Consider the following 50,425-nt stretch of genomic DNA (forward strand, 5'->3'; position numbering starts at 1 on the left):
TCCTTAACCCAACTTTAGAACAGCTTAAAGAATCTGATCTTGACCTTGTGGTTGCAGGTACTGAAGCTGCTGTATTGATGGTTGAATCTGAAGCGAAAGAGCTTTCTGAAGACCAAATGTTAGGCGCTGTACTTTTCGGTCATGACGAAATGCAAATTGCAATTCAAGCGATTAAAGAATTTGCTGCTGCTGCGGGTGCGGTTGAATCAACTTGGGTTGCGCCAGTTAAAAATGAAGAGCTTCTTGGCAAATTGAAAGATGCATTTGAAGCGAAAATCTCTGAAGCGTATACCATTGCTGTTAAGCAAGACCGTTACGCAGCATTAGATGCACTTCACGTAGAAGCTGTTACTCAGTTCGTTCCTGAAAATGATGAAACTGGCATTGCTGCTGAAGTTGACGAATTATTCGAAGACCTTAAATACCGTACGGTACGTGACAACATTTTGTCTGGTAAACCACGTATTGATGGTCGTGACACCAAAACAGTGCGTGCCATTGATGTTCAAGTGGGTGTATTAGACCGTGCACACGGTTCTGCATTATTCACACGTGGTGAAACACAGGCGTTGGTAACAACAACTTTGGGTAATACCCGTGATGCGTTGATGGTTGATACCCTAGCTGGTACTAAAACTGACAACTTCATGTTGCACTACAACTTCCCTGCATACTCTGTAGGTGAAACAGGTCGTGAATCTGGTCCTAAGCGTCGTGAAATTGGTCACGGTCGTTTGGCGCGTCGTGGTGTTCAAGCTGTTCTTCCTGCGGCTGATCGCTTCCCGTACGTGATTCGTATCGTATCGGATATTACTGAATCAAACGGTTCATCTTCAATGGCTTCTGTATGTGGTGCTTCATTATCACTTATGGATGCAGGTGTTCCATTGAAAGCGCCAGTTGCAGGTATTGCAATGGGTCTAGTGAAAGAAGGCGAGCGTTTCGCAGTTCTTTCTGACATTTTAGGTGACGAAGATCACTTAGGTGACATGGACTTTAAAGTAGCTGGTTCTGCGAACGGTATTACCGCGCTTCAAATGGATATCAAAATTGAAGGTATCACTGAAGAGATCATGGAAGCGGCATTGAACCAAGCATATGCGGGTCGTATGCATATCTTGAACGAAATGAACCAAGTGATTTCACGCGCTCGTCCTGAAATTTCAATGCATGCCCCGACATTCCAAGTGATCAACATCAACCCAGACAAGATCCGTGACGTGATTGGTAAAGGTGGCGCGACCATCCGTGCTATTACTGAAGAAACCAAAGCTGCAATTGATATTGAAGACAACGGTACCGTTCGTGTATTTGGTGAAACCAAAGCTGCTGCTGCTGCTGCAGTTGCAAAAATCCAAGCACTGACTGCTGAAATTGAACCAGGTACGATTTACGTCGGTAAAGTCATTCGTATCGTTGAATTCGGTGCGTTTGTAAACATCCTTCCAGGTACTGATGGCTTACTTCACATTTCACAAATCTCGAACGAGCGTATTGCAAACGTGGCAGACGTGTTGAAAGAAGGTCAAGAAATTAAGGTACAAGTTGCGGATGTAGACAACCGTGGTCGTATCAAATTGACGATGAAAGACATCGAACAAGTTTAATCTCTTGTCAATTCACATGGTGTTTGCCATGTGAATTGAGTTGTCTTAGAAAAGCCTTGAGCTTGGCCAATGTAAACTTTGGCTTGCTCAGGGCTTTTTTTATGGCATCATGCTGGCTAAGACAGACAATAATAAATGAGATATGCAAAGCTATTATTTCTATCAACATCCCACAGCACAGCATACCTATGTGCAGAAACAGCCAATTGCAGAGCAGGAAGCCGAGTTTATTTGGGTGGAGTGTAGCCGTGACGATGTGGTTAATCGGGCAGAACATTGGCAGCAGGACATTTATGCGGCAACGGGACTGTGGATGAATGAATATCATCTGCGCGATATTCTCAATTTAGACCACCCTTGTGCCTTTGATACTTTGGAAGATTACGACTTACTGATCTTTCGTAAGCTGATCACACCTGATGATCAAATCAAGCTTGATACGCAAGCGGCTGAAAAACATGAACGGGTTTTTGGTCTGGCGACGACCCCGATTAGTTTTATGCTCACGCCGCAAGTCTTGATTACGGTTAGAGAGCAGGGCAATAAAGAAGTTGAAAGCTATATTCAGCGTATGGAAACGGTACTGAGCCGTCCGATTGAGGAGCATAATAAGCCAAGAAAATTACCCGCAACGCCTTTAGATTTGACCTTGAGACTGCTCAATAATATGGTAGATGGTCATCTTGATTTACGTGTGCCGCTGACACGTCGAGTAGAGTTTTGGCAGCAAGAGCTTTTACAAGGGCATCGTCGTTTTACCAAGTGGCATCAACTGTTGCAAGAGAATATGGCTTTCCAACAAGTGGAAAATTTGTGCGAAGAACAAATTGAGACTTTGCAGGAATTACGCGATGAAATTGTCGATAACTATTCGCACTTGAAAGGGAAAAAGCGTAGCGAAAAACAAGACATCATGCTAGTACGTGTCGATGATTTAACCAGTCATATTGAACGTATTCAAAAGCATACCATTCGCTTGAGAAATGCAGTCCAAGCAGCCATTGATCTACATTTTTCAGCCATTGCCAATCAAACCAATGAAAACATGCGGATTTTAGCCATTATTACCGCGATTTTTGCGCCGCTAACCTTGTTGACAGGGGTGTATGGTATGAACTTCGAGTTTATTCCGGGGCTGAAGTCCCCAACAGGATTTTGGATCATGTTGGGTATCATGTTAATGACGACATTGATTCTGCTGTATTATTTTTATCGACGTCATTTGGTCGGGCGTGGCGAAAAAAGTGTTATTGATATGTTGGCACAGCAGCATGCGGATCAACATATGAATTTATTTTGGTTCATCGATTATGAGCCGATCAAGCAAACGGTGAAGGGCACCATCAAAGATTTAGAGAAAATCACCAAATTAAAATAATTCGGTGATTTTCCGCATAGACCATTAAAGCCAATGGGCTTTAAGGTATTTCTTTATATGCTGACGCTATCCTTGTTCAATTTATTATTCGGATATATGGGCGTCGCAGGGAGATTTAATTTAAGAGGTTTTTAACTGGGCTCCTTTTAAAATCCGGTAAAGCTGATCTTTAATGAACAACTTTTTGCGTTTGAGGGGCTCAATCTCTCCACGATGAATCCTGACAGGGTCTTGTTCGAGTAAACAAATTTCCTGATCGAGAGCTTCATGGTCGTCAAACATTTTAGAAAAATGCGGATTGTCTTCTCTAAGCTGTTGAATCATGTCTCGGTATTCAGGAAACATGAGCTTAGTCTTTTTATTACAAACTTTGAGTTTCATGGTTGCCGTCTAATCCTCTTATTCAAAAATAAAAAAAGAAAGAAAGGCATGCGCCCATCTTTCTTTATAGAACTAGTGTTGAGTCGTTTGAACTGGGTCAGTGAGATGTAAATGTTTTACTTCACGACGAAGTTTTTGAACTTCCTCAATCAAATCCAGCATCATTGCGACTGCAGTAAAGCTGGCATCAAAGTCACGTTGTAAGCGATAGGCTCGCCGTGCACGTGAGACATCATCACCAAAAAATTGGTGAATGCGGTTATCGGGTCGGTTAGGCAGAATGTCATATTCCAACAGCTGTAAAACCCATTCAGGACTTTGTCCGCAGGCTTCAGCAAAATGCTTTAAATCAAAGCTATGTTGTTCATCAACAATTTCAGCGTGTCGACATCCGTCTAAAATAATTTCACGATATTGAATAGTCGTCATAACTTTCTCCTTAAGACTGACGCGGCTTAAAGTGAGGGAAGGCTTCAGCAAAGGCTTGGTAGGCTTGCTGTTCTTGCTCACTCTGCGCAGGAGGTTGAACAATGTTTAAAATTAAATATAAATGTCCTGCCTTTTTGGCTGGAATCCCCTGATCTTTTAAACGGAGTTGCTGCCCCGTTTTGGCATTTTTCGGAATTTGAATTTGTAATGTCCGACCATTAGGGAGCGCGGCGGTGATGCTTTGCCCCAAAGCGGCTTCCCAAGGACTGATATTCAGTTGGTGATAGACATCAACTCCTTCAACGCGTGTGGTCTCCGTATCTTTGTAATAAATTTCGATATACAGGTCGCCATTTTCACCACCCTGAATACCTGACTGTCCTTGACCACTTAAGCGAATTTGTTGCCCTTCTTTCATGCCTTTGGGAATTTTAACTTCCAGCGTTTTGCGCTGAATTTCCGCTTCACCATAGGCATTTAAAGTAGGAATTTGTAAGGTAATAGTTTGGGTGGTACCGTGGAATCCAACCTCAAGATCGACCTCTAAACGCGCATGTTGGTCTTCGCCTTTATGGCGTGTGCTATTTTGGCGTTGATATTGATAGTTTGATCCTCCAAAACCTGAACCAAAACGGCCAAATAAGTCTTCAAATCCTGAAAAATCATGTGCCTGTTGCCCACCTTGGGCATTCCGAAATGCATCTTCAAAACCGCCAAAGCCTGCATTGGGGTTGAATTGCTGTGAGCCTTGCGGATGATCGAGTTCAAAGTCATATTCTGCTTTTTTCGTTTCATCACTTAAGGTGTCATAGGCGACATTCAATTCTTGCATACGTGCTTCAGCATCAGGCTCCTTACTGACATCGGGATGATACTTACGTGCCAATTTTCGATAGGCTTTTTTAATTTGTTCGGCGGTCGCATCTCGCGTTAAACCGAGTATTTCATAATGGTTCTTCGGCATAAATAAGATTAAATAAATTGATTAAGTTTCAATCATTATTCAGCCTTTCAGCAGATTTCAACAGTAAAGATATGTTCCTTATTGTTTCAAAACATGACAAGAAAAAAGCCCCGATGAAAGGGGCTTTGATGGATGAGGGATACTTAGTATTTGACCCATGTGATGTTGCGCCCACCGCCATTTTCGGTCGACGTTCCTCGAATTCGTAAGTGCTTACCATTGTTGCTGAGTCGTGCATATGCGTCATAACGTAGCCCTGTGAAAGGGTCGAGGAACTGTTCATGGCTATAGGTCGAATCTTTGGCATTGTCTAACTGCAAATGGCTGAGCGTTGTCATGCCGACGATGGGTTGATTTTTATTGACCCCATCACACTTGCTACAGTTTTCTATTTTTACCGCACCTGGAATTTCACGCGTACTTACGATGACTGCTTTATAGCTATTGTTTTTGTCTTTTTCAATCATGACGTCACTGAGAGAGTATCCTGTTTTATCATCGATAGTTTTCCATTTTCCGACCAAAGGATCAGTTGCTGCAAAACTGGAGAAGGCACATAAACTGCTGAGTACGAAAAGACTGCAAGAAAATTTCATGATGATAAAACCCCAATGGAAGAGAAAAATAAAGACATATAAAAATTATGGGTTTATTTATAACGAAATTTAAGCGGTGTGACCAGTGAAATATCTATGAATAAAAGTGATGAATCATTTGAATTATCTTATTTTTATGAGAACAAAGGCATAAAAAAAGAGCAATTTAGTTGCTCTTTTTTTATTGCACATGACGCGCTTAGCTTAAGTGTTCACCAAATAAACCCAAGGCTTCTTCTGCACTAAAGCTATATTGCGTGTTACAGAACTGGCAGTCCATGGTAATCGGGTTTTGATGTTCTAGCGTTTCACGAACGGCTTCAGCGCCAATTTGTTCAAGCGCTTGAGCACAACGTTCTTTCGAACAGGTACAGCCAAATTTCAGTACTTCAACTTCAGGTAAGCGTACTTCTTCTTCGTTGTATAAACGGTAAAGAATTTCACTGGATTCTAAATCGGTTAACTCTTCGATTTTGAGCGTTTCAGTCAACATGGTCAGACGTGGCCATAAGTCTTGATCAACACGTTCTTGTTCCTCTTCACTGTTACGTGGTAACAGCTGAATAAGTAAACCGCCAGCACGCTGGGCTGAACTGGCCAAAACGATACGTGTTGGAATTTGGGCAGACAGGTCATAGTACTGCATTAAACAACCCGCAAGATTTGGCTTGTCTAAAGCCACAATCCCTTGATAACGCTCACCAAATTCTGGCTCAATATTAATAAATAGTACAGGGCTAATGAGGGTGCTCAATACCGTACTGCTGCTGTCGGCAGCATTAAAGCGAGGATCTGCTTCATAATCCGCCAAGGCACGTACTTCACCAAGGTGATTACATTCAGCCATGGCCCATTTGAAACTACCTGAAGCCTGAATTTGTAAACTAATACGGCCTTTAATTTTTAAAGTACTGGCAAGTAATGCCGTGGCACTAAGCATTTCACCTAACAGCACTTGGACTGCAGGTGCATAATCACGCTGCGCCAAGATGGTTTGTAGGGTTTCTTCTAGATGAACCACTTCACCACGAACAGGACTATCTTCAATATAAAAGCGTTGACGCAAATCAGACATAAATTTCTCCAATATCCTGTCTTAATGGTGACGATATTGTAAAACACAAGTCATTTTACTTCATCCCGTGTGACATCTATTCGGTCATGTTGTAACTCACGTTGTAGGTCAACACCCACAGGGCTTTGACGGAGCTGCGTATCACTTTCAAATAAGTGTTCTAATTCGGCTAGAGCATTACGATGTGTTTCATAGACCTTCTGTTCATCGTTATAAATACTTTGCTGCTGTGCGAGTAGTTTTTCATCATAATCGCGAAATAACTCAATGCTCTTATAGGCATCTTGTTCTGCAATGCCTAAATTACGTAGGGCAAAATAGGCCATTCCTAAAGACGATAAATAGGTTTCACGCCAAATATGCTCTACCCCCAAGTCACGTAACAAATGCACATGATGTCGGTCACGGGCACGGACCAGCAAGTTTAAATCTGGATAATTGAGTCGAATATGCCGTGCCACATTCATGGAGTCTTCAATATCATCAATGGCTAATACAAACACTTTGGCATGTTCGATACCGGCTGCACGCAGGATATCGGGTTGAGTGGCATCACCATAGTAGAGTTTGCCACCATAGTTGCGAACGAAATCGACCTTGTCGATATTGCTGTCAATCGCCGTGAAGGTTTGGTGCTGTAAGTGAACCAGTCGTGCCACAATTTGGCCGACACGGCCAAAGCCAGCAATGATCATCGGGTTATGCTGTTCAGGAATCTCATCATAGACAGGTGTGGTTTCTTTCTCGAATAGAGGCACCACCCACGAACTCATTAGCCAGTACAGAATAGGCGTTAGAATCATCGACAACGTCACGATCAAATTGATCGGCTCTAAAATGGCTTGCGTAATCACGTGTTCACTCATGGCAACATTGAGCACCACAAAAGCAAATTCACCGCCTTGTGCCAAACAGGTTGCCAGCATCAAACTATTGCGCCATGAAAACTCGAAGTAGCGAGCGATGGCTGTTAAGGCCAGCAGTTTGACCAACATCAGCAATAACGCACCGCCAACAATCAGACTTGGGCTTTCCCACAGCAGCGAAACTTGCGTGCTCATCCCGACGGTCATGAAAAATAGACCGAGAAGTAGACCTTTAAATGGTGCAATACTGGCTTCCAGTTCATGACGGAATTCAGAGTCAGCAAGTAACACTCCAGTTAAAAATGCGCCCAAGGTGGTACTGATACCTAAGACATCCATCAGCGCGACTACGCCTAAGACAATAAACAAACCGACTGCGGTAATCAGTTCATGTGCGCCACTTTTGGCCACAAAGCGGAAAAAAGGGCGCATGAGATAGCGGCTAAATAAAAACAAGCCTGTAAAGGTAGCAACAATCGCTGCAAAGTAGGCCACACCATGATGGGTTGAGTTTGTCCCTGCAAGGAGTGGAATGACTGCAATCAGCGGAATCGCGGCAATATCTTGAAAGAGTAAAATGGAAAAGGACTGCTGACCAAAAGTGGTATTGAGCTGCTGTTTTTCACTGAGCAGCTGCAACACAAACGCAGTAGAGGAGAGGGCAAGGGCAAAACCAATCACGACACTGGCTGCAATCTGTTGTTGCAGGGCAAAAAAGACGATGCACGCCAGTAGCACGCCGCAGAGTGTTACTTGTAAACTGCCCATCACAAAAATGGATTTACGCATTTCCCATAAACGTTGTGGGCGAAGTTCGAGTCCAATAATGAACATCAAGAAAATCACGCCATATTCAGCGAGTTTATGAATGTCTTCAGGGTCATGGACGACATTGAATACACTGGGACCGAGTAAGATGCCCGTGAATAAATAGCCGAGTACCGTGGCAATCCCCAGCCGTTTAGCCAACGGAACGATCATCAGTGCCGCAGCCAAAAAGAGGGTGATTTTAAGCAGTAGAGACATTGCCCTGTCCTAAATTTTTTTCTTTATGTTGGAAGTTTAAGGGAGAACGCGACTCAGGTCTAAGCCTTATTTACGTCAAGTCTTAACTTAACTCTTGTGGATCAATATCAAGGCTCAATTTCATACCATGCGGTTTGTTGTGCCAGACATTTTGCCACCACTGACGAATGTAAAAATGCATCCGCGCTCGATCTTTGGACAGTAGTACCATATGCGCTTGATAGCGGCCTGCTTTACGTTCCATCGGCGCAGGAATGGGCCCCCAAATATCAATACTGTTTTCTGAGGCTTGGCGCAGTACTTGTGCATGCTCTTGTAAAAAGCTTTGGTTCAGTTCTTGGTCTTTGGATTCACAGCGCAATAAAGCCGCATAGCGATAAGGTGGCATCCATGCAGCTTTACGCTCTTTCAACGTTTGCTTGGCAAAGCTGCGATAGCCCGATTCCAGCAGGGTATTCAGCAAAGGATGGTCTGGACGTAGAGTTTGTAAATAGACTTCGCCTTTTTTCTCACCGCGCCCAGCACGTCCAGCGACTTGGATGATGAGCTGTGCGGTACGTTCTGTGGCGCGAAAGTCAACACTGAGTAAGCCCGAGTCGATGTCTAAAATCGCCACCAAAGTCACATAAGGAAAGTGATGTCCTTTGGCCAGCATTTGGGTGCCGAGCAAAATGATGGGTTCACTTTTTTGGATTTTGTTATAGATTCTTTGCCAGCTGCCGACCCGACTGGTCGAGTCACGATCCACCCGAATTACGTCAAAGTTGGGGAACAGTGCTTGTAGGTTTTCTTCAACTTTTGCGGTGCCTAAACCAATTGGTTTCAGTTCGCTATGCTGACATTGCGGGCAGTGTTCAGGCATGCGGTGGATGGTGCCGCAGTGGTGACAGTGCAAATGCTGGTAGGGCTGTCGATGCACGGTAAAATTGGCATCGCAGTGGGGGCACTTGGCCTGCCAGCCACAACTTTCACAAATCAACACAGGCGCATAGCCGCGACGGTTTAAAAAAATCAGCACCTGTTCTTTTTTGTCTAAGCGCTTTTGTACTTCATGAATCAGCTGTTGGCTGATGCCATTTTGTTTCTGTGCCACTTTCAGATCGATCACATGCATTTTCGGCATCACGGCCACACCTGCACGTTGGTCCAACTCCAAACGGGTCATTTTACCTTGTTCAACCAATGCATAACTGTCGATACTTGGCGTTGCAGAACCGAGGATAATCGGACAGTTTTCTAAGTGTGCACGGTATAAAGCCACATCACGAGCATGGTAGCGAAAGCCCTCTTGTTGCTTGAAAGATAGATCATGCTCTTCATCTAAGACAATCAAACCCAAATGCGGAAGGGGCGTATAGATGGCAGAACGTGTGCCAATCACAATTGAGGCTTTGCCCGTTTGCGCACTTTGCCAGGCTTGAAGGCGCTTAGAATCATTTAAACCTGAATGTAGTAGCGCAATATGACAGTGAAAACGTGACTGAAAACGGCTCACTGTTTGTGGGGTGAGACCAATTTCAGGCACTAATACCAAGACCTGTTTGCCTTGTTTTAAAATCTCTTGCATGACTTGTAAATAGACTTCAGTTTTCCCACTACCGGTTAAACCATCCAGTAAGAAAGCATGGTAGCTATGACGAGCTTTGAGAATGTTTTGAATGGCACGCTTTTGTTCATCATTGGGCGTGAGGGGCATTTGCGCCAGTGTCATAACTTGCGGTTTAAAGTCTTGAGCTTCAAGTATGCACTGGGTGATTTGCTTTTTTTCTAAGGCTTTTAAGGTCGCCGTTTCAATGCCAGCCAAATTTAGAATGTTTTCAGACGTTCCTGTGGGATGCAGCTTTAAAATTTTATAGGCATCTTGTTGTTTTTCAGAACGCTTCAATTTGTCTTCGGCATGATCATCAATCAGCTTCCACATCCGCGCCAGTAAATTATAGGGTTTACCTTGGCGTAAAAAGCTGGGTAAAGCAGCATGCATCACTTCCCCAATCGGAAATTGGTAATATTGCGCTGACCATGTCAATAAACTTAAAACTTTAGCATCTAGAATAGCGTTGTCATCGAGCAACTCAGTTATGGCTTTAAGTTTAAAACCTAAATCGAGTGGTTTCTCATCAGTGAGTTTCTCAACAATGACACCGACCACATTTTGGCGACCAAATGAGACAGCCACACGTGCACCCACTTCAGCTTGGTGGTATTGTTCAGCCGTTAAACTATAGTCAAAACAGTCATATAGGTAAACGGGAACAGCCACACGAATACGGTAGCTTGGTGTTGTGGAAAGTGTATTTTCTGGCATAAAAAGCTCAAAATGTCCTGATGAAATTGTCGTTGTGCGATGAATGAGTTGTGTTAGAGTGATGACATAATTTATAACTTAGAATATGAATGATTTTGGTGCCGACATGCAACAGCGCCAAATGACTAAATGGACAATTAGAAAGCGTAAACATGCCAGCATATCAATTTACCGCACTCGATGCCGCAGGAAAGCAGCAAAAAGGCGTGCTCGAAGGGGATTCAGCGCGTCAAATTCGGCAACAACTTCGTGATAAAGCACTGATTCCAGTCTCAGTTGATCCTGTTGAAAAAAAAGATAAGCACAGCAGTAAAACATGGTTTCAAAAACAAATTACCGCCTATGATTTGGCTTTATTGACACGTCAACTTTCTGTACTTGTGGCGGCGGCCATTCCGTTGGAAGAAGCCATTCGTGCGGTTGGAAAGCAGTCAGAAAAAGCACATGTACAAAATTTATTGATGTCAGTGCGTTCTAAAGTACTGGAAGGTCATTCATTGGCGCAGGGTTTACAGCAATCTGGACGTTTTCCAGAGTTGTACATTGCTACGATTGCCGCTGGTGAGCGTTCAGGACATTTGGACTTAATTTTAGATCAGCTGGCAGACTACACCGAAAATCGCTTTGCAATGCAAAAGAAAATCCAAGGCGCGATGATTTATCCGATTATTTTAATGCTGATGTCTTTTGCCATCGTGATGGGACTTATGACCTATGTGGTGCCCGACATTGTCAAAACCTTTGACCAAAGCAAAGATGCCTTGCCATGGATTACTGTTGCCTTGATGAAAGCCAGTGATTTTATTCGAGTGGCATGGCCATTTTTATTGGTGGGCAGTGTACTGGGCATCGGCTTATTACTGCGATTTTTAAGAACTACAGCAGGGCATTATGCCTTTGATCGTTTAACGCTCAAACTGCCATTATTCGGTAAACTTTCACGTGGTATAAATGCCGCACGCTTTGCCAGTACCTTATCGATTTTGACCCAGTCAGGTGTGCCCTTGGTGGATGCGTTAAAAATTGGCGCGGCGGTGAGTAATAACTGGGTGATTCGCGATGCGGTCAATCATGCCGCAGAAAAAGTGACTGAAGGTGGAAACCTTGCGACCCAGCTGGAGCGCAGTGGTTATTTCCCACCGATGATGGTACAAATGATTAAAAGTGGTGAAACGTCGGGTGAATTGGATCGGATGTTGGAGCGCGCATCGACCATGCAAGACCGAGAGGTGACAACGCTCATATCGACCTTGCTGGCTTTACTTGAGCCACTGATGTTGGTTCTGATGGCAAGCATTGTCTTGGTGATTGTCATCGCTGTAATGCTGCCGATCGTCAACATGAACAACATGATTTAATTTTAAAAATATAAGATAGAAGAGAAAATTCACATGCAATCAAAAATCTATAGACGCCAAGCTTCAGGCTTTACCTTAATTGAAGTCATGGTGGTGATTGTTATTTTAGGTGTGTTGGCAGCCTTAATTGTACCCAATGTGATGGGACGCGGTGAAAAAGCCAAAGTGGATACCACTGTCATTACCCTTAAAGGGGTTGCTGCGGCATTGGATCAATATAAATTGGACAATGATAAATACCCTTCGATGCAAGAGGGTGGACTAGACGCTTTGGTGAATAAGCCTGAATCTGCAAAAAATTGGTTGCCCGGCGGTTATGTGAAAGGTGGATATCCGAAAGACAGTTGGGACAATGACATTCAATATGTTGCACCTGGGACCGATGGACGACCATTTGATTTATATTCTTTTGGTGCAGATGGACAGCAAGGTGGTGAAGAAACCGATGCTGATATTCAGTATCAACCTTAATTGAGAATTATTATATATTGGGTTTAATTGAATATATCATTACAGTACATAGGTTATGTCAATGTGGACTGTAATGATAATACATCTTAATTTAAAATTAATATTTAAGATTATGATTTTAAATTATTAAATATAATAAGCATCAGCTGAGATTTATAATAAGAATTATTCCCATATTTGTTGATTACAAATAATGTAAATTATGGATAAAAATAGGCTTTTTATTTATTTAAATCCTTGCATAATGTTCTCGATGGCAACTGATTTGCCTGAGGAGAATAGAATGAAAGCATTAACCTTGTTGGATGAAATGAGCCAATTCCATTGGTCGATGCTCAAATCTGTTCTTTTGATTTTGAGTATGCTTCCTGTTGCTCAAGGTGTTTTAAGTGTCTGGCAGTCGACTGAAGGCAGCAGCCAAATTATGGTGGGTTTCTTTGCAATCAGTCTGTTCAGCACATGGGCGGTTTTGAGCTTTTGGTCTGCGTTAAAAGCAACCGTACTCACACTCGATCAAGTACAGATTACAGCATTAGAACAAAAAGTGGTCATGTTCTACCGTTATACCCCGATGCTCTTTTTAGCTGGTATGGTGTCCTATATGGTCAGTCAAATTTAATACTGACATTCATAGTTGTGATAAAAAAACCGAGCACATACGCTCGGTTTTTTATTGCGTCATGAAGAATGGCGGAAAGATAGGATCGCTTGTCTGTTTCGTTGTATATAATCCTAGTGTTCGCTCCCTATACTGTAGAAAATATAAATATAGAGTGAAGTATGGAACAGATTGATTGGGCAGATTTTTTAAAAGTCGAGCTTCGAGTCGGGCGTATTATTCAGGCCGAAGTCTTTGAGCAAGCACGTAAGCCCGCTTATATTTTACATGTCGACTTTGGCCATGAAATTGGCATTAAGAAATCGAGTGCGCAGATTACTGAGCGTTATCAACCTGAACTGTTATTGGGTAAGCTGGTGGTGGCGGTGGTTAACTTTCCAAACAAACAAATTGGTCCCGTCCAGTCTGAGTGCTTAGTGACTGGCTTTCATGATTCAGACGGCGTGGTGCTGTGTGTGCCTGATACAGATGTTCCAGTAGGCACCAAGCTACTCTAGCTGAAAAAGAAAAACCCAAGCTCAGCTTGGGTTTTTCTTTGGAAAAGTCTGATTTAACAATAGCAACTATCGACGAGACTTAAACGATACATCGACTTTACGTGGACGATAGATCCAGCCCAAGATCAGTAAAAAGACTGAAAAACCTAAAATTGGCCAGTCACTTAAACGGGTATACAGCGTTTGACCTTGCATAGCAGGCAGTTCGCCACGAAGCACGGTTGCCACATCTTGTGGGGCACGTTTTACGATATGCCCTTGATGGTCAATAAACGCCGTCACGCCTGTATTAGTGGCACGGATAAACCAGCGTCCATTTTCTTTGGCACGCATTTGAACCATCTGTAAATGCTGTAAAGGGCCTGCGGTTCCTGTAAACCATGCATCGTTGGAAACTGTCACCAAGAAATCACTTTGGCTGGCATTACGACGCGTCAAGTTCGGATAAGCCACTTCATAGCAAATGGCTGCGCCTAAATGCTGCTGATGAATAGAAAGCGGTTGTTGCTGTTGTTCACCACGCGAAAAACCACTCATCGACGGATCATTCTGCATGGCTGGCAAGACCCATTTCAGTAAACCAGATAGTGGAATATATTCACCAAAAGGCACTAAACGTTGCTTTTTATAGAGTCCTTCGGCTTCAGCACCATTGGCCATAATACTGTTGTAGTACAGTGGTCGACCTGCCGCTTCAGAGCCTGAAATATCCCAGTATGGAATACCGGTGACCCACGCCGTGTTGGTTTTCTTGGCCTGTGCCGTCATTGCAACTAAAAAGGGTTCGATATCACTCTGGAACATCGGAATAGAGGATTCAGGCCAAACAATGAGGTCTCGTCCCCATTCTGTTTTGGTTAAATCCGCATAGATTCCAAGTGTTTTCAGTTGATACTCAGTGAGCCATTTTAAGTCTTGTGGGATATTGCCCTGAATTAAAGAAACCGATAATGGTGGTGTATTTTTTGCGGAGACGAATTCAATTTTTGATGCGCCCCATGCGCCAAGCACCAATAAAACAGAGGGGATGACCCAAAAAACGCGGCGGTTTAAAACTTCGACCAGTGCGCAGGCCAACACCAAGACTACAAACGATACCCCGAAGATACCAAATAATGGTGCATACCCATCCAGTAAGCGTTCGGTAAAGGCATAGCCTGCAAACAGCCATGGGAAGCCTGTGAAAACCCAAGTTTTCGCCCATTCAAAAAGCACCCAAAGCGGGGCGAAGGTTAGGGGTGTTTCAGGGAAAAAGCGGCGGTAAATAAAGCTTTGGACAGCCGTGAATAAGCCCATGACCAAGGCCATAATGCCGATCATGCCCACACTTAAGGTACTATTGGTATCGCCATAGACATGGATGGAAGTGTAGAGCCAAAAAGCCCCCACGAACCAGAGGCCAAAACCATAGGCCCAACCAATACCAAAGGCCTGTTTTGCACTGCGCCTGCGTAAAGTGGTATAGAGCAGTGCAGGTGATAAGATTGCCAACCACCAATAATGATAAGGGGCGAGTGCAAAACTAAAGACCGCCCCTGAAAATAAGGCAATTAAAAGTGGATAAATTAAAGGTAACTGTTTTTGTTGTGGATTGGGGGTTAACAGTTTGTCAAAGTAAGCTCTCATTTACGAACGGCTCGAATCAGATGAATAGAACGTGCATCTGCTTCTACAATGGTAAATTCCCAATTTTCAAGATCAATCACCTGACCTTGTAAATCACTCACTAAACCAATTTCTTGAAGCAATAAACCGCCCACAGTTTCAACCTCATCATCAGAAAAGTCTGCATCTAAAAGATTGTTAAAGTGTTCGATTGGTGTAAGTGCTTGAACCAGCCATGTATTTGCGGTCGTTGGGTCATTATCGGGAATAATATATTCCGCCTCTTCATCGATCTTGTCGTGTTCATCTTCAATTTCACCGACAATTTCTTCCAAAATATCTTCTAGCGTCACTAAACCTGAGGTCGTGCCATATTCATCAATTACCACCGCAATGTGCGTTTGGGTATTTTTCAACATGCGAAGTACTTGGTCTGAGCGTGCGCTTTCAGGGACATATAAAGGTTGGCGCATCAGCGCACGTATATCCACTTTATTGTTTGGTTCAGTCAAAAAAGGCAATAAGTCCTTGGCTAATAAAATGCCCACGACATTGTCTGGTTGATCGGATGAAAAGACAGGGAAACGTGAATGTGCCGACTCAACCAAGGTATGCAAAATGTCGAGTAACTCATCATCTTCTTGTAGGCTGATCATCGATGTACGCGGTGTCATGACCTCGCGGACTTTGGTTGCTGGAAGGTCTAATACGCCTTCTAACATCGCAACAGTGTCGGGTTCTAAAAAACGACGTGAATCTTGAACTAACTTTAACAGTTCATCGCGAGTTTCTGGCGCGGTACCTAACCATTTGCGTAAGCCACGCATTCCCCACGACGGGCCTGATTCCTCGTGCATGATCTTTCCTAAAGACTCTTAATATCTAAAAAACTTAATTTTATCATACCGTAGAAAACACACTTGTCTATTGTAATTAAGCAAGGATTGCATGAATGATTAGATCAATACTTTTAAATACGAGGTTCATCTGCCATCAAGCTATGCAAACAGATATGCGAAATGGGCAGTTGTGTTAAAATTGGCAAGTTTTTAAATTTTTGAGTTCATATATGTCTGATTTGGAAGTGAGCCCAAGCATCCAATTAAACACCCGTGGTTTACGCTGTCCAGAGCCTGTGATGATGTTGCATCAAGCCATTCGCAAGTCTAAATCTGGAGATGTAGTCGAGGTGTTTGCAACTGACAACTCCACTTCATGGGATATTCCTAAATTTTGTATGCATCTTGGGCATGAACTTTTGCTGCAAGAAGAGCGCTTAGACGAAAACGGCAATAAAGAATTTCATTATTTAGTTAAAAAGGGTTAGGACATTTGTCTTAGCCTTTTAAAATGTACTTGAGTAAAGAAAAAGAAATCAAGTTCATCCAAGGAAATCAGAATGAAAAGAATAAATGTGTTCTTATGGGCTCATATTTTTGCATTATTTTGTTCAATTTCTTGGGCAAAATCTTGTGAAGTTCCTGTAGGTACGATGAATGTTGCAGGTTTAAAAATTGGACAGCATATTCGTGAATTTCAACAGCATCATCCCACCGCAAAAACGGTTATTTTAGGGGGCGATAATTATCAGTTTGAATTTGCACAAGGTGTAGATACACAAATTAAAAAAGCTGGTGTGAGCTGGGTTCAGCATATTCGTTACGATCCGCATTCTAAAATGATTATTTCATACAGTTTAAGTTTTCTAGATGGGCCACTTGCGACGTATGAAACCGATTTAGATGTTTTTAAAAGTCGAGTATTAAAACGCTTTCGGGTGGCGCAAAACGGTTGGAAACAAGCTGAAAATAAATATGTCTATCAGTGTGCCGATTATCGGATTGAAATTTATCAAGATCATGGGGTTGGACATACCGCGATAGGGCCAACAGTGATGGTTTTTAGCAAAAAGTCAGATGCCTATTAATTAAAAAAAATCCCTTCAGTGCTGAAGGGATTTTTTAATCTAAAAGCGATTACTTACTCGGAAATGCGCCTCAGCGCAAGCCCGTTTTAACATTACATGTTCGGTTATGCGACACGGTTAGCAAAGCAACTGCTTTGCCGTGTCGCAAGGAATTACATATTAGGGTAATTCGGACCACCACCACCCTCAGGCGTTACCCAAGTAATGTTCTGAGATGGATCTTTAATATCACACGTTTTACAGTGCACACAGTTAGCTGCGTTAATTTGGAAACGCTTCGAACCATCGTTCTCTTCCATAATTTCATAAACACCCGCAGGGCAGTAGCGCTGAGCTGGCTCGTCCCATTTTGGTAGGTTTACATTCACAGGAATAGACGCATCAGTCAGTTTCAAGTGTGCTGGCTGATTTTCTTCATGCACCGTATTCGATACAAATACTGAAGATAAACGGTCAAAGGTCAACCTACCATCGGGTTTTGGATAGTTCGGTTTCACTGTTGCTGCATCTACAGTTTTCAGTGTACTGAAGTCAGGCACTAAGTCATGCAGAGTAAACGGGACCTTAAACACATTCTGGTCGATGAAGTTAAATGCACCACCACCGAACGTGCCAAATTTGTGCATTGCTGGGCCAAAGTTACGAGAACGATATAACTCTTCTTTTAACCAGCTGTTGTTGAACTTGTCTGTGTAAGCGGTTAACTCTTTTGCAAAGAAGTCTTCACCTTCAAGCACACGTGCAATGGCAAGATCACCACCTTTTTCAACGCCTGCTTGAATCGCTTCGAATACCGCTTCGCCACACAACATGCCCGATTTCATGGCAGTGTGAGAGCCTTTAATTTTAGCGAAGTTTAGGAAGCCTGCATCATCACCAATTAAAGAACCACCTGGGAAGGTGAACTTCGGCAGAGAGTTGAAACCGCCTTTGACAACAGCACGTGCGCCATAAGAAATACGCTTACCGCCTTCAAGATACTGTTTAATCAGTGGATGCGTTTTCCAGCGTTGCATTTCTGCAAATGGATACATGTGTGGGTTTTCGTAAGATAAATCTACGATCATACCCAAAGTAACTTGGTTGTTTTCAGCGTGATATAACCACCAACCACCAGAAGAACTGGTTTCAGCTAGAGGCCAACCTGCACCGTGCATCACCAAACCTGGTTTGTGTTTTGCAGGGTCAATTTCCCATAGTTCTTTGATGCCGATACCATAGTGTTGCGGGTCTGCATCTTTATCGAGATCGAACTTGGCAATTAGGCGCTTACCTAAATGACCACGACAGCCTTCCGCAAAAATGGTGTATTTGGCATGCAGTTCATAGCCTGGGGTAAAGTTATGCGTTGGTTCACCATCTTTACCAATCCCCATATCACCAGTTTGGATACCTTTAACCGTACCATCAGCATGATAAAGAATTTCAGACGCAGCAAAACCTGGGAAAATAGAAACTTCTAATTCTTCAGCTTTTTGGCCTAACCAACGCACCACGTTACCAAGTGAAATCACATAGTTGCCATCATTATGCATGGTTTTAGGAACCATCCAATGCGGCGCTTCTTGTGACTTTTCAGCAGACATTAAGAAATACGTTTTATCTTCAGTTACTGGAACATTTAAAGGCGCACCTTCTTCTTTCCAGTTTGGGAATAACTCATTGATCGCACGCGGTTCGAGCACAGCACCTGAAAGGATATGCGCACCAACTTCAGAGCCTTTTTCTACGACACAAACGGACAGATCATTAAGGTTGTTTTCAATTGCAAGTTGACGAATTTTAATCGCAGCAGAAAGGCCAGCAGGGCCTGCGCCAACGATGACTACGTCAAACTCCATCGATTCACGTTCGATGTGTTCCATGTAGGACTCCTCATATGGTTAAAGGTGGCAACCGTTTTGACTCAAAGAACGGTGCTGCCATGAGTGTTCTTAGTTCCCAGACACAAAATTTATCATCGTGTCTTTTATATTGTGAGCTAGTATAGGTTTAAACCGAGTTCTAGCCAATTGGCTGAATCATATTATTTTTCCGTCAGACAGGCATGAATTTTATGGATAAGCAGCACAACTCAGCAAATCCGACGAAAAAAGTAGCTATTGCTGATAATAAAAACTTAACCGGTATTGCACAATACATAAAAGGTGGACAGTCCGGTCACAAAAGGTCAATCCCCCCTTTAGATCAATGGCACCCAAAGCATTGTGGCGCAATGGATTTGAAGGTTTTAGCCAATGGAGAATGGTGGCACGAAGGTCAATTGATCAAACGCCAAGCCATGATTGAGCTGTTTGCAACGGTACTTTGGAAAGAAGAAGATAAGTTTTATCTCAAAACTCCTGTCGAGCAGATTGAAATCGAGGTTGAAGATGAACCTTTATTTGTCAATCAAGTCGAGCAAGTCGAAATTGCAGGAAAAATCTACCTACAACTGACCACGACCACGCATGATGTGGTGATTGTTGATGAAGACCATCCCATTTTTATGCGTGCCTTCCAAGGGGAGCTACGTCCTTATGTGCATGTTCGTTTTGGCATCAATGCACTGATTCAGCGTGCTGCTTTTTTTCATTTGGTGGAAATGGGTGAGCTAAGCGACGATGCGGAGGGTCAGGTCAAACTGAGCTTACAAAGTGGTGATTTGCTATTGCAATTAGGCACCTGAGGTTTAAGCTTGATTGATCTTTTAACTTTATACTGCAACGAGTTCTCATGAGTGCCATTCAGCCCTTATTTCCTCTGATCAACCCCATGCCAAAAGCGACAGCCGATGCGCCAATCGGGATATTTGATTCGGGGATAGGCGGCTTATCCATCGCTCAAGAAATTGCCAAGCATTTACCGCATGAACGATTTATTTATTTTGCCGATACCGCACATGTGCCTTATGGGCCGCGCGATGATCAAAATATCCGAGAATTGACTGCACAAGCGATTGAGTGGCTTTACCGCAAAGGCTGTAAGGTTGCAGTTGTGGCGTGTAATACTGCTTCAGCCTTTAGTTTGGATTATTTACGCGAGCACTATGGCGACAACTTCCCGATTATCGGCCTTGTTCCTGCCCTAAAACCTGCGGTATTGCAAAGCAAATCCAAAACAGTAGCTGTTCTAGCGACCCCTGCGACCTTTCGCGGGCAGCTGATTAAAGATGTGGTTGAAAAGTTTGCACAGCCTTCGGGAGTCACGGTGATTCCAGTGACTTGCTTAGATTTAGTACCTTTTGTTGAAAGCGGCGCACAGATGAGTGCGGCATGTTTAGCCACTTTAAAAGATATTTTACAACCCGTTGTCGATCAGGGTGCAGATTACTTAGTTTTAGGCTGTACCCATTACCCTTTTTTGAAAATAGCGATACAATCTATTTTTGGTCAGAAACTGACATTAATTGACTCTGGACTGGCAGTTGCACGACAAACAGCCCGTATTTTAATCAAAAATGAGTTATTATTTGAACAAAATAATGATGGTGATGTTCGAATTGAATGTTATGTCAGTGGAAATAATGCAGAAAGTTTGAGACCCATCTTACAACTTTTGCTTGAACCAGAACTAAATTGGACTATTTCAAATATATCTGATTAATTTTTAAACAAATAAGTCGAGTATTTTGATATATAGTCAAAAATTGCAACCTAATATGCTTGAGTTAGTCACAGTGTCTATCTAATGGAATTTGGGGGATAGGATGCTGCGAAGAATAATGAGGATAACCGATGCTCGATAAGCGTTATCAAGTGTTTATAACCACCTCTGGAAGCGAGATGCAACCAGAGCGGATCATTTTGGCCCAAACTTTAGTGGGCATGGGATTTTTTTCTTGGGGATTAGAACAACGGACACCACTTTCAACAGCTTTTGCACGTCGTCAGATCGATGACTGTGACTATGTCATATTGTTGCTGGGCAGCAAATATGGCGAACAGTCCGTGTCAGGGGTGGGATATATGCACCTTGAATACATTTATGCGGTCACCAAACAAAAGCCGATTATTGTATTTATGCATGATGATCCTGATGCCCGTGAGTTATGTTTACATGACGACAAAGCTGAGCTGCGTGAAAAATTCAAAGAGTTTAGAAAACTACTCCAAAACGAAGTCGATCAGGTTTTCACTTATCGCACCATGCGTGACTTGGAAATGGCCGTTCGCTTGAATATGACGCAAATGCTAGAGCGCTATCCTGTATTGGGTTGGGTACGTCCGCAGAACACCCAAGTGTTGCATGACGAAATTGATAAACTCAAAGCCAAATTGGTGCAATTGGAAACTGAAGCGGGTAAACGTGAAGTCGATCCATTTTTGTCTTTACCCAAAGTAGCTATGCATGATTTTTTTGCTTTTGATTATCGGATGCATGCCTATCAAGATGGCAATTTTAAAGAGCTGAAAATTCAAAAGCAGATGACTTGGGCGCAATTACTCTCGGTTTTGGGGACAACCTTTATTCACCCCACTCCTGAAGAGTATTTCTCCAAACGCATAAATGAGTATTTAAACGAAACTGGTTTGAATGATGCACGTCTAGAAATGCCTCGTGCCCATGCTGTTGCGCGCTCGCAAATTAATATTCGTGCTTTGCACAGTATCAAAATGCAAATGCGTCAAAATGATTGGATTGTTCAGTCGGGTCGAGATGATCGTCAGCGCATGCTTTGGCAGTTGACACCGAAGGCGACTAAACTTTTGGAGAGTAATTTATTGGAAAAGGATCGGCCTTTTCAATTTCAATCTTCGTAGTTATCCATTTAGAGAATGAACTGAAAACTGTTACAGTAGAGACATTCGAAAACGAGCCACGAGGGCTGAATGTCTACTGCAATAAAAGCAAAAGTTACTGTTATTTTGGCAAATTTGGGAACGCCTGATGCACCGACAGCTTCAGCAGTGCGTCGCTTTTTGGATCAGTTTTTGTCAGACCAGCGAGTGATTGAAATTCCCAAACCGCTTTGGCAGATTATTCTCCGTTTATTTATTTTGCCGTTTCGCCCTAAACGCGTTGCCCATGCTTATGAGATGGTGTGGGGCAGTGATTCTCCAATGAGAGAAATTTTGCTGACTCAAGTGGCCGCGTTACAACAGCAGTTGATTTTGCAATACCCTGAGTTTGAGCTGAATATCGTCCCTGCGATGACCTATGGTAATCCAGGCATTCAGCCCTTGCTCTCTGAATTGAGTCAAAAACCACAAGATCATATTGTGCTCTTTCCTTTATTTCCGCAGTACTCTGCGACATCCAGCGCGCCTTTATATGATGCTTTCGCGAAGTGGATTCCAAAGCAGCGCAATTTGCCGGGGCTGAGCATTATTCGCGATTATTATCAGCACCCTTTATACATTCAGGCATTGGCGCAAAGTGTACGCGATTTCCGTGCTGAACACGGGGTAACTGAAAAGCTGTTAATGTCTTTTCATGGTATTCCACAGCCTTATGCCGATAAAGGTGATCCCTATGCCGACCGTTGCCGCATCACAGGGCAGTTGGTGGCGGCAGAGTTAGGCCTAGCGGAGGACGAATGGGCAATCAGTTTCCAGTCCCGCTTTGGCAAGCAAGAGTGGGTGAAACCGTATACGGATACCTTACTGGCCGAATGGGCGGCGCAGGGGGTGAAATCGGTGCAAATTATGAGTCCGGCGTTTTCAGCGGATTGCTTAGAAACTTTAGAGGAACTGGCGATTCAGAATGCTGAATTGTTTTTGTCTCAAGGTGGAGAGCGGTATCAATATATTCCAGCCTTGAACAGCCGCGGAGATCATTTGCAATTGCTCAATACGCTGGTTCAGGCTAATCTTGATGCCTTAAAACAGACATTAGCCAGCAAAACGAATTGAGGTTGATACGCTATGTTGCAAGTTAAAATTGTGCCTGTAACGGCATTTCAACAGAACTGTTCCATTGTTTGGGACAGTGACAGTAAAGAAGCAATTTTAATTGATGCAGGTGGGGAGCCTGAGAAGCTTAAAGCAGAAATTGAAGAGTTGGGTTTGACAGTCAAAGCGTTGTGGTTGACGCATGGGCATTTAGATCATGCTGGAGCAGTTGGGGCATTAAAAAAACTGTGGGATGTCCCTGTGATTGGCCCGCATAAAGAAGATGCCTTTTGGTTGGATATGATCCAAGAAGTCTCGCAGCGTTATGGTTTTCCTATTCCTGAAAAGGTAGATGTCACGACATGGCTTGAAGGCGGTGAAGTCCTTAAACTGGGAGATGAAGCGTTTGAAGTACGTTTTGCCCCTGGACATACTCCGGGTCATGTGATGTTTTATAACAAAAACTATGGTCTGCTGTGGACCGGCGATGTGTTGTTTAAAGGCTCCATTGGTCGTACCGACTTTCCGCGTGGCAATCATCAGCAGCTGATTGACTCTATTCAGCGTGAATGCTTTAGCCTACCCGATGAGACGCAGTTCATTTCAGGACATGGCCCAATCAGTACCATTGGTTTTGAAAAACAACATAACCCCTTTGTGGCAGGAAAAGCAGGCTAAGCGCTTTGTGGTCTTATTGAAAAATAAAAAAAGTCAGCAGCTGCTGACTTTTTATTTGCGAAATGGATTATTCAAAATGTGTTGGGTTTCTAGAGCAAACACGATAGAGAATAAGGCCACTAATAGTCCAACCGAGAGGATCAACAGATCTTGCATATAGATGCCAAAACTGAATAGACAGATCGCGAGTAAAACGCCAATTAAAACAATAGTCTTACTCAGGATGTTCATCTTATCCCCCTTTAGGATGTTATTTTTGTGACTTGATCATGCTGTGAGCATGTACCAATTTTTGGGGGAGTATAGTCGACGAATTATCCTTTTAAGCGAATATTAAGATATTAAATAATGAACAATTTCTCTTAAAATATGAAAAATATCATGAAATTAAACATATTATTCTTCTGAGTTTTCTGCTTGCGGTGCATCTTGCGTTGGCAGGCGATATTCATCATTGGCCCATGCACCTAAGTCGATCAGTTTGCAGCGTTCAGAACAAAAAGGACGAAAGGCGTTGTCTTCCCATTGACTCATTTCTCCACAACGGGGACAAGGGAAAGTGTGTGGCATGGTCGACTCCAGATAAAATTTTCGGATTGAAATAGGCAAAAACGTTGGCAGTTGTTAGACTGATGCGGTTTTTTTCTTAGTTTGATCTGATTATGCCGATTCGTCAATTTCAAGCCCAGCGTATGCATGCGCCTCGTGATTTTCAAATGATCAGTCCTGATCCACTGTGTGTGGAAATTGGGGCGGGCAAGGGTAAACATGCTTTATTGTTTACGGCCAATCATCCTGAGAAAAAGCTGATTGCGGTTGAGCGTACCCGTGAAAAGTTTGTGGCGATGCAGAAACAACATGGCTTAGAAGGTCAGCAGAATTTACAGCTGGTACATGCCGATGCCTTGCCGTGGGTGGTACATGCCTTGCAACCGCAGCAAGTTGAACAGTTCTTTATTCTTTATCCCAACCCTGAACCGCATAATCCTGCACAGCGCTGGTTGAATATGCCGTTTTTTGAGTTTCTGATTTCACGTTTACAAGTGGGTGGACAAATTACTTTAGCCAGCAATATTCCTGAATATATCGAAGAAGCACAGCAACAGTTGATTGAGGTGTGGAAGTTACCGTTTGTAAAAGAGCGCATCGCGGATAGTTCTGCGAGGACGCATTTTGAAATTAAATACTTAGAACGAGGCGAGCTCTGCCAACAGTTGATCATCACCAAACCTGAAGGTTATCGCACGCGCTTTGACGCGTTTCAGGCTTTGCAAGGTCAGACCCCACAGGTGCAATCTTCGGATCAAGCTGAATAAATCATGCCAAAGCGTATTGCAATTATTGGGGCGGGCCCAGCAGGTTTGATGGCGGCAGAAGTGTTGAGCCAATATGATGTTCAGGTCGATGTGTTTGAACAAAAACCATCTGCTGCACGTAAGTTCCTGATGGCGGGTAAAACAGGACTGAATATCTCTCATGCAGAACCTGTGGAGCAGTTTATAGGTCGTTATGATCAAGCTGAATGGCTAGCACCTTGGATTCGTAAGTGGGATGCCAACTGGATTCAGGCATGGATGAAAGGTTTAGGCATTGAGTCCTATGTCGGAACGTCTGGGCGTATTTTCCCGATTGAAATGAAAGCTGCGCCTTTATTACGTGCATGGTTGAAACGCTTGGTTGAGTCAGGCGTCAAGTTTTACTATCGTCATCAATGCCTCAGCCTCAAAGAGCATACGCTTGAAATTAAATCTTTGCTTAGCGATCAAGCGCATAGTCAGAGCTATGATGCGATCGTCTTGGCTTGCGGAGCGGTGTCATGGTCTCAGCTCGGTAGTGATGGCGCATGGCAAAACTGGTTGGAGGCCGATGAAATTGAGCCTTTTCAAGCCAGCAATGCTGGGGTAGAACATGAATGGTCTACCTATATGCAACCCATCTTTGGGCAGCCACTGAAACGTATCGCTGCATGGGTGGGCGATGCCGAAAAAAGTATGGGTGATATCGTCATCACCCATTATGGACTAGAAAGTGGTTTGGTCTATAAGCAAGGTCGAGCGCTGCGTGCGCAGCAAAAACAGCTCCAACCTTTAGTGTTAACGCTTGATTTACTGCCAGATGTCACTGTTCAAGAATTGGCTGTGCGTCTGAAACCCACAAAAAAACAGTCTTTAAGTAATGTTTGGCGTAAAGCTGGTTTAGATGCAGCTAAGGCAAGTTTAGTGCGAGAGTTGGTTGCAAAAGAACACTGGAATCGCCCTGAACAACTGGCGCAGCAGGTGAAGCAATTACAGATTCCTTTAACTGGTTTTCGTCCGATTGAAGAAGCGATTAGTTGTGCTGGCGGTGTGCGCCGTGAAGGCCTAAGCTCGCAGCTACAATTAAAATCCAATCCCACCGTTTTTTTATGTGGGGAAATGTTGGACTGGGATGCACCCACAGGTGGCTATTTACTCACTGCATGTTTTGCAACCGGACGTGCTGCGGGTGAGGGTGTGATGCAGTATTTGAATGTGGCAAAAAATTCGCCATAAGCGATGCAACTGAAAATCAGCTGTGCTAATTTGAATAAAAAATTCAAGGAGCATCATGATGTCGGATCTTCAGCAGTATGTGGGCAGCTGCCTATGCGGTGCAGTGACTTATCAAATTGATGGGCCGATTGGCGATATTATTCAATGCCATTGTCAAAAATGTCGCAAGGCCAATGGAACGGCATATGCAACCAATGCACCGATTGCTAAGGCGGATTTTAAACTGACCTCTGGTCAGGACGTTGTAAAAAAATATGCATCGAGTACAGGCACAGAGCGCTGTTTCTGTGGCAACTGTGGTTCACCTCTTGTCAGTATTAAAGCTGAAACACCTGAGTTTTACCGTTTGCGGATCGGCACTTTAGATACCCCGTTACAGCAAAAGCCGACGCAGCATATTTTTGTGGCATCTCAAGCCGAGTGGGACAACATTTGTGATGCATTACCACAATATGCTGAACGCCCATAGTTAGAACACATACAAAGAAAAGGGATCATCTGATCCCTTTTCTTTTTCCGCGATTGAGTTAGTAGCCTGTCGACATCGTATCTTGAGCTTTAGGATACTGCGACTGCCAGTGTTCAAGTTGCTCTTGGGCATGAATGAGCTCACCGAGGCCTTTCACGTTATCATGTGGTGCTGCGGCTTTATCTTGGATGATTTTGGCTTGGTTATCCCAATATTGGTACATCAAAGTTTGAATGTAGCGCCCTTGTTCTGTTTTTAAATCCAGCTCTTTCAGCATATTCAGTGCAGACTGAATGTTGTCTTGTTTGTGTGTTTTTGCAAATTCATCCGTGAGCGTGCCTGCTTCGCGCATTTTTATCAGCTCATCTTCCATTTCATCACTCATGCTACTAAAGCGCTGGTCATAGTCGACTAAGAGCGCAATATCGTGTGGATCATTGGTTGTTTTAGCAAAACTTTTGACAGGTTCAGAGCTGAGTTCTTGCAGAATTTTATCATCGGTCGAAAGCGCGTCTTGCTCAGCAGATTCATTGGCTTTGTTACAGCCTGTCAGGATTAAGCTACCACCTAAAACAAGTGGCAGTAGAACCTGTTTCAATGAAAGAGTATGTGGGTTCATATCGGTGTCCTATTATTCTGCTATTTTTTGAAAGTGATAGGCATAGGTGATGTAAGGAAAACTGACTTCGTCTTGTGGTTGTTTACCCGTGTACTGCAACACAATTTGTTCAAACTGATGTTTTAAATCCTGTTGTTGTTCGAGTGGCATTGCGGCAATAAAGCTGGTCGAAAGGAGACGTTTTGAGACCACTTGTTCTACTGTACCTGTTTGCTGCTGGGCAAACTGATGCAGGCTTTTAAGCTGAAATAAGTGTTGATGTTCAAAGACTTTTTGCCACAGCCCACTATGATAACGCGGGGTATCTCCTTCTAATGGAGAGAGCCGTTCTGCCAGAGCATTGACCCAGTCGACTTGAGTGTCGCGTTGATTCCAGACCAAGCCCAAATGCCCTTGCGGTTTTAGGATACGATAGATTTCTTTTAAACTGTCCATGTTCGCAAACCAGTGGAAGGCCTGCGCAGATAAAACTGCATCGATACTTTGCGAAGGCAGGGGAATATGGTCACTAAAGGCTTGTAATGTTTCCACCTGTGGATAGGCTAGTTTGAGTTGAGCCAACATTTCGGTGACAGGTTCGATGGCAGTGAGTTGTCCACTATGTGGAATCAGATAAGGCAGAAACTTACCTGTGCCCGAGGCAAGATCAATCACATGAGAATCTACGTTTAAATGCAACTGCTCGGTGAGCCACGCATGGATCTCTTGTGGATAACTTGGACGCACTTGTTGATAAAGTTCAGCAGCTGCACTAAACCCGTGTTGTGCCGCAGGATGGAGTAATTGTGTCATATTTTGCGCTTTTTTATCTGCTCTGCATCTATAAAATAACACATTTGGTTCGATGAAATCGCTTATGCTGTATGGAACGAACATGACCTCACTTTATAGGAATGAAATCTCTCAGCATGGACATGGCGAAACAAATTATTTTTGAAGACGAACAGATTCGTGTCATTTTTTTACAGGGTTCATCGGACGAACTTATTTTCTCTTTTGGCGATCTGATTACTCGTGCCAAGGGAACGTCGATCAATGCAGAAAAGTCACTAACGAAGTTTGGCTTTAATGTGGTTGGCATTATGCCAAAACAAAAGTCATGGTTTCCAGAGTCTTCGATGTTGGCCATGTTGGATGCAATTCGCGCTTGGATTGCACCCTTTCAAAACCGTATTGCCTATGCAGGGTCAATGGGCGGTTATGCTGCGATTAAATACTCTAAGCTGCTTCAGTTTAAGCGCGTAGTGGCCTTGGTGCCGCAGTATTCGATTGACCCTGAACAGGTGACGGATAACCGCTATAACATGTTCTATCAGCCTGAGCTGAACCATGACATGCAGGTACAGCCGAAGGATGTCTCGGCAGAGTGTGAATACATTGTTATTTATGACCCTTACTGCCCTGAAGACCGTGCGCATTATGAAAAATTACAAACGGTCGTGCCGAATCTGAATACCCTGAACTTACCTTTTACAGGGCATGATGCGATTGCGGTTTTAGCCAGTTCAGATTTATTGCACGATTTTTTACGTCATGAGTTTGATGCGCCGTATTTTTATAAAAAAATTCGTGAAGTGAAAAAGAATAGCAAGTTTTATTACCGGAAAGTGATCGAAAACTTGTTGCCACGTCACCGCTTTTCTTTGGGGCGAATTCTGAAAAATAATGAGCTTGAGTTAGACGGTCAATTTTTTGATAGCAAACTCAAACAAAGCATTATCCGCGAGTTACTCAGCAATCGACAAGTGAGCCAGACCGATCTGTTGAAATTGGGCATTCAGGTCAACTTGCCGCAAGAAAATAGCTGTCAGTTAATGGATAGTTTTGGACATGGTTTAGTGTTTAATATGATCAGTCAGAAAATTGAAAGCTATGCACCAGACGCGATTGCACTGAATCATAAGTTTCTGTTGCCGATCTTTGCCAAGGGCAATGGACTGGTCCATATTTACTATAATGACATGCGCTATACCGTGGTGATGAATGACCGTCAGATCATGAAATTGGTGCATGAACAAGCCGAATTGAGCGCTGGAATGCATCCATTGTTAATGAAAAAATACAGTGATTATTATCTGATTAGCTATAAGCAGTTTAACTTTAGCTGTGATGAATATGGTGGCTTTGATTTGGTCGAGGATATTCCAGAAACAGCGCAGTTTTTGGTGTCAAGCGATGCTGAATCAGATGTGTTTCTATGATGCATTTATGTGATTTATTCATATAGGGCTTTGGTCTAAGGCCAAGTGCTTGTTTTCCGTCCTATTTGGTTTAATATGAAAGTATTGTTTATCTTTTAAACAATACGGATAAAGATCAAATAGGGTGGAAGTAATGCAAAGACATTGGTCGGCTGTATTTATAACATTACTGTTTATTTCAACCTCACAAAGCGTACTGGCACAAAGTTTAGACCCAGCCTATCTGACATTCGGTGGTGGCCTGATTCTCTTACTGATCCTGACGTTTTATGTGATTAAACAGATCAGTATTTCTATTCGTATTCATCGTAATAAGCCCGTTAAATAGCGGGCTTTTTTCTGTGTGTGGCGGCTATTTTTAAGTGGTGAAGACAGTGTTTACGTTGAAAAAAGGGGCTGAGTTAGTTTAAATAAGCGTTCTATCATTATGCAGAACAACAGGACGTGAGCAATGAAAGCCGTATTTTTAGATTGTGCATCCTTAGATAAAAATGATTTGGACTTTCAAGCACTGCATGCTGTTTTTGATGAACTGATCCTTTACCCAAGTACCGATGCTGAGACACTTGTCGCCCGTGTACAAGATGTAGATGTGATTATTAGCAATAAAGTGCTGCTGGATGCTAATACCCTAAAAGAATGCTCTCAGTTAAAGTTGATTTTAATCTCTGCCACTGGCACCAATAACATCGATTTGCAGCAAGCCAAAGCGCAAGGTGTTGTGGTGTGTAATTGTCAGGGTTATGGTACGGCAGCAGTGGCACAGCACACTTTAATGTTGATGCTTAACCTTGCAACCTCCTGCTTGCAATACGACCGCGCGGTGCAGCAGGGCGAATGGAATAAAGCCACGCAGTTTTGTCTATTGGACTACCCAATTATTGAACTTTCGGGTAAGACCTTGGGCATTTTAGGTTATGGCGAATTGGGGCAGGCTGTGGCTAAACTCGCTGAAGCATTTGGCATGCGGGTTTTGGTGGGTAATTTGCCAAACCGTCCACATGCTGACTCAACACGAGTGGGCTTTAATGCCTTGCTGGCGCAATCAGATTTTATCAGTCTGCATTGCCCATTAACCGATGATACTCGCGACCTGATTGATGCCGAAGCTTTCAAAAAAATGAAAAAAAGTGCTTTTTTAATTAATTGTGCACGGGGTGGAATTGTGAATGAAGCCGCTTTGGCAGATGCGTTAAAACAGGGTGAAATTGCGGGCGCAGCAACCGATGTACTAACCGTTGAGCCACCTAAACAGGGTAATGTTTTATTGGAGGCTCGTCTGCCGAATTTAATCATTACGCCGCACAGCGCGTGGGGCAGTGTCGACGCACGTCAGCGCATGGTGCAGCAGTTGGTCGAAAATGCTCAAGCTTTTCAAGCAGGGCAGCCAATCCGTCGGGTGAATTAAAGCAAATGATTACAACTAAAAAGCCCGTCAGATGATGGGCTTTTTAATTGTTGCTCTTTTTAAGTTCAGCTTTAATCGTGTTTTCTAAAGATTAGAAATTTAACAATTTTTAATAAATTTAGGATCGAAATATTGTTGCAGGTGAATTAACGCACGCTGTGTGTCGCTATTTTTAGGATTCATGAGCATAAAATAACTTTGTTGGCGTGCAAACGCTTGTGCCTTTCCCTCTTCAGCATAAAATCCCCCATTGGGATAGGTCCAATGTGTTTCAAATGCTCGTAGAGTTTTATTTTGATGAAAGTAAAAACTGCGTTTGCTTTGGAATGATTCACCATAAATTTCGAGTGTCAGCTTACAATGATCTTTAAGTTGATACAGCGAGGCTTCATTCCCTTCAGTCGATTTATATTCTTCATCCTCAATCATTTCAATAGATTGAAGCTTTCGCCCTTCAGCCTCATGACTGTACTGTGGCCATATTAGATGCTGTTGTAAAAGATTCAACGTTGCAGCGTGCTGTAGCTTAGGAATTTTAGAATAAGTAAATAACGCTACAAGTACTAAAAATATTCCAATAATGATACCAATGATTATTTTCATGAAAATTTTTATGATTATGTGGTTTTTATAGGTCGATGCTAGAGTCTAAGCTCAATAAATTCAAAAGTTTTTTTGTTTTTTTAGTCAAAAGCCCATCAACTGACGGGCTTTTTTGCTATTAAAGCTTAGTCACTTTAATTTCTTCTTCTGCTTGGGCGGGTGTAAAGGAAGAAGGTGCTTGGGTAATCGTGGGCTCATTTACTGTTTGGGGTGCGACAGGCTGTGGAGATGAGACTGAAGGCGCTTGAACCGCAGGAGCATCTACGGGTGCTGATGACGGTTGACTCAAGCTGCCTTGGTAAATGGGAGCGGGTTGATCTGTTTGACCAGTAATCACTTGCTTGGTTTCATGCAGTTTTTTATTCACATTTTGGGTGACTTGTTGTCCTGTTTCTTTAGCTTGTTCTGCGGTGTTGTTGGTGATGGTTTTTGCACTGTCCAAGGCTTGGTGTGCAGAAGGGCGAATTTTTTGGATGCCTTTTTCTGTTGCAGTACCGACTTTTTCCACCGTGTTAATCACACCTTCTTGAGTTTTATAAGCCCAGACATGCAAGATGTTGGGGTTTTTACCATAAGGCGTAATTGGCTTTTGCGCTTGCTGAGTGGTGGTTTCTGTTTGTGCCCATACACCTGCTGTTGTCATTAAAAGAGCGCAGAAGAGGGTTGTTTTCATCATATTCATAGAGCAGTGTACCTCTTGGGCTATCGTGCATAAATCAGCGTTTTAGCATAAAGCCTCTTTGTGTGAATTTCATGTGCTTGGTTGTAAACAAGCGTAGTGTGCAAACGTATATAGCTAAAAAAGAGCCCAGCATGTGGACTCTTTCAACTCTGGAGGAGTTTAACTTCTACTTCGCGCCAACGGCAGCATCCGCAGATGAACCGACTTTGGCTTTAGCAACAGGTGTATCTAATTCCACTTGAGCCTGCCCATTTACGTCAGCACGTTTAGGTTGACCACTGACAGCCTGCTTAGTTTCCTGCCATTTTTGTTTGGTCGCTTGTTGGCCTTGTTTCGCTTTATCCGCTATATAGTGACCACTTTTTTTGGTGTTATGCGCAACAGAGTCTTTAACGTCACCTGCCTTATCTTTTACCACAGCAGATTTTTCAGCTGAAAATTCTTTGGTGTCTTGCCATTTTTCTTTGCTGAATGCTTTGGTTTTGTCGACACCATGCTCAACCGTTTCACCTGTCGCATGCGCAGTATGTTTGACATCATGTTTTAAGTTTTGCAATACGCTTGGTTGCGAGGTTTGGACTTGAACATTGGCCGATGTATTTGCAAATAGGGAAGTGGAAGCTAAAAGTGCAGTGGTTAAAGCCGAAGCGGTGAGTGTCTTTGTTAAAACTTTCATCTTTGATTTTCTACCTCTTATGACAGAACCCGATGAGGAGTTCAGAACAGCAGTCATCATAAACAGAAATGAGCCCAAAAATAGCGTTTGATATGAAAGTCGCACAATGCGGCAACAGCGCATGAACAATAGACTGAAAATTGTGTCGTTCAGTTAATTCATTAAAATTATGTAAGTTTATGCGTAGTCGTTGTTTTAAATGTAAAGAGTATGGAGACTAGCGTTGAAATAAAAGATATGAAGCGGAAGGCATTTGAGAGGAAGTCATCACTGATGTTGCACCAGTGATGACGATTTGCTTAGTTACATTGCGCTAAGGCTTCTTTTGCAAAGTGATTACGTAGTGCAAGGAAGTTTTTCTGTACTTCTGCATCGTGTAATTCAAATTTGGTTGCTGTGCTTGTGCCATCGAGTGCAAAGGTTGCTGAGCCACCTGTGATAAGGGTGTAGTCACGGAACGCCCACTGTTCTACGACTTTGCCTGCTTTGAGGTTGCCAGTAAATTCGATGACGCATTTGTCTTCAAATTTGGTCAGTTTTGCTTTGTTATTGGTTGTGTCCGGATAGACTTCAATGTCTTGGACTTCTTGTAATACACCCGCTGTTAACTGTGGAATCGTTGGTTGAGATGTACATGCTGTAATAGAAAGGGCAGCAAAAGTAGCGAAAAGTACAGTTTTTAATTTCATAAGGTTCGTTCTTGTTGCGAGTTGTTAGGTTGAGTATAGGGAATTGTGAAAAGGAAGACCATAGTATTCACATTTTTCGAGTTTTGGGCTTAGCTTTCTATGCTCTAATATTGATGTTAAAGCTATTTCTAAAAGCAGATTGGAAGTTTGATTTTAGATAATATTAATGAAATCATAGCTTTCTATAACTTTATCAAATGTTGGGTGAGTACTAATATTTTTAATTACTTTTAATGTTACAAACTGGTTGATACGTAACTTTTCTATTTCAGATAAAACTGTTTTTTCTAATCTTATGCGATAGATTTTTTTATTCTCATTCACAAGAGTAATTTTTCCTGATCTATCAAGATTTTGTATTATCCCAGAAATCTCGCATTCAAGTGGTTCTTGAATTACCAACTCATTTAAAAAGTTTAAAGCTTTATCAATTTTTTTAGTGTTGCCCATCCAATAATGTTTTTGATTGTGATGTGAATCCCAGTTAATTTCAAAGTCTAAATTATTGCTTTTCAAAGCAGAGAGCATAGATTTAATGCTAGCAATACCTTTGTTTCCCATAATGGAGAAGATTTCTTGATTTGTCTCAGGATTATCTAAGGATTGAAAAAATGAAAACCAATAGGAAAGGGTATTTTGAGACAAACTCCATCCAAACAAGTCTGGCTGAATTTCTAAACTGATGATGAATTTTGTTGAACCTGAAACAATATTTGCTAAACGAAGATCTAAGTCAGATTGGTTAACAAAGTCAGCATGTTTCTTAGGAGTTCTTACTTTTGTAGAAAGTGTAATTAGGCTCTCAGCTAAACCCTTTGATAAAGTTGCATGTAGCATCAATGGAAGTGAGCCATTGCAAGCTTTGTCACCTATGAAGCGGACTTCTAAAATCTCTTTTTCTCTACGGAGTTGTAGATCGTGGAGCTGCTTTCTGAGGTTGTTTAGATGTTCCTTAAAGGAATTAAACGAAGCTATTTTGAAGCGATCATTTTTATCTAAGGTCTGATTATTCTTACTCAAAATCTCTTCAGCTAAATGTATTTGTTCTTCAAGAGTAGAGATGTTCATGAGAGTTTACTCGAAGTTGAATGAAACCTTTAGCTTCAGATAGTTGATTGTAACTGAAAAGACTACGCCAATAGTGAAAGCGATCTACTTCGCTCATAGTGTTAAAAAACAAGTCACACCCATATCGGGCGCGAATTGTATTACGATTTTCTAGAAATGAAAGTAACTCATTATATTTTTCGGATAAAAGTTTATTCAGGTCTTCTTCATTGAGAAATAAAACTATATCAATATCACTAGGATGCGGTTTCTTTGAACAAAATGATCCGTCTAACCAGATTATCATCTCAACTTGATAAGCCTCTAATTCCTGAATTAAGGCTCTTAGGCGATTGCATAAATTAGCCCGCGTTCTTTTATCTTGAAATGGATTGAGAACTGTTTTTTCCAAATTTTCCAAAGATATCTTGTGAATACCTGGATCTAGTAAACATGGATAAATTATCTTCCCTTCAGATAATCGTTGGGGGTCTTTCTCTATGTTTTCTGTAAAATTATTGTCTATCATATGGATATTTTTTGTTATCATTTTGATTTTATATCATAAATATTAAATTCTAAGAATAAAAAAACCCGCTCTAAAGCGGGTTTTTAGCATCAATGAAAGCTTAATGCTGCAACACCGAGATATCCGCAACACTGGTAAACAAATCACGCAACTGAGCCAGTAAACGTAAACGGTTTGCTTTCAATTCCGCATCATCTGCCATAACCATCACACCATCAAAGAAGGCATCAATTGGCGCACGCAGCGCAGCTAACTTAGAAAGGGCAGCGGTATAGTCTTTTGCAGCCAAAAGCGGTTGAACCACAGGTAGAATATTTTGAATCTCTGCATAAAGTGCTTTTTCAGCATCTTCAACCAATTTAGACTCAACAATCTCACCCGTAGGTGCAGCTTCTTTCGCCAAGATATTCGCAACACGTTTATTCGCAGCAGCCAAAGCAGCAGCTTCAGGCAGGCTACGGAAATGATTCACCGCAGTTACACGCTTATCAAAATCAAGAGGTGATTTTGGAGAAAGTGCTTGAACTGCTTGAATCACATCAACAGCAACGCCTTGGTCTTCATATTTCGCACGGTAACGACCTTCAAGGAACGCAACAGCATCCGCTAAAGTCTTGTCATGGTCTTTCAATACATCGCCATAAGCAGCCAAAGCAAGCTTGATCAGTTCTTCAATTGAAACATCAAGATTATTTTCAGTCACTAAACGCAAAATACCAATCGCAGAACGACGTAAAGCAAACGGGTCTTTAGAACCTGTAGGTGCTTGACCAATACCGAAAATACCTGTGAGCGTATCTAAACGATCTGCAAGCGCAATCGTAGTACCTGTCTTGGTTTGAGGTAAAACGTCACCTGCAAATTTAGGTAAATATTGCTCACCTAAAGACTCAGCCACTTCAGCATTTTCGCCTTCAAGACGTGCGTAGTAAGTCCCTGCAATCCCTTGAAGTTCAGGGAATTCACCTACAAGCTCAGAGGTTAAGTCACATTTTGCAAGAAGGGCAGCTTTTTCAGCATCTTCCGCTTTTGCACCAGTGATAGGAGCTAAAGCAACTGCAAGTTTTGCAATACGTTCAGACTTGTTCCAAAGCGTACCAAGCTCTGCCTGGAAGACCATGTTTGCAAGCTTTTCTTTACGTGATGCAAGCGGTTGTTTTTGATCTTGTAAGAAGAAGAATTCAGCATCAGACAAACGTGGACGAACCACTTTCTCGTTACCTTCAATAATTTGTGTCGGGTCTTTCGACTCAATGTTTGACACAGTAATGAAGTACGGTTGAAGTTTATTGTCAGCATTCACCAAGCAGAAGTACTTTTGGTTGTCCTGCATGGTCGTGATGAGTGCTTCTTGAGGAACAGCAAGGAAGCGTTCTTCAAAGCTTGCACGAAGTGCAACAGGCCATTCAACCAATGCAGTCACTTCGTCACGAAGATCCGTAGGTACAATCGCAATGGCATTCACTTCATCAGCAAGCGCTTTGACTTGTTGATCGATGATTGCTTGACGCTCTTCAAAAGACGCCACAACGTGAGCTGCTTTTAACTTCGCTAAGTATTCGTCAGCGTGCGTTAAAGTGATTGCTTCAGGTGCATGGAAACGGTGACCGAATGTTACGTTACCCGCTTTGTGATCTTGAATCGTCGCATCAACCACATCGTTGTCTTTTAACAACACCACCCATTTCACAGGACGTACAAATTCAGTACGGCTTGCCGCAGAACGCATGCGTTTTGCGATTGGCAGGTTATCCAAAGCATTTTGTAAAATTTGTGGCAATAAAACGTCAAGGCTTTGACCTTTTACGTCTTTTAGATAGCAAACTTTTTCAACTTTACCGGCTTGGAAAGTCGATACTTGATCAACTGTGATGCCTTGACCGCGCATAAAGCCTTCTAAAGCTTTAGTCGGGTTGCCTTCGGCATCGAAGGCTGCTTGTTTTGCGGGGCCGTCAAAACGTTTTTGCGTATCAGCTTGCGCAGCATCAACATTGACGATTTTAAGTGCAAGACGACGCGGTGCTGCATAAGCTTCGATTGAATCAAAAGCAAGACCCGCATCTTTTAAGCCTTTAACCGTTTCAGCATGTAGCGCATCACGTAATTTTTTCAGGCTTTTTGGGGGAAGTTCTTCACAGCCAAGTTCAAATAAAACGGTATGTTTAGACATTATTTGTTCTCCGCTGATTTTTCTGCTTGAGCCGCTTCTGCTTCAACCTGAGCTTTCAATTGAGCTAAAACTTCATCACGTAAATGTGGTTCTGCCATTGGGAAACCAAGCTTGGCACGTGCAGCCACATAACTTTGCGCAATAGAACGTGCCAAAGTACGTACACGTAAAATATAACGTTGACGTTCAGTTACAGAAATCGCACCACGTGCATCGAGCAAGTTAAAGCTGTGTGATGCTTTAATCACTTGTTCATACGCAGGCAGTGGAAGTTCAGCTTCCATTAAGCGAGTTGCTTCAGCTTCATAGAAATCGAATAATTCAAACATTTTTTCAACATTTGCATATTCAAAGTTATAGGTCGATTGTTCCACTTCATTTTGATGGAATACATCGCCATAAGTCACAGTACCAAACTGACCTTTGGTCCAAACAAGATCGTAAACAGAATCGACACCTTGTAGGTACATGGCCAAACGCTCAAGACCGTAAGTGATTTCACCTGTTACTGGGTAACATTCAACACCACCAACTTGTTGGAAGTAAGTAAACTGAGTCACTTCCATACCGTTGAGCCAAACTTCCCAACCCAAGCCCCATGCGCCAAGCGTTGGAGATTCCCAGTTGTCTTCTACGAAACGAATATCGTGAGTAAGGGTGTCGATACCAATCGCTTCTAATGAGTCTAGGTAAAGCTGTTGGATATTGTCTGGGTTTGGTTTCAGTACTACTTGGAATTGGTAATAGTGTTGCAAACGGTTTGGGTTTTCACCATAACGACCGTCTTTAGGACGACGTGACGGTTGAACGTATGCTGCGTTCCAAGTTTCAGGCCCAAGTGCGCGTAAGAATGTTGCAGTGTGGAATGTCCCTGCACCCATTTCCATATCGTAAGGTTGTAAAATGACACAACCTTGTTCAGCCCAGTAGTTTTGTAAGGCAAGAATTAAGCCTTGGAATGTATCAATATGCGATATGGCGCGACTCATGCAGCATCCATTATAAATATAAGAAAAAATTGGTTCTAAGTATAAGGATTTTGCAGGGGAGTGGCAAAGGCTCTATTTATTTTTCAGCACTTAATTTTATATTCGCTAAAATGGCTTAGTACGACCTGCACAGAGTAAGTCATGATGAATTTCGCATAAACATTCATCATGCCAACCATAATGAATATCTTTGCATATTTGGTGGGAGATATTTTTTGAGTATCTCAATGTTTCTAAATGAGTATGAAGATCATGGGCTAACATAACAAAATGGGTCTCGGGATAAGGCCATTTGGCATGATTGTCAAAGTGGGAAACTGAATTTCCAAGTGACAATTCAAGTGTTAATAATTCATTTAAGCAGTCGCAGATTTCAAGTTTTTCAGTCATTTTTTTATTCTTTTCATAAATTATCCAATAATAAGGTGATGATGTACGGTGCAGTAAGCATCTGTATGCCAATTAGAATGCATATCTCGATTAACCTGAGCTTGAACATTCGGGTGTTGAGGAAAATTAAGATTTTTTAAATGCAGAGATTGTTTTAGATAAATCAAATGGCTCTCTTCTTTAGGCCATTTTGCATGAGTATCGTAACCAGAGATTTTGTTGCCTTGTTTCACTTCAAATTGAATCAGGGCAATTAAGCATTCACATAAACCTAAAGTTTCAAGGTGATCTTCATATTTGAATTTTCCCAAGATGTGTACCTTTCTTCTTATAAAAATGAAACTCTTGCGCTAAATATAGACTTTGCTGATAACAATTGAAATAACAAAATTGATATCTCTAAGATGTAAAATAGATGCATCTTATTGGTGAGACCGCGTATAATTTTGCACTGGTTAAGTGCGCAAAAGTAGAAGGGCGGCTGTGTTTCATATGCAACTTGAATGGTTAAATACCTTAAAACCGAATTTTAAAGTGTTACCGCTAAAGGAAAGAATGCTCTGTGGTTTAGGTGCATTGTTGGGATTAGCACTGTCTTCACTCATGAGTTGGTGGCTTTTGGGTGGGATCAATGCATGGTATATCGCCCCGATGGGTGCGTCCTCGGTGTTGCTTTTTGCCGTACCAGCCAGTCCTTTGGCTCAGCCATGGAATATTGTGATTGGGAATACGATTGCAGCCGTAATTGGGGTGACCTGCGCACTCTATATTTCCAACTTAACTGAAGCGTTTAGTGTTGCTGTGGCTTTGTCGATTATTTTGATGATGACGACAGATTCTTTGCATCCACCAAGTGGTGCTGTGGCGATTACGGCAGTGTTGGGAGGAGAGACGGTACACGAGCTAGGGTATCAGTTTGTGTTTTATCCTGTTCTACTCAACTCTATCCTACTTCTCGTGATTGCAATAGTGTTCAACCGATTGCTTGGAAAGCAATACCCAACTGTGGCGCAAGTCAATACGCGTAGCACCGACCCGACCCCCACCCAGAAGGTCACCATTCAACCTGAAGATATTCATCAAGTTTTAGCCCAAGAAACACAGTTGCTTGACATCAGTGAATATGATTTACAAAAACTGATTTTAAAAGCCCAAGCACAGGCCGATACTCGCTTTCATATAGACCTACGCTGTCGGGACATTATGAGTAAAGATGTCCTGTGTTTATATGAAGATGAAGACATTCAAGTCGCTGTGGAAAAATTTAAACAGATTAATTTGATGAGTTTACCTGTGTTAAATCGAGCTGAACAAGTATGCGGCACCTTAGCTTTATATGAAGTGGTGGAGTGGTTCCAAAAGGCAACGGATTTGCGTACCTCTTGGCAAGATCAAGTCAAGCACATTATGAAACGTCAGGTGGTGACTGTGCAGCCGGATCAAGAACTACAAGATTTGATCCCGTACTTTGTTGAACGTTCTTTTAACTATATTCCTGTGGTTGAAAACAAGGCTTTGGTCGGCATCATTAGCCGTGCCGATATGATTGCAGCATTGTATCGTCTGTTGCAGCATCGCTAAGTCATGTGAGTGTCGTAGGCAAAAAAAAAGCTACGACACTTTGGGGGAAGTTGTCGTAGCATAAAAAGAAACTTTTTTGAGACGAAAGATGTGTGCCTATGGGTTGCGATGATCTGGATTAACAGTACGCATCGTATTGCTATAACCCGATCGAGCCTGTGGAGAATGCTCAATTTGGTCTTTTTGTTTCGGCATCACCAACCAAAGAATCAGGTAAACCAAAATTCCAGGGAATGCTGCACTTAACAGTGAAATGGTGATGAAAACAATACGAAGTAAATTTGCGTTCCAACCAAAACGTTCAGCAATACCACCCATTACACCAGCAATCATGTTTGAGCGGTTTGAGCGATATAAACCAACATTGGCCATCTAAGTCTCCTTAAAAATTAAAATCTGAGTGGCTTTTTGCACTCATAATTTAAAAATGGAGATGGAATTAAGTTTTTAAAGGTGACGGAGCTAATTAAAAAGTAAATTTATGTAAAGAGATAAAAGCTGGGGTTTTGATCAGGATTAAAATGTGCTCTATTTGGCGTTTAGCCAGCTGTTTAAAGTCAGCAAGTCATTTGAATCCGAGAAAAAACCAGAGGTCAGGATGGATATTCGTGATGGTTATGGAGATTAATCACGTGCAGGAAGTGAGTGTGGAATGAAGTTGAAACGAAAGCATCAGGGGTTGATTGGCGTATTACTGCAAGGAGCGGTGGCGCTAATTGGTGTATCGTTAGCTGGCTGTGATGGTGGGCTGTCGGAGGCGTCACAACAACATGAAAATAGCACGGTAGAGGATGCTGCTGTTACGGCTGAGTTGGGGAAGAAGCTGACTGAGGTGGCAGGGCGGGCAACCATGCAAGATGATTCGGAGTATGCACCTCGTACGCTGGATATTGGTGAACAGCAGTTTATTGGGCGTTATCGCACACAAATTCAATGTGATGGTTATTTTTTCCCTTGTGAAACAGGGAAGGCTGATTTTATTCTCAATTTTTTACCTGATGGTACAGTGCATCGTAGCATTGTACGCTTAGGTAAGGTCTTTTCAGAAAAACAACGCCCTGGCTTTTCAAACTTAAGTTATCGTCGTGATACATGGACCATGAATAAAGAGCGAACAGAGTTGATCGTCCATCGTAAAGAGGGGATTAATTTTTATTATCGCGTGGTGGATTCGCAAACGCTACACATGGATTTGGATAAAAGTAATAATCTAGATGCCACTAACCAAAAATTGTATGCACGAGGTTTTCCGAAATTAGAGCGTGCGTATACCTTAAAGCGTGAGCCTAATTCATAGTTAAAATGGAATTGGGCAAAGCAACAGAATAAGACTGAAGAATAAAAATAGTGAAGAAATGAACAGCGTGCGAATTTTATGACTTAAATAGTGTGTCGCTAAATAAATGTCATATCAATGCAATTAAAGAGGATTTAAATAAATGGTGGGTCGTCCGCGATTCGAACGCGGGACCAACGGATTAAAAGTCCGCTGCTCTACCAGCTGAGCTAACGACCCTGAGCAAGGTGTGCGAAAGAGTATTCGCTGAAAGTTTAAAAAAGAAATTTTTAAAGCATTCGAACCTGAGCAGGTTTGTAAAATTAGATTTTACAAGAAAGATGGTGGGTCGTCCGCGATTCGAACGCGGGACCAACGGATTAAAAGTCCGCTGCTCTACCAGCTGAGCTAACGACCCATCAAGGGTATCAAAGGAATGGTGGGTCGTCCGCGATTCGAACGCGGGACCAACGGATTAAAAGTCCGCTGCTCTACCAGCTGAGCTAACGACCCATATCATTTGATGGAGCGTATTGTAGCAAGATATGCATCGAGCGCAAGTAAAAAATCGCAAACTTATTGATGTTTGATTATAAATACAACAAATTTGCGATTAGGTAGCTAAAAAACAAGCAATTTGAGTTTAGAAGCGATATTGATAGGCTTGAATGTTATCAAAGACTTGTTGCGTTAAATCTGCATAGGCACTGCTGTTGGGTAACAGGACCAGCAAGCGTTCATCAGTTTTTTTCGGGTCAAAGGCTTGTTCTTTGAGCTTGTTCTTTTGGTATTTAAACGTTCCCGTAGTTTCAACTTGCTTTTGTACGCGTAAGAAAACGGGTACAGCATAGGCAGGCAGACATTTTTTAAAGCTCACGAGCATTTGGGCTAAATCCTGCTCATTCAGTTCAGCGCCGTCTGCCAGTGTAATCGCAGCCATTCCCGCACGACCATTGGTGTTTGGAATTTCAACACCATACACTACAGCTTCGGTGATTTTGTCATATTCACTGACCATATTTTCAACTTCAGTCGTGGACACATTTTCGCCTTTCCAGCGGAAGGTATCGCCTAAGCGGTCGACGAATTGGGCATGACGGAAACCAATGTCGCGGACTAAGTCCCCTGTGTTGAAGTAAGCATCTCCAGACTTGAAGACATCTTTAAGAATCACTGATTTATTTTTTTCAGGGTCGGTATAGCCATCAAAAGGGGAGCGGCGAGTAATTTTACCGATCAATAAACCAACTTCGCCTTTTTTGACCTTGATACAGCCACCTTTGGCATCATAAACAGGCGCATTTTTTTCTTTATCAAACTGGATAATGGCATAAGGCGTAGGTGAAAAGCCGACAGTGTTGTCAAAGTTGAATACATTGCTAAAACCGACATTGCCTTCACTCGATGCATAAAGCTCTAAAATTTCTTCAATACCAAACCGCTGTTTGAATTTGTCCCAAATATTCGGACGCATGCCATTGCCGATCATTTTGGTGACACGGTGGCCTTTTTCTAACGCTGAAGGTGATGCATCCATGAGATAGCGACATAACTCACCGACATAGCCAATGGCAGAGGCATCGAACTTTTGCACATCTTTCCAAAAAGCAGAAGTGGAGTATTTACGGCGCAAAGCCAAGGTGCCTGCACCCGCAATCACACCACACCAACACACCACAATGCCTGTTGCATGGTACAGCGGCAGGGTGACATACATCACATCGTCTTTACCGAGGTTGAGTACGTGCCCGTAGGTTCCATAAGCCAACGTCCAGCGGCTATGTGTGAAAATAACGGCTTTAGGCAAACCGGTTGTGCCTGAGGTATAAATATAAAACAAGCCATCTCTACCCAGCACACTATGTGTGGTTGGGGTATTGAACTTGGCAAAGGCATCAATTTTTTCAGCAAGATTACTAAAACCTTGTGGTGCAAGGCCTGCATCTTTTTGGGTTTCTTGGTCGGCAAACCAATAGAAACGATCAGCAGGGAGATTTAGATCATGACGGATTTCATCAACTGCGGCACGACATTCTTCACCCACGATGACTGCAATGGGTTTGACCAGATTAATACTATGCGCCAGCACTTTACCGACTTGCGATGTATTGACTAAAGCCGCAGTAACGCCAATTTTGGCAAGTGCAATCACGGTTGCAACCAATTCAGGACGGTTTTCAATCATCACTGTGATGACATCACCCTTTTTTGCCCCGATGGATAAAAAATAATGCCCGATTTGGTTTGCCCATTCGTTGAGGGCTTGGTAACTAAATTTTTGCTCTTCAAAAAGCAAGGCCATACCGTGAGGGTTGCGCTTCACTGCTTTTTCAAAAGCAATTCCGAGGCCTGCTGGAGTGTTTGGGGTACGTAAATATGCTTGCTTTAATCCACTGAGTAAGTTGGGAACTTTACTGATGAATTGAGGAAGTTTTGCTGCAACGTCAGTAATACCAATGAGGTCATGTGATGGGTGTTGGCTCATATGAATCCTAATTATTTTATGCAATCCAATGCGTTTGAATAGTGCTCAGTTTCTACACTTGTTCTTTTAATCGTTTCGGTCTAGTGCAATCAACCTAATCTGACGAAAATAACAAAAAAACCTAGCCACTGACATGACTAGGTTTTTAAAATTTACAACTCTAGGGTGAATTACGACTCAGTCGGGCTCGCTTTTTTCGGTGGACGACCACGTGGACGACGTGGGCGAACTGGCTTGTCCGAGTCTGATTTGTCTGACTCATCCGCAGCTATTTCCGCTACAGTTTCAGTTGCTTCTACTTTTTCAGCTTGCTTTGACGCTCTAGGTGCTTTGGCTTGAACTGGAGCAACAACAACTTCCACTTCTTCAACCGCAGCTACATCAGCCGAGCTTTTCACTTCACTGCTTTCAACGGCAATAAGTGCTTCGCTTTTTGTTACAAGAGCAGGCTCGTTTTCCTCTAGAGTTACAGCAGGCGCAGCTTCAGCAGCAGGTGTTTCTGCAACAATCGCTGTTTCAGGCGCTGACGACTCAGCAACAGGTGCCGTTTCGCGCGCTTGTTTGGCTTGTTCAGCAGCCAGTTTAGCTAAACGACGACGCTCACGCGGGTCATTTGCAACACGTTGTTCAGACACAGGTGCAGGCGGTATCAGGTCCAATACTGGAACTGGCTCTGCTTCAGGCTGCGCTTTTGTGATTTCAACATCACGGGTGACCGGTTTTTTCTCTGCTTCAACAGCAGGCGTTGTCACAGTTTTGCTTAACGTTGCTGCATACTCTTCAGTAAATTTCTGAAGGGCACGGTTGAAGGTTGGAATTAAACCAAACTGCTCAATCAGCACTGAACAGTCTTCACCATAGACATGGCGAATCAAGCTGCTGATGGTGTACTGACCTAAAGTTGGCACCTGTGAAGGTGTGAGTTTAGGTGTTTCAGTTTGCTGTGTGTGTGCAGCGCGTTGTTGGCGACGGCGTTGGCGTGGATCATTGCTGGCACGTTTTACGCTTTCACGTGGTTTTTGCTCTGCTTGTTGTTCAGCAGGTGCTGCTACAACTTCAGTTGCTTTCTCTTGTACCACTTTCTCAGCTTTTACTTCAACTTCTGCTTTCGCAACAGCCGCTTGCTGAGGCTTGGTTTCGGTTGCAGTGTGTGCAGGCGGAGTTAATGCCATGATTTCACTTTGCGCTTGATCGACATTCACCACATGGGCTGTTGTGATCATTTCTTGACGCGGCGCTTCAATCAACTCAACTTTAACTTGAGGTTCTTGAACCACAGCTGGCGCTGCTTCAGTCGCTTGCTCATTCAGTACACTTGGGTCGCGATGGCGATTTGGGCGTTCTGGACGAGGTTGGTTACGGCGGTCACGACGTGGCATTGCATTTTGCTGTTCGTTTTGAACATCAGTGTTTTGCTGTTGCTCACCGTGTTGGCGACGTGATGAACGCTTGTTTTCACGCGGTTCTTGACGTTGCTGTTCACTGCGCTCTGGACGGTCTTGACGTTGTTGTTCACCGCGCTCAGTACGCTGTTCATGACGGTCTTGGCGTTGTGATTCATTGCGTTCAGGACGTTGTTCATAACGATCTTGGCGCTGTTGATCTTGACGAGAGACCTGCACAATTTCTTCATGAACTTGGTTGTCATGTTGCGCATTTTGCTCACGTGACTCTTTGTGCTTATTAGGGCGCTTTTTATTGTGGCGTGTACCACGTTCCTCTTTCTCTACATGCTTATCTTCACGGTGTTCAGATTTTGCATGAACAGGTGCAGAGCTCATGTAGACATTGTTGCTTGGTGCAACTGGTGCCGCAGCAGGCGTGCCAACTTGACCAAACTGACCACGGCTCACTGCACCGCCATTTACCATTTGCTCAATGGCAGCAGCAGCATTATTTGCAGAACGTGATTGATCGATAGTCACAGCTTGTTTTTGTACAAACAAGTTTTCTAACCATGCACATGGGCTGCTTGAAGGAGCCGTTTGGGCAGGGGCTTGTTGCGCAACTTGTTGTTGTGGCGCGTTGTTACGAGGTTTTTTGTTGCCTTTTTCTTGTTGTGCAGGCGCAGGAGCGGCATGTTGATGCACATGATCTGCACCATCTAAATGCCATTCTGATGACTCGTAACCCAACTCTTTTTCGCTTGAACGTGTTGCTTCTGTACGTTCATAGCTGGTTGGTGCAAAGCCTTCAGGGTTATACGAAATTTCGTAATGTGGGGTTTCTAAGTGTGGGTGCGGAAGCACAGTCACACGAACACCTGAGGTTTGTTCGAGGTAAACCAACGTGTGACGCTTTTCATTCAATAAGAATGCTGCAATTTCAACTGGAACCTGTACTTGAACTTCACCATGACGTTCACGCAGCGCAATTTCTTCTACTTTACGCATGATTGAAAGCGATAATGAACGTAAGTCACGAACCATACCCGTGCCATGACAGCGCGGGCAGACATAACCTGTTGCTTCTTCAAGTGAAGGGCGCAGACGTTGACGGCTCATTTCCATCAAGCCAAAACGAGACAATTGACCGAATTGGATACGGGCACGGTCGCTTTGTGTTGCTTCGCGAAGTTTCGCCTCAACCATACGTTGGTTACGGTCTTTGGTCATGTCGATAAAGTCGATTACAACCAAACCACCAATGTCACGTAAGCGTAGTTGACGTGCAATTTCTTCCGCTGCTTCAAGGTTAGTATTGAGCGCTGTATCTTCAACGTCGCTACCACGGGTTGATTTTGCAGAGTTAATGTCAATTGACACTAATGCTTCGGTTTGGTCAATAACGATTGAACCGCCTGAAGGAAGTTTAACTTCACGTTCATAAGCTGTTTGAATTTGGCTTTCAATACCAAAATGCGCAAATAACGGCTCATTTAGCGTATAGGTTTTTAACTTGTCGATTTGACGAGGCATGACTGCTTTTACGAAGTTATAGGCTTCGTTATAGGCTTGCTCTGAATCAATTAAGATTTCAGCAACATCATCACGTAAATAATCACGAATTGCACGCGTCACCACGCCTGCTTCTTGGTGAACCAACATTGGTGATGGACCAGAACTTGCTGTGTTTTGGATTTGCGCCCAAAGATCCAGTAAGTGCTGTAGGTCAAGTTGTAACTCTTCTTGAGAACGGCCAATACCCGCAGTACGTACAATTACGCTCATGCCACGAGGTACATTTAATGACGCCAACATTTCTTTCAATTCTTCACGTACTGAACCTGAAATTTGACGGCTAATACCACCACCTTTCGGGTTGTTTGGCATCAACACCAAATAGCGACCAGCTAAAGAAATGAAGGTAGAAAGGGCAGCGCCTTTGTTGCCACGTTCTTCTTTTTCAACTTGAACCAAAAGCTCTGTGCCTTCAGTAATCAATTCGCGAATGTTTGAAGTTTGGCGTGGGTCTGCTTGGTAATATGAATTTGCGATTTCACGCATAGACAAGAAGCCTTGACGTCCCGCACCATATTCAACAAAGACGGCTTCTAAAGAAGGCTCAACGCGAGTCACGTGACCTTTATAGATATTGGATTTTTTTTGTTCACGGGTACGATTCTCTAAGTCAAAATCGTAAAGACGCTGCCCAGTGACAAGTGCAACGCGAATCTCTTCTGCATGTGTTGCATTAATCAACATACGTTTCATGGGTGTAACACCTAATAGTGATACACAGCAAACTATCGCTAAACACGTAGCGAACATCAAACATCACGGACCAATTTTACTCAGATCTCAAATAAACCAATTGTGGTCTGAGTTTTATTACCTGCCTTTTTGATCGGCTTCGGTTTTGATTCACATATTGATGATGGCAATACGGCTTCAATCTTTAAACGATTAAAGTCTCCTGCGCGTTTCACTGGCGGACAAGCGGTGCATTGGATGTAAGTAACTTTCACTGTCACATTTGCTCGAAGAGCAACCCTTCTTTTTGGATAGGGTGTCTTGATACGGAATTATCATCGTACCTTTACAACTGAACAGATCCATATGCATCAACGCTGTGGCCTGAATACGACATCAGGGAGCGACTAATCTGATGTATATCAGTTTACGTTTAAAAACCAACCTTCGTTGGTCACATATTTTTTTGGAGCAAACTGATTTATGTGCAGATGCACAATTAAACCTAACAGTTTGCTGTTTTGCCGATATAATAAGCCTTCGGCGTCGGCATAATTCTTTTGGGACCGTTCCAAGCTGAGTTGAGTTATTTTCTTAACTATTCAATTTAAAATTGAAATGATTAAGCTTTTGACTCACTTATGGTGGTATCCGTGCGCTGACTATATCAAACCTTGTACCATCTGCCTATGGGCTAAGCTAGTCTTTCTTGTGTAAAGCATAGCCTAAGTGGTCATTTTTTATTCAAATTTCGTATTTTTTAGGTCGCAGTAACTGTATGAATTCTACCCAACAATGGCAAAACGTGACGTGGTTTGAAGTGGACGAGCATCAAGCAGGGCAACGGATTGATAACTTTTTATTTAGCCGTTTAAAAGGTGTGCCTAAAAGTCGTATTTATCGCCTGATTCGTGAAGGTCAGGTTCGCGTGAATAAAAAGCGTATAAAAGCAGAAACTAAGTTGTCTATTGGTGACCAGATTCGTGTGGCCCCGATTCGCTATGAACAAAAAGATGAAAATGCGGCACCTGTTTCTGACAAAGTGGCACAGAGTTTACTGAGCCGTGTGGTGTATGAAGATGAGGGCTTGATGGTTGTCAATAAACCATCTGGCATTGCCGTGCATGGTGGCAGTGGTGTGGCTTATGGTCTGATTGAAGGCTTACGTGCGGCAACAGGTAAAAAATACTTAGAACTGATTCATCGTATTGACCGTGATACCTCAGGTTTGGTGATGATTTCTAAAAAGCGTAGTGTGTTAAAAAGTTTGCAAGACATGTTGCGTGAACACAAAATTAAGAAAACTTACGCTGCTGTAGTCAAAGGTGTGGTGAGTTTAGACAAGCAGTTAATTGATGCGCCTTTGCACCGTTATGAACTGGCCAATGGTGAGCGTCGTGTGCGTGTATCGAGCGAAGGTAAAGAGTCTAAAACGCAGTGGAATGTGGCTGAGCGTTTTATGCATGCAACCTTAGTTTATGCATCACCACTTTCAGGGCGTACCCATCAAATTCGTGTGCATGGTTTAAGCATTGGTCATCCACTGGTGGGTGACGATAAATATGGTCATGAAACAGAATATAAAGGGCCGAAGCCACGTCGTTTATGTCTGCATGCAATGCGTTTAGACATCCCTGGTTATGTACCGATTGAAGCGCCTTTGCCTGAAGATATGCAGAGTATTGTGGCGCAGTTAAGAGCGCAGAAGAAGGATTAATTCTTTTCCCTTTCATTTTAAGACATGGCTTTTGTTGAGTTGACGGAATGTCTTGTACGCGCTTTAAGCACTGATTTAAAGCGAAATGCAAGTCAGCTCAACGGTGACATCCTTGTCGCCATTGTGTAGCAAATGCATCGTGTAAATTGACTTTATAAAAGTAAATATTGGAACCCCAGAATGAACAAACCTGTAGAACTGATTATCTTTGATTGGGATGGGACATTATTTGATTCAGTGGGGCAGATTGTGGCGAGTTTACTGTTTGCCGCGCAGCAATTTGCACAGCCTTTAACTGCTGATGCAGCAAAAAGTATTATTGGTTTAGGTTTGCCAGAAGTCGCGCAGCGATTATTTCCTCAAGTGCCTGAGTTACATACTGAGATTTTGCAATGCTATGCCGAGCATTATGTGGCGAACTCGAAAGGTGATGTCTGGTTCGACGGCGTAGCCGATATGTTGAATGGCTTACGTGAAGCGGGTTTACAGTTGGCGGTGGCGACAGGTAAAAGTCGTAAAGGCTTAGATCGAGTATTGGCTCAAACACAGAGCCAAACACTATTTGTGACAACGCGTGCTGCCAGTGAGACTAAATCTAAACCGCATCCTTTAATGTTGGAAGAGATTTTAACTGAAACGGGTGTGTCTGCTGAACGCGCGATTATGGTCGGTGATACCAGTTATGATCTAGAAATGGCGCGTAATATTGCCATGCCGAGAATCGGGGTGAGTTATGGGGTGCATACAGCTGAAACGCTCAGACAATATCAACCTTTGGCCATCGCGGATGATGTGCCGAGCTTGCAGCAGCATTTATTGCAATATGTTGACCTTAAACAAGTGATTTAACTTGAGTCGTCTAAATATATAGCCTGTGGAAGATGGTCTGAGTGAGCCTGCCAGTTTTAGGTCGATCATCTTCAAATCTTTTGTCTTTAGTATGTTTTAAGGCGAATGAACGGTTGATTGAATTGTTGGATTTCTGATTTGAAAAAGCTCTTTCATTGGGTAATGCTGATCAGTTAAGACAAAATAGCTGAAATGCGGTAAAAATGAGCGTATCCAGATACGCTCATTTTTTTATGACTTTTTCTCAGAATTTAAGTTCAGCATTTCAGCAGACAGCTCCTTCACTT

Annotated in this window: 49 protein-coding genes and 3 tRNA genes (1 of these 52 running past the window's edge); 23 read left to right on the forward strand and 29 right to left on the reverse strand. The window is 42.8% G+C overall.

The genetic code is table 11. The features are described from left to right. Window positions 1–1,607, forward strand: partial view of a polyribonucleotide nucleotidyltransferase gene (gene pnp, locus MF4640_RS02145; protein WP_171263840.1) — the 3' portion only. Its footprint begins 481 nt before the window's first position; the window shows 1,607 of its 2,088 coding nt (coding positions 482–2,088); its start codon lies beyond the left edge, outside the window; its stop codon occupies window positions 1,605–1,607. Window positions 1,608–1,749: 142 nt separating this feature from the next. After that, window positions 1,750–2,985, forward strand: a complete 1,236-nt coding sequence (locus MF4640_RS02150; protein ID WP_078388550.1) for a magnesium transporter CorA family protein — start codon at window positions 1,750–1,752, stop codon at window positions 2,983–2,985. Between the two features lie 120 nt (window positions 2,986–3,105). On the opposite strand, the gene MF4640_RS02155 is transcribed toward MF4640_RS02150, so the two are convergent. From MF4640_RS02155 to MF4640_RS02185, 7 genes are all read right to left on the reverse strand, one after another. Then, window positions 3,106–3,366: a YdcH family protein gene (locus tag MF4640_RS02155; RefSeq protein WP_004692664.1), complete on the reverse strand. Its 261-nt coding sequence runs from the start codon at window positions 3,364–3,366 to the stop codon at window positions 3,106–3,108. A gap of 72 nt (window positions 3,367–3,438) precedes the next feature. Further along, window positions 3,439–3,795, reverse strand: coding sequence for a chaperone modulator CbpM (locus MF4640_RS02160; protein WP_004978810.1), 357 nt, complete (start codon window positions 3,793–3,795; stop codon window positions 3,439–3,441). A gap of 10 nt (window positions 3,796–3,805) precedes the next feature. Continuing rightward, the gene (locus tag MF4640_RS02165) at window positions 3,806–4,759 is read right to left on the reverse strand and encodes a DnaJ C-terminal domain-containing protein (protein ID WP_078388551.1); all 954 of its coding nucleotides are present in this window, start codon (window positions 4,757–4,759) and stop codon (window positions 3,806–3,808) included. 143 nt (window positions 4,760–4,902) lie between these two features. Continuing rightward, window positions 4,903–5,355 (reverse strand): DUF2147 domain-containing protein, encoded by a 453-nt coding sequence (locus MF4640_RS02170; RefSeq protein WP_058868816.1) that lies wholly within the window; start codon window positions 5,353–5,355, stop codon window positions 4,903–4,905. Window positions 5,356–5,554: 199 nt separating this feature from the next. Then, on the reverse strand, window positions 5,555–6,430 hold the full coding sequence (locus MF4640_RS02175; RefSeq protein ID WP_004978815.1) for an Hsp33 family molecular chaperone HslO: 876 nt from the start codon (window positions 6,428–6,430) through the stop codon (window positions 5,555–5,557). A 50-nt stretch (window positions 6,431–6,480) separates the two neighbouring features. After that, window positions 6,481–8,322, reverse strand: coding sequence for a monovalent cation:proton antiporter-2 (CPA2) family protein (locus MF4640_RS02180; RefSeq protein WP_078388552.1), 1,842 nt, complete (start codon window positions 8,320–8,322; stop codon window positions 6,481–6,483). Between the two features lie 82 nt (window positions 8,323–8,404). Beyond that, entirely contained in the window at window positions 8,405–10,627 is a 2,223-nt protein-coding gene (locus MF4640_RS02185; protein WP_078388553.1) for a primosomal protein N', read from the reverse strand. 152 nt (window positions 10,628–10,779) lie between these two features. Here MF4640_RS02185 and gspF point away from each other — a divergent pair, with 152 nt between their 5' ends. The 4 genes from gspF (at window position 10,780) to MF4640_RS02205 (ending at window position 13,572) form a co-directional block, all read left to right on the forward strand. Beyond that, entirely contained in the window at window positions 10,780–11,985 is a 1,206-nt protein-coding gene (gene gspF / locus MF4640_RS02190) for a type II secretion system inner membrane protein GspF (protein ID WP_078388554.1), read from the forward strand. A gap of 33 nt (window positions 11,986–12,018) precedes the next feature. Next, a complete protein-coding gene (gene gspG / locus MF4640_RS02195; protein WP_058868821.1) occupies window positions 12,019–12,456 on the forward strand; it encodes a type II secretion system major pseudopilin GspG in 438 nt (145 codons plus the stop codon). A gap of 283 nt (window positions 12,457–12,739) precedes the next feature. Beyond that, window positions 12,740–13,075 (forward strand): hypothetical protein, encoded by a 336-nt coding sequence (locus MF4640_RS02200; RefSeq protein WP_078388555.1) that lies wholly within the window; start codon window positions 12,740–12,742, stop codon window positions 13,073–13,075. Window positions 13,076–13,236: 161 nt separating this feature from the next. After that, a complete protein-coding gene (locus MF4640_RS02205) occupies window positions 13,237–13,572 on the forward strand; it encodes a tRNA-binding protein (RefSeq protein ID WP_078388556.1) in 336 nt (111 codons plus the stop codon). A 66-nt stretch (window positions 13,573–13,638) separates the two neighbouring features. On the opposite strand, the gene lnt is transcribed toward MF4640_RS02205, so the two are convergent. After that, a complete protein-coding gene (gene lnt, locus MF4640_RS02210) occupies window positions 13,639–15,198 on the reverse strand; it encodes an apolipoprotein N-acyltransferase (protein ID WP_078388557.1) in 1,560 nt (519 codons plus the stop codon). Continuing rightward, on the reverse strand, window positions 15,195–16,034 hold the full coding sequence (locus MF4640_RS02215) for an HlyC/CorC family transporter (protein ID WP_004978829.1): 840 nt from the start codon (window positions 16,032–16,034) through the stop codon (window positions 15,195–15,197). Before MF4640_RS02215 ends, lnt begins: the two co-directional genes overlap by 4 nt. Window positions 16,035–16,246: 212 nt before the next feature. Here MF4640_RS02215 and tusA point away from each other — a divergent pair, with 212 nt between their 5' ends. Further along, entirely contained in the window at window positions 16,247–16,504 is a 258-nt protein-coding gene (gene tusA / locus MF4640_RS02220; RefSeq protein WP_004692640.1) for a sulfurtransferase TusA, read from the forward strand. Between the two features lie 72 nt (window positions 16,505–16,576). Next, window positions 16,577–17,104 (forward strand): hypothetical protein, encoded by a 528-nt coding sequence (locus MF4640_RS02225; RefSeq protein ID WP_005400910.1) that lies wholly within the window; start codon window positions 16,577–16,579, stop codon window positions 17,102–17,104. 152 nt (window positions 17,105–17,256) lie between these two features. Here MF4640_RS02225 and MF4640_RS02230 read toward each other — a convergent pair whose 3' ends face one another. Then, window positions 17,257–18,969 carry an electron transfer flavoprotein-ubiquinone oxidoreductase gene (locus MF4640_RS02230; protein ID WP_078388558.1) on the reverse strand — a complete coding sequence of 571 codons (1,713 nt, stop codon included), beginning with the start codon at window positions 18,967–18,969 and terminating at the stop codon, window positions 17,257–17,259. A 191-nt stretch (window positions 18,970–19,160) separates the two neighbouring features. Here MF4640_RS02230 and MF4640_RS02235 point away from each other — a divergent pair, with 191 nt between their 5' ends. The 5 genes from MF4640_RS02235 to MF4640_RS02255 all read left to right on the forward strand — a co-directional run bounded on the left by MF4640_RS02235 (window position 19,161) and on the right by MF4640_RS02255 (window position 23,595). Continuing rightward, entirely contained in the window at window positions 19,161–19,772 is a 612-nt protein-coding gene (locus tag MF4640_RS02235) for a DUF1285 domain-containing protein (protein ID WP_078388559.1), read from the forward strand. A gap of 47 nt (window positions 19,773–19,819) precedes the next feature. Further along, on the forward strand, window positions 19,820–20,689 hold the full coding sequence (gene murI / locus MF4640_RS02240; RefSeq protein ID WP_078388560.1) for a glutamate racemase: 870 nt from the start codon (window positions 19,820–19,822) through the stop codon (window positions 20,687–20,689). A 131-nt stretch (window positions 20,690–20,820) separates the two neighbouring features. After that, entirely contained in the window at window positions 20,821–21,846 is a 1,026-nt protein-coding gene (locus MF4640_RS02245; RefSeq protein ID WP_078388561.1) for a DUF4062 domain-containing protein, read from the forward strand. Window positions 21,847–21,915: 69 nt separating this feature from the next. Next, the gene (gene hemH, locus MF4640_RS02250) at window positions 21,916–22,938 is read left to right on the forward strand and encodes a ferrochelatase (protein WP_078388562.1); all 1,023 of its coding nucleotides are present in this window, start codon (window positions 21,916–21,918) and stop codon (window positions 22,936–22,938) included. A gap of 12 nt (window positions 22,939–22,950) precedes the next feature. Next, window positions 22,951–23,595, forward strand: a complete 645-nt coding sequence (locus tag MF4640_RS02255; RefSeq protein WP_078388563.1) for an MBL fold metallo-hydrolase — start codon at window positions 22,951–22,953, stop codon at window positions 23,593–23,595. A gap of 51 nt (window positions 23,596–23,646) precedes the next feature. Here MF4640_RS02255 and MF4640_RS02260 read toward each other — a convergent pair whose 3' ends face one another. Beyond that, window positions 23,647–23,826: a hypothetical protein gene (locus MF4640_RS02260; protein ID WP_005400904.1), complete on the reverse strand. Its 180-nt coding sequence runs from the start codon at window positions 23,824–23,826 to the stop codon at window positions 23,647–23,649. A gap of 165 nt (window positions 23,827–23,991) precedes the next feature. Next, window positions 23,992–24,165 (reverse strand): DNA gyrase inhibitor YacG, encoded by a 174-nt coding sequence (locus MF4640_RS02265; RefSeq protein WP_004692619.1) that lies wholly within the window; start codon window positions 24,163–24,165, stop codon window positions 23,992–23,994. A gap of 86 nt (window positions 24,166–24,251) precedes the next feature. Between MF4640_RS02265 and MF4640_RS02270 the strand changes: the two genes are divergently transcribed. From MF4640_RS02270 to MF4640_RS02280, 3 genes are read left to right on the forward strand one after another with little or no spacing between them, the layout of a single operon-like run. Further along, window positions 24,252–24,911: an SAM-dependent methyltransferase gene (locus MF4640_RS02270; protein ID WP_171263841.1), complete on the forward strand. Its 660-nt coding sequence runs from the start codon at window positions 24,252–24,254 to the stop codon at window positions 24,909–24,911. Window positions 24,912–24,914: 3 nt separating this feature from the next. Beyond that, a complete protein-coding gene (locus tag MF4640_RS02275) occupies window positions 24,915–26,126 on the forward strand; it encodes a TIGR03862 family flavoprotein (RefSeq protein ID WP_078388565.1) in 1,212 nt (403 codons plus the stop codon). A gap of 58 nt (window positions 26,127–26,184) precedes the next feature. Continuing rightward, a complete protein-coding gene (locus tag MF4640_RS02280) occupies window positions 26,185–26,595 on the forward strand; it encodes a GFA family protein (protein WP_078388566.1) in 411 nt (136 codons plus the stop codon). Window positions 26,596–26,653: 58 nt separating this feature from the next. On the opposite strand, the gene MF4640_RS02285 is transcribed toward MF4640_RS02280, so the two are convergent. Continuing rightward, entirely contained in the window at window positions 26,654–27,214 is a 561-nt protein-coding gene (locus MF4640_RS02285; RefSeq protein WP_078388567.1) for a hypothetical protein, read from the reverse strand. 12 nt (window positions 27,215–27,226) lie between these two features. Then, the gene (locus MF4640_RS02290; RefSeq protein ID WP_078388568.1) at window positions 27,227–28,006 is read right to left on the reverse strand and encodes a class I SAM-dependent methyltransferase; all 780 of its coding nucleotides are present in this window, start codon (window positions 28,004–28,006) and stop codon (window positions 27,227–27,229) included. A 122-nt stretch (window positions 28,007–28,128) separates the two neighbouring features. Between MF4640_RS02290 and MF4640_RS02295 the strand changes: the two genes are divergently transcribed. From MF4640_RS02295 to MF4640_RS02305, 3 genes are all read left to right on the forward strand, one after another. Continuing rightward, entirely contained in the window at window positions 28,129–29,415 is a 1,287-nt protein-coding gene (locus tag MF4640_RS02295) for a hypothetical protein (protein WP_171263838.1), read from the forward strand. 133 nt (window positions 29,416–29,548) lie between these two features. Then, window positions 29,549–29,743, forward strand: a complete 195-nt coding sequence (locus tag MF4640_RS02300) for a hypothetical protein (protein WP_004692607.1) — start codon at window positions 29,549–29,551, stop codon at window positions 29,741–29,743. A 123-nt stretch (window positions 29,744–29,866) separates the two neighbouring features. Then, the gene (locus tag MF4640_RS02305; protein WP_078388570.1) at window positions 29,867–30,823 is read left to right on the forward strand and encodes a 2-hydroxyacid dehydrogenase; all 957 of its coding nucleotides are present in this window, start codon (window positions 29,867–29,869) and stop codon (window positions 30,821–30,823) included. A gap of 99 nt (window positions 30,824–30,922) precedes the next feature. Here MF4640_RS02305 and MF4640_RS02310 read toward each other — a convergent pair whose 3' ends face one another. The 9 genes from MF4640_RS02310 to MF4640_RS02355 form a co-directional block, all read right to left on the reverse strand. After that, window positions 30,923–31,426 (reverse strand): hypothetical protein, encoded by a 504-nt coding sequence (locus MF4640_RS02310; protein WP_004692604.1) that lies wholly within the window; start codon window positions 31,424–31,426, stop codon window positions 30,923–30,925. A gap of 118 nt (window positions 31,427–31,544) precedes the next feature. Further along, window positions 31,545–32,108 carry a hypothetical protein gene (locus MF4640_RS02315; protein ID WP_078388571.1) on the reverse strand — a complete coding sequence of 188 codons (564 nt, stop codon included), beginning with the start codon at window positions 32,106–32,108 and terminating at the stop codon, window positions 31,545–31,547. 166 nt (window positions 32,109–32,274) lie between these two features. Then, window positions 32,275–32,784, reverse strand: coding sequence for a hypothetical protein (locus MF4640_RS02320; RefSeq protein WP_078388572.1), 510 nt, complete (start codon window positions 32,782–32,784; stop codon window positions 32,275–32,277). A gap of 299 nt (window positions 32,785–33,083) precedes the next feature. Further along, entirely contained in the window at window positions 33,084–33,473 is a 390-nt protein-coding gene (locus MF4640_RS02325; RefSeq protein WP_004978867.1) for a hypothetical protein, read from the reverse strand. A gap of 153 nt (window positions 33,474–33,626) precedes the next feature. After that, on the reverse strand, window positions 33,627–34,541 hold the full coding sequence (locus MF4640_RS02330; protein WP_078388573.1) for a hypothetical protein: 915 nt from the start codon (window positions 34,539–34,541) through the stop codon (window positions 33,627–33,629). Then, entirely contained in the window at window positions 34,522–35,049 is a 528-nt protein-coding gene (locus tag MF4640_RS02335) for a DUF6932 family protein (protein WP_078388584.1), read from the reverse strand. Before MF4640_RS02335 ends, MF4640_RS02330 begins: the two co-directional genes overlap by 20 nt. 100 nt (window positions 35,050–35,149) lie before the next feature. Further along, window positions 35,150–37,219: a glycine--tRNA ligase subunit beta gene (gene glyS, locus MF4640_RS02340; RefSeq protein ID WP_078388574.1), complete on the reverse strand. Its 2,070-nt coding sequence runs from the start codon at window positions 37,217–37,219 to the stop codon at window positions 35,150–35,152. Further along, entirely contained in the window at window positions 37,219–38,208 is a 990-nt protein-coding gene (glyQ, locus tag MF4640_RS02345) for a glycine--tRNA ligase subunit alpha (protein ID WP_004978878.1), read from the reverse strand. The genes glyS and glyQ overlap by 1 nt, the downstream gene beginning before the upstream one ends. Before the next feature lie 410 nt (window positions 38,209–38,618). Further along, a complete protein-coding gene (locus tag MF4640_RS02355) occupies window positions 38,619–38,909 on the reverse strand; it encodes a hypothetical protein (protein ID WP_004692588.1) in 291 nt (96 codons plus the stop codon). A gap of 172 nt (window positions 38,910–39,081) precedes the next feature. Here MF4640_RS02355 and MF4640_RS02360 point away from each other — a divergent pair, with 172 nt between their 5' ends. Next, window positions 39,082–40,179 carry an HPP family protein gene (locus tag MF4640_RS02360; protein WP_078388576.1) on the forward strand — a complete coding sequence of 366 codons (1,098 nt, stop codon included), beginning with the start codon at window positions 39,082–39,084 and terminating at the stop codon, window positions 40,177–40,179. Window positions 40,180–40,275: 96 nt separating this feature from the next. Here the strand turns inward: MF4640_RS02360 and MF4640_RS02365 are convergent, their stop codons facing one another. Next, window positions 40,276–40,551: a PspC domain-containing protein gene (locus MF4640_RS02365; protein ID WP_004692583.1), complete on the reverse strand. Its 276-nt coding sequence runs from the start codon at window positions 40,549–40,551 to the stop codon at window positions 40,276–40,278. A gap of 280 nt (window positions 40,552–40,831) precedes the next feature. Between MF4640_RS02365 and MF4640_RS02370 the strand changes: the two genes are divergently transcribed. Next, a complete protein-coding gene (locus tag MF4640_RS02370; protein WP_078388577.1) occupies window positions 40,832–41,476 on the forward strand; it encodes a hypothetical protein in 645 nt (214 codons plus the stop codon). Between the two features lie 143 nt (window positions 41,477–41,619). On the opposite strand, the gene MF4640_RS02375 is transcribed toward MF4640_RS02370, so the two are convergent. From MF4640_RS02375 to MF4640_RS02395, 5 genes are all read right to left on the reverse strand, one after another. After that, a tRNA-Lys gene (locus MF4640_RS02375) sits at window positions 41,620–41,695 on the reverse strand. A 102-nt stretch (window positions 41,696–41,797) separates the two neighbouring features. After that, window positions 41,798–41,873 (reverse strand) — tRNA-Lys (locus MF4640_RS02380). Window positions 41,874–41,892: 19 nt separating this feature from the next. Further along, window positions 41,893–41,968, reverse strand: a tRNA-Lys gene (locus MF4640_RS02385). Between the two features lie 130 nt (window positions 41,969–42,098). Continuing rightward, a complete protein-coding gene (locus MF4640_RS02390) occupies window positions 42,099–43,940 on the reverse strand; it encodes a long-chain-acyl-CoA synthetase (protein WP_078388578.1) in 1,842 nt (613 codons plus the stop codon). Window positions 43,941–44,110: 170 nt separating this feature from the next. Beyond that, complete coding sequence (locus MF4640_RS02395; RefSeq protein ID WP_078388579.1) at window positions 44,111–47,593, reverse strand: Rne/Rng family ribonuclease; 3,483 nt, start codon at window positions 47,591–47,593, stop codon at window positions 44,111–44,113. A 757-nt stretch (window positions 47,594–48,350) separates the two neighbouring features. On the opposite strand from MF4640_RS02395, the gene MF4640_RS02405 reads away from it, so the two are divergent. Together MF4640_RS02405 and MF4640_RS02410 are read left to right on the forward strand one after the other, a co-directional pair. Further along, window positions 48,351–49,289, forward strand: coding sequence for an RluA family pseudouridine synthase (locus tag MF4640_RS02405; protein ID WP_078388580.1), 939 nt, complete (start codon window positions 48,351–48,353; stop codon window positions 49,287–49,289). 180 nt (window positions 49,290–49,469) lie between these two features. Then, entirely contained in the window at window positions 49,470–50,138 is a 669-nt protein-coding gene (locus MF4640_RS02410; RefSeq protein ID WP_078388581.1) for an HAD-IA family hydrolase, read from the forward strand. The last annotated feature ends 287 nt before the right edge of the window (window positions 50,139–50,425 follow it).

Origin of the sequence: Acinetobacter sp. MF4640, assembly GCF_002018895.1 — a bacterium.
Lineage (GTDB): Bacteria > Pseudomonadota > Gammaproteobacteria > Pseudomonadales > Moraxellaceae > Acinetobacter > Acinetobacter johnsonii.

Bases quoted from the DNA above. Each gene is read 5' to 3' on its own strand.
- MF4640_RS02405 (WP_078388580.1), top strand. From the start codon at position 48,351: ATGAATTCTACCCAACAATGGCAAAACGTGACGTGGTTTGAAGTGGAC.
- MF4640_RS02295 (WP_171263838.1), top strand. From the start codon at position 28,129: ATGGCGAAACAAATTATTTTTGAAGACGAACAGATTCGTGTCATTTTT.
- MF4640_RS02330 (WP_078388573.1), bottom strand. From the start codon at position 34,541: ATGAACATCTCTACTCTTGAAGAACAAATACATTTAGCTGAAGAGATT.
- MF4640_RS02230 (WP_078388558.1), bottom strand. From the start codon at position 18,969: ATGGAACACATCGAACGTGAATCGATGGAGTTTGACGTAGTCATCGTT.
- MF4640_RS02310 (WP_004692604.1), bottom strand. From the start codon at position 31,426: ATGAAAATAATCATTGGTATCATTATTGGAATATTTTTAGTACTTGTA.
- MF4640_RS02275 (WP_078388565.1), top strand. From the start codon at position 24,915: ATGCCAAAGCGTATTGCAATTATTGGGGCGGGCCCAGCAGGTTTGATG.
- MF4640_RS02290 (WP_078388568.1), bottom strand. From the start codon at position 28,006: ATGACACAATTACTCCATCCTGCGGCACAACACGGGTTTAGTGCAGCT.
- murI (WP_078388560.1), top strand. From the start codon at position 19,820: ATGAGTGCCATTCAGCCCTTATTTCCTCTGATCAACCCCATGCCAAAA.
- MF4640_RS02300 (WP_004692607.1), top strand. From the start codon at position 29,549: ATGCAAAGACATTGGTCGGCTGTATTTATAACATTACTGTTTATTTCA.
- MF4640_RS02185 (WP_078388553.1), bottom strand. From the start codon at position 10,627: ATGCCAGAAAATACACTTTCCACAACACCAAGCTACCGTATTCGTGTG.
- MF4640_RS02205 (WP_078388556.1), top strand. From the start codon at position 13,237: ATGGAACAGATTGATTGGGCAGATTTTTTAAAAGTCGAGCTTCGAGTC.
- MF4640_RS02255 (WP_078388563.1), top strand. From the start codon at position 22,951: ATGTTGCAAGTTAAAATTGTGCCTGTAACGGCATTTCAACAGAACTGT.
- glyS (WP_078388574.1), bottom strand. From the start codon at position 37,219: ATGTCTAAACATACCGTTTTATTTGAACTTGGCTGTGAAGAACTTCCC.
- MF4640_RS02395 (WP_078388579.1), bottom strand. From the start codon at position 47,593: ATGAAACGTATGTTGATTAATGCAACACATGCAGAAGAGATTCGCGTT.
- MF4640_RS02320 (WP_078388572.1), bottom strand. From the start codon at position 32,784: ATGAAAGTTTTAACAAAGACACTCACCGCTTCGGCTTTAACCACTGCA.
- MF4640_RS02215 (WP_004978829.1), bottom strand. From the start codon at position 16,034: ATGCACGAGGAATCAGGCCCGTCGTGGGGAATGCGTGGCTTACGCAAA.
- MF4640_RS02235 (WP_078388559.1), top strand. From the start codon at position 19,161: ATGGATAAGCAGCACAACTCAGCAAATCCGACGAAAAAAGTAGCTATT.
- MF4640_RS02170 (WP_058868816.1), bottom strand. From the start codon at position 5,355: ATGAAATTTTCTTGCAGTCTTTTCGTACTCAGCAGTTTATGTGCCTTC.
- MF4640_RS02180 (WP_078388552.1), bottom strand. From the start codon at position 8,322: ATGTCTCTACTGCTTAAAATCACCCTCTTTTTGGCTGCGGCACTGATG.
- hemH (WP_078388562.1), top strand. From the start codon at position 21,916: ATGTCTACTGCAATAAAAGCAAAAGTTACTGTTATTTTGGCAAATTTG.
- MF4640_RS02225 (WP_005400910.1), top strand. From the start codon at position 16,577: ATGAAAAGAATAAATGTGTTCTTATGGGCTCATATTTTTGCATTATTT.
- MF4640_RS02245 (WP_078388561.1), top strand. From the start codon at position 20,821: ATGCTCGATAAGCGTTATCAAGTGTTTATAACCACCTCTGGAAGCGAG.
- gspG (WP_058868821.1), top strand. From the start codon at position 12,019: ATGCAATCAAAAATCTATAGACGCCAAGCTTCAGGCTTTACCTTAATT.
- tusA (WP_004692640.1), top strand. From the start codon at position 16,247: ATGTCTGATTTGGAAGTGAGCCCAAGCATCCAATTAAACACCCGTGGT.
- MF4640_RS02335 (WP_078388584.1), bottom strand. From the start codon at position 35,049: ATGATAGACAATAATTTTACAGAAAACATAGAGAAAGACCCCCAACGA.
- gspF (WP_078388554.1), top strand. From the start codon at position 10,780: ATGCCAGCATATCAATTTACCGCACTCGATGCCGCAGGAAAGCAGCAA.
- MF4640_RS02265 (WP_004692619.1), bottom strand. From the start codon at position 24,165: ATGCCACACACTTTCCCTTGTCCCCGTTGTGGAGAAATGAGTCAATGG.
- MF4640_RS02365 (WP_004692583.1), bottom strand. From the start codon at position 40,551: ATGGCCAATGTTGGTTTATATCGCTCAAACCGCTCAAACATGATTGCT.
- MF4640_RS02390 (WP_078388578.1), bottom strand. From the start codon at position 43,940: ATGAGCCAACACCCATCACATGACCTCATTGGTATTACTGACGTTGCA.
- MF4640_RS02285 (WP_078388567.1), bottom strand. From the start codon at position 27,214: ATGAACCCACATACTCTTTCATTGAAACAGGTTCTACTGCCACTTGTT.
- MF4640_RS02200 (WP_078388555.1), top strand. From the start codon at position 12,740: ATGAAAGCATTAACCTTGTTGGATGAAATGAGCCAATTCCATTGGTCG.
- MF4640_RS02150 (WP_078388550.1), top strand. From the start codon at position 1,750: ATGCAAAGCTATTATTTCTATCAACATCCCACAGCACAGCATACCTAT.
- MF4640_RS02280 (WP_078388566.1), top strand. From the start codon at position 26,185: ATGTCGGATCTTCAGCAGTATGTGGGCAGCTGCCTATGCGGTGCAGTG.
- MF4640_RS02410 (WP_078388581.1), top strand. From the start codon at position 49,470: ATGAACAAACCTGTAGAACTGATTATCTTTGATTGGGATGGGACATTA.
- MF4640_RS02305 (WP_078388570.1), top strand. From the start codon at position 29,867: ATGAAAGCCGTATTTTTAGATTGTGCATCCTTAGATAAAAATGATTTG.
- MF4640_RS02260 (WP_005400904.1), bottom strand. From the start codon at position 23,826: ATGAACATCCTGAGTAAGACTATTGTTTTAATTGGCGTTTTACTCGCG.
- MF4640_RS02175 (WP_004978815.1), bottom strand. From the start codon at position 6,430: ATGTCTGATTTGCGTCAACGCTTTTATATTGAAGATAGTCCTGTTCGT.
- MF4640_RS02315 (WP_078388571.1), bottom strand. From the start codon at position 32,108: ATGAATATGATGAAAACAACCCTCTTCTGCGCTCTTTTAATGACAACA.
- glyQ (WP_004978878.1), bottom strand. From the start codon at position 38,208: ATGAGTCGCGCCATATCGCATATTGATACATTCCAAGGCTTAATTCTT.
- MF4640_RS02370 (WP_078388577.1), top strand. From the start codon at position 40,832: ATGAAGTTGAAACGAAAGCATCAGGGGTTGATTGGCGTATTACTGCAA.
- MF4640_RS02165 (WP_078388551.1), bottom strand. From the start codon at position 4,759: ATGCCGAAGAACCATTATGAAATACTCGGTTTAACGCGAGATGCGACC.
- MF4640_RS02160 (WP_004978810.1), bottom strand. From the start codon at position 3,795: ATGACGACTATTCAATATCGTGAAATTATTTTAGACGGATGTCGACAC.
- MF4640_RS02325 (WP_004978867.1), bottom strand. From the start codon at position 33,473: ATGAAATTAAAAACTGTACTTTTCGCTACTTTTGCTGCCCTTTCTATT.
- MF4640_RS02155 (WP_004692664.1), bottom strand. From the start codon at position 3,366: ATGAAACTCAAAGTTTGTAATAAAAAGACTAAGCTCATGTTTCCTGAA.
- lnt (WP_078388557.1), bottom strand. From the start codon at position 15,198: ATGAGAGCTTACTTTGACAAACTGTTAACCCCCAATCCACAACAAAAA.